Below are 56,692 nucleotides of genomic sequence, written 5' to 3' on the forward strand. Positions count from 1 at the left end.
TTCGGCCGGACGGCCGAACCCGACCGGACGGTCTCTCACCCGCGGGCGGCCGGGGCGAACTCCTCCCGGATCGCGTTCACCAGTCCGGTCACCAGGCGCGCCCGCGGCACCATCGCGTCGACCACGACGTACTCGTGGTCGGCGTGGGCGCCCCCGCCGACCGCGCCCAGGCCGTCCAGCGTCGGTATGCCCAGGGCGGCGGTGAAGTTGCCGTCGCTGCCTCCGCCGACCGCCGTACCCGAGAGGCCCGGAACGAGTCGGCGTGCCAGCCGGAACAGCTGCTCCGACGCCGACTCCGGCATCGGGGGCCGGCCCACCGCGCCCCGGACCACGATCTCGGCCCCGTCCAGGTGCGGGCGCAGGTTCGCGAACGCGGACTCGATCCGCTCCTTCTCCCCGGCCGTCTCGACGCGGACGTCGACGGTCACCGTCGCCTCCGCCGGCACCACGTTGTCGGTGGTCCCTGCCGACGCGATGGTCGGCGTCACCGTCGTCCCGGCCTCCGGTCGGCTCAGCGCCGCCAGGTCCAGGACCTGGTGGGCCGCCTCGACCAGCGCGTTGACTCCGGCGGCGGGCTCCAGCCCGGCGTGCGCCGCCCGGCCCCTGACGGACAGTTCGAACGTGCCGCACCCCTTGCGACCGGTCTTCAGAGCGCCACCTTCGGCCGCCCCCTCGAACACCAGGACCGCCCCGCAGGCGCGGGCCCGCTCCTCGATCAGCGCCCGCGAGGCGCCGGAGCCGACCTCCTCGTCGGCGGTCACCAGGATCTCCACGCCGGTCGGATCGTCCAGCGCCGCCAGCCCGTGGACGGCCTGCACGAGACCGCCGAGCATGTCGAAGACACCGGGTCCGGTCGCGTGGCCGTGTTCCACCCGGAAGGGACGCCGGGCGAGCGTGCCGAGCGGGAACACCGTGTCGTGGTGGCCGAGGACCAGCACCTGCGGATCGCCGCCGCCCGACCAGTGGACGTGCGGACCCGCCACGCTCTCCACCAGGACGGCCCGCCCGCCCAGCCGGCTCTCGATCACCGCCGCGACGGCCTCGGCGGAGACCCGCAGGGCGTCCGGGTCGCGGGACGGGGACTCGACCTCGACGAGCCTCCGCAGGTCCTCGAGCATCGCGTCCACGCGTACGGCGGCACTCCTGTGCATCGTCATCCTTCAACGTCTGTGTGGTTCGGCCCGCCGCACACCCGCACCGGGTTGCCTGCCTGCGCGCCTGCTTATTCGTCCTACTCGCCCTACTCGCCCTACTCCTCTTACTCGTCTTGCTCCTCCACGCGGTGACCGGCCGACCGCAGGGCCGCCAAGGCGTCGGTGAGCCGCTCCGAAGGCACCAGCACCAGGTCCGCGTCGTACGTCGAGGCCACGAACACCGGCACTCCGGCGGCTGCCAGCGGCGCGATGAGCAAGGACAACATGCCCGGCAGGTCGAGCGCGTGGGCACTGTCACCGCTGTACAGCGCCGTCCAGCGCTCGACGGACGCGCCGTCCACCCGCTCGTCCACCTCGCGCACCACGGTCAGCCCCTCGGGGGCCCGAACCAGCGAGATCCAGCGCGACGCCAGGGCCGACGCCTCATCGGCCGGACGGAAATCCTGCGCATCCATGGACCCGCACCCCCGGCCCCGGACAACGCAAAAGCCGCAGGTCATGTGACCTGCGGCTTTCGGTAGGGAGCGGGCGACGAGAATCGAACTCGCGCTCCAAGCTCGGGAATCTTTGGGCTTCCGGGCCCAAAGCGCTCCTGACCTGCAACGATGCCACCGCAATCGGCCCTTCGGACACCGGGCGCAGACCGCTGCTGACCGCCGCTCACCACCCGCTCTGGCACGGATCCGGCACGCACCGGAATCGTCCGGGCGGAAACCTGCTGGCCAATCCGGTCCAGGTCGGCCAGACCGTTGCGACCAGGCCGTAGGGCCGAAACTCCGCGGCGCCGGTCGTCTCCCGCGCGACCGGCGCCGCGGCCGTAGGCTGCTGCGCGCGACGTACGGCATCGAGGTAGCCCGAAATGGCTTCGTGTCTGCGGATCAGGCACTCGATGCGCTCGCCCATCCGCTCCCGCTCCCGCTCCAGGGTCGTGATCGTCTCCGCGGTCGCGCCGGCAACGTGGATCACTCGGGAGCTCAGGCACGGAAGAAGCTGCTTGATGATCCGGGTCGGCAGTCCGGAGTCGAGCAGCCCCCGGATCTGCAGGACGCGGTCGACGCAGCGCTCGTCGTACTCCCGGTAGCCGTTCGCGGAGCGCTCCGGGGCGATCAGCCCCTGCTCCTCGTAGTAGCGCAGTAATCGGCGCGGGGTTCCGGTGCGCTCGGACAGCTCTCCGATCCGCATCTGGCCCACCTCCTGTCTCACCGTCTGCCAGTGCCGCCAGTTCCGCCAGGGTGCATCACTGATACAGCCTCACGCCATAAGATAATTAATAGTTCTCTTTTTTTGAAGCCTGGCTGTGCGGTCGAGGAGGACCACGCGGCGGCGGTCCGCATCCAGGGCTACGCCGAGACCCAGGTCGCGGTGGGGCAGGTGACGTATTGCCGGCAGCCGCCGGGTGCGGTCGGGAAGCGCCGTCCGAACAATGACTCAGGAACCGGCCGCCGCCACCGGGGCGGCATCACGGGCCGGCCTCCCCCGCTCCTCGCCCAGCTCGATCCGCCGGACGGTGCTCGGCACCGCGATCGCCGGCAGCATGCACCGCCAGATCTCCGCCACCCGCTGCGGCAGATCCGCGTGCCCGGCTTCGACGTAGGAGTGCATCTGGGCGCCGGTACAGGCGTTGACCAGCAGTCGGGCGAACGCCTCGATGTCCGTCCCGGTCTTCAACTCCCGCTTGGCCTGGGCCATGCGAAGGTCCTCCAGCACGAGCTTGGCCCACTGCCGGTGGGAGTTCTCCTCCGGAGGGAGGAACCGCTCCTGCTCCCACACCAGCCGGGCGCCGGCCTGCAGAATGGGGTTGTCGAGCAGCTGACAGGCCCAGGTGAGGGTGATGTCCACGGCGCGCTGGAGGCCCTGCGAGAGCTGCGGCGGGACCACCAGGTCCGGCTGACCGGAGACGATGAACCGGGCCAGCTCCTCCTTGTTCCGGAAGTGGAAGTACACGGCGCCGAGCGTGACCCCCGCCCGGTCGGCGATCTTCACCACGCTCGAGCCGGCAAAGCCGAGCTGCCCGAACACCTCCGCCGCCGCCTGCACCACAGCGGCCCGGGTCCGCTCGGCACGCTCCTGCTTCACGACCCGCCCGGTCATGAGATCACCTGCCAATCTTTACGAAAAAAAGTTTTCTTTATCTTATCTGCGGGCCGCCGAGACGAGTTGAGGAGGCGTTCCAGGGCTTCGAACCTCTCGCCGCGGGGTGCTCGTGACCATCACCGGCACCCCGCACGGCTCTGTTCGTCCGCGCTACGCCGACATACGACAAGGCTCCCCGGCCGTCGAGTCGAGATGTCTCAGGTCTCAACTCTTCGGCTGGGGAGCCTTGTTGCAACCGCCCTCCGAGGGGGCGGGGACGGCTCGCCGTCAGGCGGTGTACCCGCCGTCCACGGCGAGACCGGTGCCGGTGATGTAGCGGCCACCGGGGCCCGCCAGGAAGGTCACCGCGGCAGCGATGTCCTCGGCCACGCCGAAGCGCCCCAGGGCGGTGAGGCCGTTCTGGAAGTCGGCGCTCTCGCCCTCGGCCGGGTTCATGTCGGTGTCGATCGGACCCGGGTCCACGGTGGTGACGGTGATCCCGCGCGGCCCCAGCTCCCGGGCAAGTGCCTTGGTCAGACCGATGAGCGCGGTCTTGGCCGTCGCCTGCAGGACGAAGTTCGCACCGGGGACGCGCCCGTTGAAGCACGACCCGACGCTGATGATCCGGCCGCCGTGATCCATGTGCTTGGCGGCGGCCTGGGCGCCCAGGAAGACCGACTTGACGTCCACGGCGAGCACGCGGTCCAGCTCGTCAGCGGTCACCTCGGCCAGCGGGCCGTAGGCGAGGAAGCCGCCGTTGTTCACCAGAATGTCGATACGGCCCAGCTCCCGCACCGTCTGCTCCACGGCGTCCGCCGCAGCGGTCGGCTGGGTCAGATCAGCCTGGATGACCAGGGCCCGGCCGCCGTCCGCCTCAATCTGCTTGGCAACCTCGCGCGCCTTGTCCTCCGCCTGGACGTAGGTCAGCGCCACCGCCGCCCCCGCGTCGGCCAGCCGCTTCGCGATCGCCGCGCCGATCCCCCGGCTGCCGCCGGTCACCAGCGCTACCTTTCCGGTCAGGTCACTCATCGATGATTCCTTCGATAGACGGATCGTTGATTGTCCTGACGGGATCCTCGAACATTCCCACCGATGTGAGGGTCAAGCCCGGAGCCGGCCGCACCGCACAACAAGAAAGCCGCAGGTCAGATGACCTGCGGCTTTCTGTATGGAGCGGGCGACGAGAATCGAACTCGCGCTCTAAGCTTGGGAATCTTTGGGCCTTCGAGCCGAAAAGTGCTCCTGACCTGCACTAATACCGGTGCAACCCAACCCTTCGGACGCCCGGCGCAGACCGCCGCTGTCCGCCGTCCACCACCCGTTCTGGCACGGATCTGGCACGGAGGACAGCTCTCCCACCAACCCCCACTCGCATCGTTCAGATGAGTCCCGAGCGCTGGCCGGCGGCGTCTGGGTGAGGTGTCGCGTAGAGCGCCAAGTGATCACGCACTTCCTGCCGCAGAGGCTCGGGCCCGCTCGGCTGCGCTGGCATTCTGGTCGCCCATTCGACGCCGGTGTGAACCTCGTGCCACTTCGGGCGTAGCTGAGCACCCTCACGGCCAGAACCCTGCGGATTGACACCGAAACCCTCAAGCACCACATTCCAAACCGGCCGGAGATCGCTGATCATCAGACGCTCGGCCATTGGGGTGAACAGATCATCGGCGGGAAGATACCGGGCAAAAAAGTCCTCCACGTTCAGGTCGCTGGTCTGGCCGATCTTCGCCCTGTGTTTGCCGAGTCTGCTCCACAGAGGGGTTCCCTCCCAGGCCTTCCCTACCGTCACACCTTTGCGTCCCCCGCTCGGGTCGGCCTTGCCAACGTAGATGGGCACTTCGAACCGATCAGATGCGATCGGTTCGTAGAGCTCGTGATCGCCCGCGTAGTAGATCGCGTATATCCCGCAGCCGTTAAAACGCGGGACTCGGTCCAGCCGCACAGCCTCTCGGGACGTCAGCGCCCACAACACACTGCGCCCGAGGTTCTCCCTGCGCAACGGGTCATAGATGGAGTCGGGCCCGGAGTGAGGCTCCGCATCTCCAACACCGTCGAGGGCCGGCTGCGTGACCACTGCGGTTCTCTCCGATCTGATCGAGGTCGCTCGTCGTGGCGAGCGCCCGCGCCCCTGGCGCTGGGGGGAAGCGGTGTTGTGTCCAGGCGTTGGGAGTTCGAAAAGGGAGTCCATCTCCACAGCGGCGCTCCGCTTCCGGCAGGTAGTGCTGGCCGGGGCCGGGCATGCGGCGGCACGCCCGGCCAGGTGATCAGCTGTCCTGGTCCGACTGATCGACTTCCACGTCGCCAGCTGGCTCGGCTTCGGGTTCGACGTCGATCGGCTGGCCAGCCCTGTAGTAGCGCCATGCGCTCTTGTAGGTGCTGGGGCCGTCGTCGTACATGATCACGTAACCCATGAGAGCGGCGATCTGCCACTTGTCGGGTATCTCCGCTGAGATCAGCCGGAAGATCTCGGCTGCGGTCGCCGGCCCTTCGGGCACCTGGACGAGCCGACGCTTGAACTCGGCGGATTTCCCGTACCGGAAGTTGTAGGGCAGGCCAGCCTTCACCTTCTCAAGGAGGTCCTGCAGGGTGCCCTCGCCGGACTCCAGGCCCTCGATTGGCCGGTCCAGGTCGATAGGGAACTGCACGTCGAAGTGGTTCTGCTTCAGAATCGTGCTGTCTCGCTGCCGACCAGGATCCTTGTTGCCGAAGCCGTTGTTGTTCCAAGGAATGTTGCCCATCTCCTTGTGGTGGCTGATCAGCAGCTGTTCCGGCGCGAGCGCGGAGAAGTCCTCAGCCACGTACAGGCAGGAGAATGACATCCGCTCCAGTGAGATGTTCCGACGTCCGGAGATCTTCCGGAGGTGGTTCCGAAGCCGGGACGGCAACGACTTGTCGGCCTTACCTACATAGACGAAGTCACCATCCAGGTAGAGCTGGTAGACCCCGGCCTTGTCCTTGAGTCGCCCGATGCTCTCCTCGCTCAGCGGAGCTCTGTCCAGCCCGTCGAGCGCGTCAGCGAGCTGATCACCGAGCGCCTTCGTGATGCTCAGCATGAAGTCCTTGTGGTACTGCGGCCCGTCCTCGGCCCCCACCACCGGCACCATCAGCCCTACCCCCTAGGTCGACGTGATCTAGGAAACCCTATCTGCGGATGCCACACGCGGACGAACCTTCGCGCCAAATCGCTTGAAGATCGCCAACTCCGCGGTATGCTTTTGGCATGGCTGAGCTGCAAGAAGGATCAAAGAGAGATCGCACGGGCGTCGAACTGTTCGCTGGTGCCGGCGGCCTGGCCATGGCCGTCCACCGCGCGGGCTTCCGGCCGCTGCTGTTCAACGAGTTCGCCAAGCGGGCCTGCGAGACCCTGGAGGCCAACGGGGCGAAGCGGCTTCCGGACGGTGAGAAGCCAACGCGAGCTCCGGGAGCCAAGGACAAGGTGCCGCTCGTCGCCGGCGACGTTCAGGACCTAGACATGAACTACCTGAAGGGTCGGGTGGACGTCCTCGCCGGGGGGCCGCCCTGCCAACCGTTCAGCCTCGGCGGTGTCGCCAAGGGCGACGAGGACAAGCGGAACATGTTCCCGCAGATGTTCAAGGCCGTCCGCCAGATCCAGCCGAAGGCCGTGATCTGCGAGAACGTCCGCGGCCTACTCAGGCCGTCCTTCCAGTCCTACTTCCAGTACATCCTGCGCGAACTGGAGCTGCCCTTCGAGGAGCGCGCCCAAGGCACGGACTGGACGCAGCACGACGAGTACCTGCAGGCGCGACTGCGACAGGAGCCTGGCGACCTCACGAAGCGGTATCAGGTGGTCATGACGCCTGTGAACGCGGCCGACTACGGCGTACCTCAGATCCGCAACCGAGTGATCATCGTCGCCTTCCGCCGTGACCTGGACGTCGACATCGAGCTGTTCAAGAAGCTCATCAAGCCGACTCACTCCGAGGCCGCTCTCATTCGATCCATGATGAACGGGGGGAGCTACTGGGAGCGGCACTCGGAGGTTCCCGACCACGTGAAGGAGTGGGTCAAGGCCCGCCTTCCTGAGACCCTGCCGATCGACGACGGGCTGCTGCCTTGGTACACCCTCCGAGACGCGATCGCGGGTATCGGCGACAACAAGCCCTTGCCGGAAGTACCGGATGAGTGGCTCGATCGCACCGAGCACCTCCTCGGCGGATTTACCGACCACGTCGGCTGGCCTGGAGCGCGGATCTACGACGGCCATACGCCCAACGAACTCGACCGGCCGGCGAAGACAGTCAAGGCCGGAGTGCATGGGGTGCCCGGTGGCGAGTCAGTCATGCTGCTCGACGAGTTGGTCGCCGACAAGGCCGCCCAGGGCGGTCGCAGGTACAAGTACCGCTACATGACAGTCCGCGAAACCGCCCGTGTCATGACGTTTCCCGATAATTGGGAACTCAAGGGACCGCGCGGCGAAAAGATGCGTCAGCTCGGCAATGCCGTACCCGTCGCCCTCGGAGAGGTCTTCTCCAAGGCCGTCGCTGCCGTCCTGGACGAGGCAGAGGGCCGTCAAAAGTGATTGCATCAAGCGTCGCGCAGGGCCGCTGGAAACATGACCCGCCACCGGACCGCGCGTGGAAAGGCCGGCCTGGGCGGACGCGGGAGACCCTGGCAGCCGAGCAGGATCGGGCTGCGGGTGGCCGTCATCGGCGCTCTGTCGACCTCGGTGACGGCCGATTCGCCCGTGCCTCAGTGGAGTTGAAGGTACTGCCCGACACGCGGCGTATTCGCGCATACCTACGTTGGTCCGACGCCGGGAAGTCCCCAGCCCGCTACTTGGGAGAAGTCGAGCACGACACCCGCACGGCGAACCTCGCCGAAGGATGGGAGCTGGCCTGGCAGAAGGGCCTACTGACCGAGGAACCCCCGGCAGAGGGATCTTGGGCTTCCTCTGCCGCTGTCCGGTCCTCGATGCAAGGCAACCGGAACAAGGACACCAAGCCCGAGCTCCGGCTGCGCTCGCTGCTGCACAAGCAGGGGCTCCGATATCGCGTTGCAGCCAGGCCACTGCCCGAGCTACGACGCACCGCCGACGTGGTCTTCCCGAAGCCGAAGGTGGCTGTGTTCGTCGACGGCTGTTACTGGCACGGATGCCCTGACCACCTGCGAGCCTCCACAAAGAACGTCGAGTTCTGGCAAACCAAGATCGAAGGCAATCGCGCCCGAGACAGGGAAACCGATCGCCTTCTCCGGGAAGCCGGCTGGAAAGTCGTCCGCATCTGGGAACACGAGGACCCGGTCGAAGCTGCCTCTAGGATTGTGGCCATTGTCAGAGGCTCAGCATCGGTACGGGAGAAGGCGAACCCCTAACTGCTCCGCGTTCTGCGCAGGTAACCATGGCACGGAGCAGCCCCTCGCCAGATGGATGAGAAGGATCGGGCCGTTGGGTTGATCGCCACTGGACACTCCGGTCGTCACAGTGACGCCGGTTCCCCACGGCGGTCATAACGAGACTCACGCCCGATGCCAGCTCAGGGCACATAGGACGCAGCCCTACCCGATCAACGTCTGACGGCTCCTGGAGATACGCCGACGACACGGGGATTCGCCCAGCACGAGGGACAGCAGCGGCCCAACGGTACGGCCAGCCAGGCTACGCAGGAGACTCTTCCCGAGCCACGTGGTGCGGATGAGTAGGATCCGCTCATGGCTTCCAGTCCCGGTGGCTCTGCCACTCCTCCTCCGAACTTCAACCCCTTGGGCCTCGACCTGCTCAGCAGTAATCTGCGCGAAGAACTCGACTGTCGCCCGAGAATTCCCCTTGACGCGGTTGAGAAATTTGCAGGGGCGGGACTATATGCCCTCTACTACAAGGGAAACCTTCCGCTCTACGAGAAGCTCAAGGGCGCGGATGCCCCGATCTACATCGGCAAAGCCGAGGCAGGCAACAGCAGCTACGGAGACCCGCCGAATCAAGCCAATCCGAAGCTTTTCAACCGGATAGCAAAGCATCGCGCCAGCATCAATGAGGCACTAAATCTCGATGCATCCCATTTCGACGTGCGGCATCTGGTCCTAGATGACATTTGGATTGTCTTGGGCGAACGGGCGCTTTTGCGCGCCCACAGCCCCGTACTATGGAACACTCTAATGACCGGGTTCGGCTCGAACGCAGCGGGAGAGGACCGGAAGAACGGTCGCTCGATCTGGGATTCGATCCATCCTGGGCGGGCGCGAGCAAAGAATTCACTCTGCTACCGACGCCGCAGCAGCGCAGAGATGGAGGATCTCATTTCAAAGGGGATCGAAATTTCGCTCATGCCGCCGGGAATTCAGCGAGATACGGCGCTGACAGAACTCAGAAAGCGCCCAATTGAGATCATTTGGTCAGCAGCCAAGGGCAGCGACAAGCGGACTGTGGTCTATCGAGAAGACGTTTTCATCGAAGAGAACAAGCGTTTCGGGGTCGAAGTCGATGCTGGGACATGGCGCCTACCCGACGAATCCGAAGAGGGAAGCCAGTCCCCGATTGAAATGAACGAATTTGACGACTTTGACGAGTCGGCCGATGGTGAGTAATGCGACCCGCACTTAGGCGCAATTCTGCGCCTGTGCTCCAACGGGTACCACACGGTCGCCGCGCCGGCGATGTCGGCCTCGCCAACGAGGGCGGACAGCAGCTGGTGGGTGGCGCGGATGTCGTCGGGTGACAGTGCGGCGGTGATGCCAGAGCCGGGGATGCTCTTTCTCATCTTGGGCAGGCCGCCGAGGCTCGGGATCATCTTGGTGTAGATGCCGGCCAGGCAATCGGCGGGCAGGCCCCAGCGCTCGGCTCCGCGCCGGGCGAGCGCCACGTACTTGTGCTCGTCGACGCCGAGGGAGACCAGGACGTGGCGGTCCTGGGCGAGCAGGTGGACGAAGTCGGCAGCCATCAGGAGGGGGGCCTGCTTCATGCCGTAGGTGAGGTGGTCGAAGACACCGTGGCTGCGGTAGAGCCCGGAGAGGTCCTCCTCGGCCCAGTCGAAGTCGGCGTCGTCCAGGTGGCGGGAGAGTAGGAAGGCCGTGGCCAGGACGTCGGTGCCGCCTTCCTGGCGGCGTAGGACACCACGCTGCTCGTCGAAGCCGAGTCGGCGGACGAACTCCTCGTACCTCGACGAGTGCCCGAGCGATGGGTTCCCTGGTGGCTGTCCCGTCCGGGAACTCAGCCGCGTCGCCGAGCCGCGACGAGAATATGAGTGCCCCCATCGCGGGCACCGAGGCTGGCGCAGGCAGCTGTCTCGTAGGCGAGGAATCGCTCCCAGAGCTGCGGGGATTCCTCGATACCCGCCAAGACGTCCGGGTCTTCGAGGCTCGCCCAGTTGCTCGCCGATCCCGCGAGGATCTCGCCGCCGCATTCGGTGACGAGCGTGGTGAGCTGCTCCCAGGTGAACATGCGGCAGACGTGGACCATGCCGGGTACGTGGCGCAGGTCGCCGGTTCGGATGACGGCGTCCGTGACGTCGGTGCCGTAGCGGATGGCGAGTTGGGTGGCGCCGGGGAAGCGGGCTCGCCAGCTTCCCCACAGGGACATCACCGAGGCGACCACGATGCCGTCGGGCTTCACGACGCGGAGGAGGCCGGCGAGGGCTTGGTGCTCCTGTTCAAAGGCGTACGAGAGCGGGCCTCCGTAGGCGAGGACCATGTCGAACGTGGCCTCAGGGAAGCGGCTCGCGTCGCGGACATCGAGTGTGCGACGCGCTTCGATGGCGTGTTCGAAACCCGCTGCGGCAACGTTGACTTCGTTCAGGCGAAGTTGGACGGGCGAGATATCGGTGACCACTACGCGGGCGCCGTGTTCGGCGAGCACGGTCGTGAAGCGGCCTGGGCCAGCGCCGACCTCCAGCACTCGCTGATTTCTCGTCAGATGCGGAACAAGGAAGCGGCGGTGGATCTCGAAGGAGACTCGGCCGGCGACATCCTTGGTGAGCCGGTCGTGCTCTCCCTCGCCGAGGGTGTCGTAGTAGCGGCGGATGGCTTCGACGGATTGATCGCTGCGAGGCGTCTCATCCGGTGTGTCAGCCATCGGCCTCCGTCCGTGTCATCAGGGATGCCGCTCTGCATGTGGCCTCTGACCTGGGCTTCTCAAAACGGAGCGATTCGGGCAGGGCTCCGCCACTAGAATGCGTTCCCCGTCGTGATGTCGGCGTGAGCGCCGCCGCGACACTCGCAGTTTCACCGAGAGGACGGTCTCCGGTCCTATGCGTTGGTCCCAGCTGTACGTGCCCACTCTCCGGGAGGACCCGGCGGACGCGGATGCGGTGAGTCACCGCCTGCTGGTGAGAGGAGGGTTCGTCCGGCAGCTCATGGCCGGCCACTACTCCCTGCTGCCGCTGGCCGTGCGCGTCCGCGCCAAGATCGTGGACATCATCCGCGAGGAGATGACCGCGATCGGCGCCCAGGAGTTCATCCTGCCCGCCCTCCACCCGGCGGAGATCTGGCAGCGCAGTGGCCGCTGGGAGGTTATGGGCGATGAGATGTTCCGGCTCAAGGACCGCAAGGGTGCGGACCTGGCACTCGGTATGACGCACGAGGAGATCTTCACCGTCCTGTCGCAGGAACTGAAGTCGTACCGGGACCTGCCGCAGATGTGGTATCAGTTCCAGACCAAGTTCCGGGACGAGGCCCGCCCGAAGAGCGGCCTGCTGCGGGTGCGCGAGTTCACGATGAAGGACTCGTACAGCTTCGACGTCGAGGCCGGCGGACTCGACCGCTCCTTCGACCTGCACAAGGCCGCCTACGAGCGGATCTTCGCCCGCCTGGGCCTGCCCGCGATCCCGGTGCAGGCGTCCAGCGGCAGCATGGGCGGCAGCGCGTCGGTGGAGTTCATGAGCCCCTCGAACGCCGGCGAGGACCTGGTGGTCCGCTGCCCTGGCTGCGGCTACGCGGCGAACACCGAGAAGGCGACCTCTGCCCTGCCCGCCGTGGTGGACGGTCCGGGCCTGGACGCGCCGGAGCGGTTCGACACTCCGAACGCGCGCACCATCGAGGAGCTGTCCGTCCAGCACGACGTGCCGGCCGAGCGGCAGGTCAAGACGCTGGTGTACGTCGTCGACGACGAGCTGACCCTGGTCCTGGTCCGCGGTGACCACGCCCTGGTCGAGCAGAAGCTCATCGACACGCTCGCCGCCAAGGCAGTACGACCCGCAACCGCCGAGGAGATCCAGGCGGCGCTCGGCGCCGCGCCCGGCAGCCTGGGCGCGGTCGGCGTCACCGAGCTGCCCGTCCTCGTGGACGAGGCCCTGCGCGGCCGGACCGACATGACCACCGGCGCCAACAGCAACGGCGTCCACCTGCGCGGCGTGTCCGTCGAACGGGACATCGCCGTACAGCGGTGGGCGGACCTGCGCGAGGTGACCGCCGGCGAGCCCTGCCCGCAGTGCGGCACACCGCTGGAGGTCGTGGTCACGATCGAGGTGGGCCACATCTTCAAGCTCGGCCGCAAATACACCGAGACTCTCGGCGTGACCGTCCTCGGGCGGGACGGCGAGCGCGTCGTCCCGATCATGGGCAGCTACGGCATCGGCGTGGAGCGTGCGCTCGCCTCCATCGTGGAGACGCACCACGACGACAAGGGCATCGTCTGGCCCGTCGCAGTCGCCCCGTTCGCGGTGGCCGTCGTCGTCCTCGGCACCAAGGACGAGAAGGTGGTCGAGGCCGCCGAGGGCCTGTACCGACAGCTGCAGGGCGAGCGGGTCGACGTGCTCCTGGACGACCGCGACGAGCGGCCCGGCGTGAAGTTCCGCGACGTCGAGCTGATCGGCATCCCCTACCGGATCACGGTCGGCGCCCGGGGCCTGGCCGACGGCACGGTCGAGGTCACCACCCGGGCCACCGGCGAGACCCAGTCCGTGCCGGTGGCCGAGGCGGTGGAACACGTCCGCAAGCTGCTGACGTCCGCTGCGTAAAGGTCGACTCGTCAGCCGGTTACCCGGTGGAACGCCTCGGTGAGAAGCGTCTCCGGATAGCGGCGAAGAACCTTAGCGCTGCTGCGCGCCTGGGTCTCGTAGTGACCCATGGCGCGCAGCTTTGCTTCCAGGCTGTCGCCCACCTGGGTGCGGAGGGTGGCTGGTAGGCGCATCGCCTCGACCTGCGAGGGGCCCAGGAAGCCTGATCTGGCCGGTTCGGTGTACGGAGTCGTACTGGTCACCAGCAGTACCTCCGGCGTCAGGTCACAGCGGTCGAGCGCGGCGAGAGCGATCCGGTGAGCGGCACGGTGGTCCGGGTGACCGTTCATCCCGTTGGGAGGGAAGGCCACCACCCGGTGCGGTGTCCAGCGCCGGAGCGTGTCCAGCACCAGGCCCGCCGCCTCCGTCTCGTGGTCCACGAGACGGCCGTCGGGCAGGTCGTGAACCTCGGCCTGGGAAACGCCCAGGACCTCGACCGCCCGACGCAGCTCCCGCTCGCGAACGACTGGCAGCTCGGCTTCGGTGCACATGCCGAGGGTTCTGCCGGCGCCGCCACGTGTGAGGGTGACAGTGACCACGGTGCCGCCGTGCCGGGCGGTGCGGTGGATGAGTCCCCCGCAGTGCAGCGTCTCGTCGTCGGGATGCGCGAGGACGACGAGCAGGTCCGCTCTGGTCATCCCCCGACCTCCGTGTCGACGTTATCCAGGGCGGCCAGCCGGTCGAGGATGTCGGCATCGCCGATGTTGCCGATCATGTTCCGCCGGTCGTTGGTGTCCTCGCTCTGCCACGAGGCGGCGGGCGATTGCTCGGGGGTCCATACCAGTCCGGCGGAGTCGATCAGCAGGTATCGGTGCTTGCGGCCGTGTGCCCTCTTGGCCACGACCGTCAGTCCGCTCGGGGCGTTCTCCCTGGCGATCGTGGCGGCCTGCTCGAAGTCGGTGCCGTTGACGAGGTAGCGGTTGCGGTTGTGGTGGCCGAGCGGTCCGATGGGCATGAACTGGAAGAGCTGCCACTCCCGGACGCAGGTATAGCCACGGAGCAGTTCGGCCATGGCCGCGAGGTCGTCGGTGTTGCCGGCGTGAACGACCGTGTTGATACAGGTGGCCGCGCCGATTTCCTCCAACTGCGCGAGGATCGCCAACTGGGAGGAGACGGTGGCGTGTCGGCGGAACTGTTGCTGAATGGCGTCGGTACTGCCGTCGAGGGGGATGCCGATCAGATCGGTCACGGCGGCCACCTCGGCCACTGACACGTGGTCGGCCGTTCCGGTGCCCATGAAGCGGATGCGGGCAGGGCCGAGGAAGTTGGTGCCCACGGTGTCCAGCCGGATGCCGAAGCCCAGGCCGTGCAGGCCCTTGAGCAGGGGAAGGATGTCCGGTCGGGTGAGTGGATCACCACCTCCGACGGTGATCTTCTCGGCGCCGAACCGATCGCGTAGGCCGGCCGCGAAGAGCAGGACGTGGGAGGTGTCGCTGACGGTTCGGCCGAAGTAGTTGTAGCAGCCGGGACAGGCTACGAAGCAGCTCTTGCCCGCGCTGAGGATGACACTGCGCATGGTGCCTCACTGGGTTGGGTGGAGACGGGTGCTGGGCAGTGCGGTGTCTGGTGGATCAGGTGTACAGAGCCGTCCGGTAGGCGGTGTCGTAGCCGTCGGCCATCCTGCGGATCGAGAACTCGGAGGCCACGTGCGCGCGGCAGGCGGCGCGGTCGATCGCTTCGAGGTGGTGGATGGCGTTGGCCAGTTCCTGGGCGGTGTCCGCCAGGTAGCCGGTGATGCCGTGTCGGACGAGTTCGGGGGCTGCCCCTGTGCGCAGGGACACCACGGGCGTCCCGCAGGCCATGGACTCGATGGGGACGAGTCCGAACGGCTCGGGGATGAGCGAGGTCATCAGGGTGGCGGTGGCTCCGGCGAGAAGGGCGGTCTTGGTCGGGAAGTCGAGTTCGCCGAGGAAGAAGACCTGTTCGCCGTCCACGTGCGGTCGTACCTGCTGCTCGAAGTACACCTGGTCGCGGGGCTTGATCCGCCCCGCGATCTTGAGCGGCACTCCCGCGAGCCTCGCTGCCGTGATGGCGAGGTGGACGCCCTTCTCGGGCCTGATCCTCCCCAGGAACACCACGTACGGGCACGGGCTGGCTCCTGCGCCGAAGGGGAACGCCTGTAGCTCGACGCCGTGGTGGACCGTGCCGAGGTAGTTGAGCTCGGGCAGGCGGGAGCGCTGGTCGCGGCTGATCGCCACGTACCGCTCGCCGGCGAACCGGCGGAAGAGCGGGGTGTTGTCGTCGTTGAAGAAGCAGTGCACGGTGTGGATCACCGGCGTCCGTAGGCCGTGGAGCGCAGGGATCGCCAGGCAGCCGGTGTTGGAGTGCACGTGGGAGTTGATGACGTCGAACTCGTCGGCGCGATCGCGGACCTCTGCCAGTTGCAGCATGCGGTAGACCTCCGGCTCGTGGATCCGCGGGTCCGCGAGCAGTGCCGTCATCCCGATGCCGTGGAGGTTGCCGGCCACCTTGGAGTCGCCGGAGGCGAAGACCGTGACTTCGTGCCCGTCGAGGACCTGGGCGGCGGTGAGCTCCGCGACCAGCGTCTCGACGGCTCCATAGCCCTTGGGCGGGACGCTTTCCCACAGCGGCGCCACGTGTGCGATGCGCATGTTCGTCTCCTCGGGAACGAGGTGGTTCGCCGTGTCGGCGGACCACGTCAGGCGGATGTGCCGATCTGCAGTTCGGGAGTCCTGGCGAGGAAGTCGCGCACCTCGTCCGTACACCTGCGGATGGCTGCCTCGTGGGATTCGAGGGCGAAGAGGGTGAGGTACCGGGCGATGTTCGATTCGTAGATCCGCGGGTTGATGCTGTGGGCGGCCATCGTGTCCGGCCACAGGGGCAGCATCCACACGTGGAAGTGCGGGCGGTCGAGCTTCTCCTCCTGGTACATCTGCACCGCGGCCAGGCCCAGTCGCTCCCGCATGGCGCGGCGGACGAAGTGCGTAACGCGGGCGATCCGCTCAACGAGCGCGAGGTCCATCTCGTCGAGTGCGCCGATGTGCGGCCGGAGACCGACGACCATGAACCCCGGCACGGCCCACTCGGCGTCCTGCCGAACGGTGATGGTGCCGTCGTCGTAGACGGGGGCGAGGATGTCCGGCAGGCGGGATTCCGCCTGGTTCATGAAGCAGCCCCGGCAGGTGCTCTCGTCTACGAGGTGGCTGGGGCCGCCGAGGAAGTCCAGGTAGCGGTGGCCGGGAGGCGGTGTCCCGGGCTGGCGGGGTGCGGGGACGGACTTGTGCACGTTCTCTCCAATCGCGGTTGCATCGGTAGAGGTGCTGGGTCGGAAGTGCCGGGACCGGGCCGCCTCCGTTGGGTGAGCGCCCCCGCAGCGATCACGCGATGAACTCGCTAACCGTCGAGGTCACGCGGGCTGCGGGGACGCTCTGAGTGACCGTCGCCGTGGGGGATTCCAGCGCCGGCCACTCGTTCATGGGCCCACCAGGGTGGGCGTGGGCACGCTCTGTGTCAGAGCTCTCGAAGACCGACGAGAGCGCGGGCGATCAGCAATGGCGGGGCCTGCCCGTGGTTCGGGTCGGCCAGTTGGTCGCCCTCGGTCGAGTCGGAAGGCTTCGGGGAACGGTCGGTTCCGAACCGGGGGTCGCGCGCGACCAACGTCAGCTCTGACCAGACGACCTTCCCTGCCGGCTCCGGGAGGTGGTAGTAGCCCCAGCGCTCGCTCAGGGCTTCCACCAGGAAGAGCCCCCGGCTGCCTTCCTCGCCCTCGCCCACCGCCTTGACCACGGGTGGCCGGTGGTCGCTGTCCCGTACCGAGAGCACGAGTCGGCCCCGGTCGACCATCAGTGCCAAGGTGATCGTCTGCACCGGGCAGGTCTCCGAGAACAGCGAGGTGACCGTGCCGCTCTTCGGATGCTGAATGGCGTTGGTGGTGAGTTCGGAGACCAGCAGGCGAGCAGTCTCGATGACGTCGGGCGGGACCTGCCAGCGGCTCAGGATGTCGACCGTGTGGCGGCGGGCCCAGGCGACCGGGTTCGGGCTGTCTGCCAGCTCCAACTGACTGAAGCCGGGGCGTGCTTGTGACACGGAGGGTCCTCCCAGGTCGGGAGCCGGGTAGGGGCTGCAGGCTGCCCGCGATCCGCGCGCTTCCCCGCGGCGACAGTGGGGGAAGCGGACAGTCTTGCCAGGGGCGCCAACTTTGAGTGACCAGATTGACGCTTTAGGTGATCGGCCTGGTATGTCCTGCCTCTGCCCCGGCACCGAACTTCCACTGAACTTCGATCACCACGCTTGAGAGAAGCCAGGTCCGACGGCTCGCCCGGATGCCATGCTGAGCGCATGGCGGAACTGAACGGCACCCCGATCGCCCTGGACTCTCTCCAGGCACTTGCCTTGACCAACTACGGCCACTTCACCTCAATGCGTGTCGAGGACGGTCGCGTTCGCGGCCTCGACCTGCACATGGCCCGACTGGCACGCGACTGCCAGGCCGTGTTCGACACGGAACTCGACCTGGACCGCGTCCGTGAGCTCGCCCGCCGCCTGGCGCCGACCAGCGGTGCCGGCGTCGTACGCGTGACGATCTTCGATCCTGCACTGGATCTCGGGCACGTCGGATCGGACGCTCAGCCCCAGGTCCTCGTGACGACTCGGCCCGCCGGACCGCTCCCCCTTCCCCCCTTGCGAGTTCAGTCCGTCGTCTACACGCGCGACATGCCGTCGGTGAAGAGCGTCGGCCTGTTCGGCTCGCTCCGCCACCGCCGCGCCGCCCAGCGCGCCGGCTTCGACGACGCCCTGTTCGTGGACACCGAGTCGATCATCTCCGAGGGCGGGACCTGGAACGTCGGCTTCGTGAAGGACGGCGAGGTCATCTGGCCCGATGCCGACTGCCTGATCGGCACCACCATGGAGCTCCTGCGCGAAGCCCACCCGTCCACCACGCGGACCGTCCGCCTGCCGGACGTCGCCGGCTTCGACGCCGCGTTCGCCACCAACATCGGCATCGGGGTGCGCGTCATCGGCGCCGTCGACGAGCACACCCTGCCCAGCAGTCACCCGATCATCGAGCAGCTTCGCAAGGAGTACGACGAACTGTCCGGAGATCTGCTGTAGTTGACCCTCCGAACACGAATGCGCGGGGCGCGACGGCGGTGGGGGCGGGAGAACTGCGGTGGCAACCGTAGAGACATGGACCGGTGCCGAGGTCAGGGCGCTACGTCAGGCGAAGCGGATGAGCATCGAATCGTTCGCCGCTCACCTGGGCATCAGCGCCAGGATGGTGTCCAAGTGGGAAGCCCGGGGTGCGGACATCACCCCCCGGCCGGTGAACCAGGCAGCCCTGGACACGTCACTGGCCTCATCGGACACCGAGGTGCACGAGCGCTTCGCCCGACTCACCGCCGGGTCGCCCTCGGTTCTACCCAACCCGGGTGGCGCCGACAGCCTGCCCTTTCCTCGCCAGCACCAGCTCCGGCACCCGGGCGACGGTCGGCGGATGACGTTCGTCGAGGCAGGGGTGTTCCTTGCAGGACCCGACAAGGAACCGGTCTGGCTGCCCGACTATTACATCGACGTGTTCCCGGTGACCAACGGGGACTACTCGCGCTTCGTCGCGGCCACCTCTCACCACCCGCCCCAGCACTGGACTGGAGGGAGCTGCCCGGACGAGCTGCTCGACCACCCGGTGGTCTTCGTCACCTGGAACGACGCGGCAGCGTACGCTCAGTGGGCCGGCAAGACCCTTCCCACGAGCCACCAGTGGGAGAAGGCCGCCCGCGGGCCGCGGGGCCACATCTACCCGTGGGGCGACCAGTCGACGCCGGCGAAGTGCAACAGCCGCGAGAGCAGCCTCGCCTCAACCACTCCCGTCAGCTGCTACCACAGCGGTGTCAGCCCGTACGGGGTCTACGACCTGTGCGGGAACACCTGGGAGTGGTGCCAGGACCAGCCCTCCCCGGGACGCCACGAGCTCAAGGCCGGCGCCTTCACGAGCCCTTTCGCCAGAACCCTACCGTCCGCCTTCAACGACGCGGCCTCGACCATGCTGGACGACGACACCGGCTTCCGTTGCTGCGCGGTGGATCTTCCCGGCCCGCCCGACATGTCGTAGCACCCCGCAGGTACAGCGGGTACCCGAAGGCACCTATCCTGCGGTAGCCAGGCCCCCCAAGCCCAAGCCGACAGCCTTTGCCGAGCGCAGGGCCGCCCTGGCTCGGGCCGCACCGGTGCGGGCGGAAGCCTCGCCGCCGCCGACCCCGACCGTTCGGGGTGCCAGGCCCGCGCAAGGGCCGCAGATGCCCGACTGGGGCACAGGATCGTGGCACTTGGCGCACTCGGTGTACCGGGCTGCTACGGGCCGTACGACGGGCTGGACGGGCGGCTGCTTGTGCTCCAGGCGGTACCGGAGCACCGCCACCGCTGAGTGCATCGGGGCGGGCAGGCCCGGCAGCAGGGCCTGCGCGAGGTCGGTCTGGGTCGCGCCTCGCTCCAGCCACCGGGCGACGAGGGGCGCGAGTTCCTCGGCTTCGGCCTGGCCGAGCCGCAGGCGCGGCTCGGGGCGGATCACCCGGAACAGCGTGGCGACCGCCTCTCGGACCCTCGGAGTCTTCCTCCCGCCCTCCCGCCCTCGCCTGCGGCTCGGCGGGGAGGGAGGGTTCTTTCACCAGCTCCTTTACAAGGGCGTCAGGACCGCCGGTGGTCGCTTCACCGGAGACCAGACGGGTGACACCCGGCAGCACCGTGAGCTGCGAGGTGTCGTAGACGTGGGTCTCGGTGATGATCGTGCCGTCCGGCATGCGGATCTTCTCGACCCGGTAGAAGCCAGCCTCAGCCAGCTCCTTCAGGGCCTTGCGGATCGCGCCCCGGCCCTGCGGACTGGTGTCGGCCATGTGCCGACCATCCTCGCGCCAACCATCGGGGCGGGAGAGGAGATCCGCGAGCAGGCCGCGGGCGGTGTAGGAGAGCCGTCGGTACTGCAGGACGGCGTTGGGCAGCACGGTGAAGTTGCGCACGTGGGCGCTACGATGGACGCGCATCGGGAGTTACAGCTCCTGGTGCCAGGCCCCGGAGCGTTGGCGCGCTGCCGGGGTCGCCTGTTTTCGGTTGGATCACGGAACGTAGCACACAGGCCGTTCGAAGATCGACGTGTTCGGCAAACGATCACCATCACACTCGATCCGGCCTCTCCTGATCTCTAAGCGACAGGATTGGAAGTCCAGTTGGTGTCCTCACTGCCCGCCGTCGCGCGATTCGGCCGCGAGGAAGCCGGAGCGTTCACTCAGTGAACAAGGCGCCCGTTCACCGAGCGAACGGCACCCCTGTCCACTCGGTGAACAACGGCGTCGGGCAAGCGGTCGTGCCCTTGGTGTCGGCTTCGAGGGCGATCAACCAGTCGGCGAGGGCGCGTGCTTCGGATCCGAGGCAGCTGAGGGAGGCGGGTGCGGGAGGGGCTCCCGCACCCGCCGTCACTGGGCGGTTTACCGCTTAGGGCGGACCTGTGCAGCGCCGTGTGCTGCGGCGCCCGGTACGACCGCTCCTGGCACCGCAGCACACTCATCCGCGTTCCCGGTACCGACCCATCCGGTGGAACTGGCCGACGAGTGCCCGCGGCAGAGAGACATAGCCGAGGGCGCTCCCGCGACCAGTCCGGTCCCGTTCAGCGCGGCATCGACCTCGCGTGCTCCTGGCGCAACTGGGCCCAGGCCGCGACCTGGTCCGGCTCACCGGACGGAAGCTGCCCGCCAGCCCGCTCGACCAGAACCGACGCCGTAGCGATGAACCCCACCGTGAGCGATCGGAGGATTGGGTGGGTCGCCTCGTGGTACCGCCGCACGAGTTCGGCGATAAAGGCCTCCAGGACCGGGATATCGAGTTCGCACTCGTCCACGATGATCTCGCCGATTCCCGAATGCAGCCCGAAAGCAGATGCCACCGCCGCCGCCTCTCCGGTGAACAACCTGGCCACCGTGTTCGACGGATCCCACACGATCTCGTCCCCCACCTGGAAAGTACAACTCACTGCGCCCACCTAACTGACACATCTACGCCCGGATTGGCGGCTTTCCAATCCTCAACAGCTTGTTCAACCGCAGCCCTGAACTGGGGTGTTGCTCCCGGCTCCGTGAAGTCCATACCAAGTGGGGCATTCTCGTAACCCTCAAGATAGGGACGAGCGCGGATATAGGAGTCGAGCTTCTTGACAACATTCTTCTGCACCCACTTCTGGGGGTCCATCCGCGGGTCCTGGCCAGTGGCCGTCTTCTCCTCCCAGGGGGTCCCGTTCTCCACCCGATCGATATCGGTGATCGTATCCGAAAGATCAGAGGGATTGTCGACAACGTAGTTAGTGTCACCCTCCCGAGGGGGCCGGACGCGATTCGAGACAGGCTCGCCGCCGGTCTCTCCCCCACCACCGCCACCGCCTCCGTCGGAGTTCATGTTGACCCGATCTGGACCAGCCGCGTCATGCATGATCGTGTTCAGACCAATGCCGGCCATCCCGAGACCGCCGGTGATGGCCACGGCTGAGATGACGTTGACCGGCACACCCAGCACCGCCCCGATACCAGTGACGTCGAGAGCGAAGCCGCCGATCTCGCCGCCCGCGCCGAGCACCGCCAGGCCGAGCCCACCTGCCAGCTGGAGCACAGCACCCGGGTCATGCACCATGGCGTTGCCCACCGACGCGAGGTCGCCAAGAACCACCTCTCCGGCCTTCTCGACGAAATGCCCGGCATCGGAGAAGAACCCACCGATGTCGTCGCCCAGGCGGGACCAGAAACCCGGCTTCGGCGCCAGGTCACGGGCCTTCCCAACTTTGGAAGCTGCACTGTCACCAGCAGATGACAGCTGTTCTCTGGCACCGCGCAGCGTTTCACCCGCGGCTGCCTTGTCGCCGGAGTTCCACTGGCTGACCGCTGTAGCTGCCTGGGCCTGTGCCCACACCAGAGTCGAGACATAGCTCTTGAGTGCGTCTGCGGCATCGTGAAATGCGTCGCCAGCTTGGAGCCACTTTCCCGGCTGCCCATGGAATGCGTGGCGGAAGGCGTCTCCGGCGTCTCCACGCCAGCCGTCAACCGTGTCGATCCGCTGGAGTCCGGCTCCTGCCTGATGCAGGTGGTCTCCATAGGAACGCAGTTCGGCCTCCATCGCGTAGATCGCCGCCGGACTTCCGGGGACCAACGACTTCGGATCGCTCGTGGTCCCGAGTTCGGCCGCCATCAGCGCACTCCGGGATCGGCCCCGGGAGCGGTCACCATGTTGCCGCTCTGCACGACATGCTGGTGTGCGTCCTGCTCAGCCTTGGTGTACGCATTCACACTGAGCGTCAGCCGACTTCTGATCTCCTTGCCATCCTTGGCAAGGTTGTCCACACCACGATTCCATCGACTCAGGAAATCGGACAGCGTGCTCGCCAGGTGGCCATGACCGATCGCCGACGAGTCATGGGGTATGTCGGCGACCTTCCGCTGGCTCACCTGCCCGAGAGTGCCATTCACGCCTGCGGCCGCGTCCCTTAACGCACCCAGATCTACCGAGTAACCGTCTTGCACCACATCCCCCTTGCACCCTGCCGGCATCACATCCCGCCCCGGCTGCCGTGGAACCCACTGCGGCGACCTATCCCATCCTGCGATGGGACGATCAAATCTTCTATCGATCAACTATCAAATAGAGGTCAAGAGTTGTGAATCAGCACACCGATCAGGACAGCAGCGGTCGGCGGCAAGCCGCGCCCCCGCCTTCCACGGGGCACACAGGCCAGACGACTCGGCTCGCCACGGTGACAGTCGCTTCTCCCCGAGCAGAGGATCGCCGCCAGCCCGGCTCACTGCCGTTAGCGCCTCCATCGCCCCGAGAGCCGCCCTGCGGCTCGGCCTTCCAGGCGCGCAGCGATCGGAAGAGGCGTGACTTCAAAGATCACCCAGCCGCGTTCTGGCAGGGATCTGGCACGGCGGGGTCGGATTGGTCTAGACAATGCGTAAAGGCCCAGGTCGTTGACCTGGGCCTTTACTGCTGGAGCGGGCGACGAGAATCGAACTCGCGCTCTAAGCTTGGGAAGCTCATGTTCTACCATTAAACTACGCCCGCCTGATGAGCCGTCAGAGACCGCTCGATCCAGTGTCACTGTACCCCATTCGCGACTGCCGTTGCACGGGGGCTCCGGGGGTGCGGCGGAGCCGGGTGGGGGCAGGGGTGGAGGCGTACTGTGTGGGCCGCGCACGAGTGCTCCGGCGGGTGGGGTCGGGGCGGCGAGCCACGGTGAGGAATGTCCGGAACATCCCCTAATGTGACGCTGTCCCGGGGCTCGGCCGCCGGGGCGTGTGAGTACGGGTGAGTACTGGGTTAGGGATGGGAAGGGGATCGATGGAGCAGCGCGCCGTCGTTCGTTGTGCCGAGGGGCACCTGTTCAGCACCACCACGTTCCCGATGCAGAACCTCGGTCCCGGCCGGATCGGGCCCGGGCGGTTGATCCGCTGTCCGCAGTGCGGACGGCTGCGGAGTTCGGTGCTGGCCGACGTGCGGGAGCTGTCGGAGCCGCAACTGGCGCAGGCGATGCGGCTGGAGGCCGCGGAGTTCCTGGCCTGACGGCAGGCGGACGGGCAGGTGGGCCCCGGGCGGATTCGTCCGGGGCCCTTTCTTGCACGTAACCTCGAAGCGTGCTGCTCTCTGACAAGGACATCCGGACCGAAATCGACCTGGGCCGGGTCTCGATCGACCCGTTCGACCCGGCGATGATCCAGCCGTCGAGTATCGACGTGCGCCTCGACCGCTTCTTCCGCGTGTTCGAGAACCACAAGTACCCGCACATCGACCCCTCCGAGGAGCAGCCGGACCTGACCCGGCTGGTCGAGCCGGACGGGGACGAGGCGTTCATCCTGCACCCGGGCGAGTTCGTGCTGGCCTCGACGTACGAGGTCATCTCGCTGCCCGACGACGTGGCCTCCCGGCTGGAGGGCAAGTCGAGCCTGGGTCGGCTGGGCCTGCTCACCCACTCCACGGCCGGCTTCATCGACCCCGGCTTCAGCGGCCACGTGACGCTGGAGCTGTCGAACGTCGCGACGCTGCCGATCAAGCTGTACCCGGGCATGAAGATCGGGCAGCTCTGCCTGTTCCGTCTCTCCTCGCCGTCGGAGCACCCGTACGGCTCGGCGCGCTACGGCTCGCGCTACCAGGGCCAGCGCGGCCCGACGCCGTCCCGCTCGTACCTGAACTTCCACCGCAGCAAGGTCTGAGCGCACAGCGACGACCCAGCAGCGAGGACCCAGCGGAGCCGCACGCAACCGGGCGGCCACCCCTCAGCGAGGGGTGGCCGCCCGCGGCGTTTCTCAGGCCCGCTTGGGGCTGGTGACGGCGATCAGCTCGGTGCCGTCCTCGGACAGCCGCAGCTCGGTGCGCAGCTCGGCCAGCTCGCCGAGGTGGTGCAGGTGGGTGCCGCCGCAGAAGATCTGCGCGCCGCCCTCGGGCAGTTCGCAGTGCCACTGGCGGCGTGCGGTGAGCTCGGGGCCGGGCACCTCGATGCGGACCGGGGCGTCGGCGGCGACCCACGCGGCGAGCCGGGCGTTGACGGCCTCGGTGAGGGCGGGCAGGGCGTCGGCGAGGGCGGGGAACTCCTCGGTGGCGTCCGCCGTGAAGCCCTTCTTCTTGAGCGACTTGCCGAGCCGGTAGGTGTCGGTGCTGGCCTGGGTGTCCATCACCGAGCTCGCCATGGCGAGGCTGTCGAAGTCCGGGTTGCCGAAGGCGTCCGAGCGGCCCGGGTCCTTGCGCCAGCGCGGGGCGAGCGCGGCATTGAGGGCGAGCGCGAGCAGGTGGCAGCCGCTGTGCGAGGCGCTGAGAGCGCCCCGGCGCTCGGCGTCGACGGCGAGCGCGGCGGTGCGGCCGACGATGTCGCCGGGGTCGGTGGCGAGGACGTGCAGGACCAGCCAGGACCACTCCTCGTCGCCGCGCCGGACCGGGATGTCGGCGCCGACCAGCAGCGCGTCGTCGGCCGGGCCGACGGCGCCGGTCAGGCAGTCGACCACGGCCAGCTCGGTGCCGTCCACGGTGAGGGTGCCGAGGTCGGCCGGCTGGTCGGGCCAGGTGTGGTCGAGCGGGTGGAACGGGGTCGCCCCGGTCACGACAGCGTACCGGCCGTCGGCCAGCGGGTGCACCGCGAGCACCGGGGACTCGCCGGTCACCGCCCCGGCCGGGAAGCTGACGTGGGTGGTGGGGAGGGTCATGCCTGGCTCCGGTGGACGTGGGACGACGAGGGTGGACGGGCCCCGGCGCTCGACCGCGGCCCGTCCACCATTCTGCCCTTCGCCCGTCAGCCCAGCGTCGGCAGCTTGATCAGCACCAGCAGGGCGAGCAGTTGCAGCGCCGACGCGGCGGCGGCCTTGCCCCAGGGCAGGTCATGCAGCCGTCGGACCATGCCGGCCAGCAGGAACGCGCAGAGCGCCCAGGTCGCCCAGCCGACGACCTGGACGACGGCGCTGCCGGAGGGCAGGACCAGGTCGAGGAGCAGCCGGGGCGCGTCGGTCAGCCAGCCGATCAGCGCGGCCAGGCCGACGGTCGACTTCCACGGGCCGTCGCCGCCCAGCTGCCGGGCCAGCGCGTACGTGACCGTGCCGAAGACCGCGCCGGCCACGGTGAAGCCGAGGGCGGCGGCGACGATGCCGGTCAGCGCCACGGTGAAGGTGGAGTTGACGATGTCGTCGTGGGTCAGCCCGATGCCGAGCACCGCGAGCGAGCCGTACAGCAGCGAGACGGTGAGGGCGGGCAGCCAGACCTGGTGGTCGCGGGTGCGGTCGAACATCGCGGTCGGGCTGCGGAAGAGGCCGATGAACAGCTCGCGCCAGTGCGGCCGGGGGCCGGCGACGTGCGGGGCGGACTGGCCGCCGGCCCGGTAGACGGCGACGTTGTCCTGGCCGTAGGGGTCCTGGCCGTCCTGGTCCTGGCCGTAGGGGCCGTGGCCGTACGGCGCCTCCTGCTGGTACGGCGGCTGCCCGTACGGCGGCTGCTGTCCCTGGTCCGGGTACTGCCCCTGGTCGTAGTAGCCCTGGTGCGGCGGCTCCTGCCCGTACGGGCCGCCGCCCGGGTACGGGTCGCCCGTCGGGAAGGCGCGGGTGTTCCCCGGCCGGTCGGCCGCGTACGGGTCGTACCCGTCGCCTGCCGTCCCCCCGGGTCCGCCCGCGGCTCCCGGGTGCGGGGCCGTGAAGTACTCCGGCCCGTCCGTCTGCCCGTGCCCCCCGGACGCCCCTGCCGGCGGCGGCGGAGGTGCCGACCACCCGCCGTGCGGACGGTCGGCACCCTGACCGCTGTCGTATCGATTACCAGCCACGCTCTGAAGGTACCCGTCCGGCCCAACGCGCGTCGGCCCCGAACGAAGCCGGGGCCGGTTTGCAGCGAGGCTGAGACGAACGGGGCCGAAAGCCGCCCCGGCGCTCCGGAAAACCGGAGCGCGGGGCTGCCGGGAAACCGGAGCCACCGGGAAACGGGGCTGCCGGGAAACAGGGCTACCGGGAACCCGGAGCTACCGCTGCGCGGTGACCGACGGCCCGTGCACCGCCGCCGCGGCGGCGGTGCCGGCCGGGCAGCCGCCCGGGCCGGCCGTGGTGCGGACGGCGCCGACCGGCAGCAGGGTGCCGCAGGCGATCCGGATGCCGTTCGGCAGCTCGTTGTCCGACTCCACGATGGCGCCGTCGCCGATCACCGCGCCGTCGAGTGCCGAGCGGTCGCCGACGGTCGCGTAGGCGCCCACGATCGAGTCCTTGACCAGGGTGTCCGGGCCGATCACCGCGCCGGGCAGGATCACGCTGCCCTCGACGATCGCGCCGGCCTCGACCACCGCGTCCGCGGAGACCACGGTGCCGCCGCTGAGCACCGCGCCGGGGTGGACGGTGGCGCCGGGCAGCAGCAGGGCGTCGCCGGTCGGGCCGGGGACGGCCGGGGAGTCGACCTTGCCGAGCACCAGGTCGGCCGAGCCGCGGACGAAGGCGGCCGGGGTGCCGAGGTCCAGCCAGTACGAGGTGTCGACCACGCCGCGCAGCAGGGCGCCGGTGGCCAGCAGCTCCGGGAAGGTCTCGCGCTCGACGGACACCTCGCGGCCGGCCGGGATGCGGTCGATCACGGAGCGGGTGAAGACGTAGCAGCCGGCGTTGATCTGGTCGGTGACGATCTGCTCCGGGGTCTCCGGCTTCTCCAGGAACTCCAGCACCCGCCCGGTCTCGTCGGTCGGGACGAGGCCGAAGGCGCGCGGGTCCTCGACCCGGGTCAGGTGCAGGGTGACGTCGGCCCCGGCGGCGACGTGGCCGTCACGCAGGGCGGCGATGTCGACGCCGGAGAGGATGTCGCCGTTGAAGACCAGGACCGGCTCGTCGGGGCCGCAGGTCAGGCCGGAGGCGGCGTTGCGGATGGCCCCGCCGGTGCCCAGTGGCTCGCGCTCGGTCAGGTAGACCAGCTCGATGCCGTACGGGGTGCCGTCCTGGAAGTGGTCCTCGAACACCTCGGCCAGGTACGAGGTGGCCAGCACGACGCGGGTGACGCCGGCGGCGGCCGCACGGGCCAGCTGGTGCGCGATGAACGGGACGCCTGCCACCGGCAGCATGGGCTTGGGGGTGTGGGTGGTCAGCGGACGCAGTCGCGTGCCCTTACCACCGACCAGCATGATCGCCTCGGTCATGGTCTGCGCTGTTCCCCTTGTGTCTCTGCGGCCCGGCCCGGCGGGCCGATGCCTCCGTCGGTGTTCTCGACCCGGGCGGCCGGCTCGGGTCGGCACCCGTGCGGCCTTGTGTCCGGAACGGGTCGACCGGCACGAAGCCGGTCCGGCGCCTACTGTATTTCCTTCCAACCGAATGCCCGTCCGGCGCCTGTGCGACGGACATCACTCCCCGCCCGCCCGGGCTGTCGCCGGGAGCCGTCGTGTCGGCCCAAAAGACCGGCCCGGTGGGCGCGTTGGCGGCGTCCACCGGGCCGGGCAGTTGTAGCAGAACTGTCGAACAGCGGGGCTGTCGGTCAGCGGACGGCTACGCGTCCACCGTCGCGGCCTGCTCCTCGGCCTCGGCCGGCGGGGTGGCCTTCACCGAGTCGAGCAGCAGCTGGGCCACGTCGACCACCTTCAGGTGCTCCTTGGCCGCGCCCTCGTTCTTCTTGCCGTTGACCGAGTCGGAGAGCATCACCAGGCAGAACGGGCAGGCGGTGGAGACGATGTCCGGGTTGAGCGACAGCGCCTCGTCCACGCGCTCGGTGTTGATCCGCTTGCCGATGCGCTCCTCCATCCACATCCGGGCGCCGCCGGCGCCGCAGCAGAAGCCCCGCTCCTTGTGGCGGTGCATCTCCTGCTGGCGCAGACCGGGGACCTTGTCCATGATCTCGCGCGGCGGGCTGTAGACCTTGTTGTGGCGGCCCAGGTAGCAGGGGTCGTGGTAGGTGATCAGGCCCTCGACCGGGTTGACCGGGACGAGCTTGCCCTCGTCGATCAGGTGCTGCAGCAGCTGGGTGTGGTGGATCACCTCGAAGTGCCCGCCGAGCTGCGGGTACTCGTTGGCGATGGTGTTGAAGCAGTGCGGGCAGGTGGCCACGATCCGCTTGGTCGGGGCGTCCTCCAGCGCGGCGTTCAGCGTCTCGACGTTCTGCGCGCCGAGCATCTGGAACAGGAACTCGTTGCCCAGGCGGCGCGGGGAGTCACCGCTGCAGGTCTCCTCCTTGCCGAGGATGGCGAACTTCACGCCCGCCGTGTGCAGCAGTTCGGCGAAGGCCTTGGTGGTCTTCTTGGCGCGGTCCTCCAGGGCACCGGCGCAGCCGACCCAGTAGAGGTACTCGACCTCGGCGGGGTCGATGTCCTCGCCGATCACCGGCACCTCGATGCCGGTCTCCTTCTTGAGCTCCTTGACCCAGTCCAGGCGCGCCTTGGTGGCCATGCCCCACGGGTTGCCCTTGTTCTCCAGGTTCTTGAGCATCGTCCCGGCCTCGGTCGGGAAGTTGCTCTCGATCATCACCTGGTAGCGGCGCATGTCGACGATGTGGTCGATGTGCTCGATGTCCACCGGGCACTGCTCGACGCAGGCGCCGCAGGTGGTGCAGGACCACAGCACGTCCGGGTCGATGACGCCGTTCTCCTCGGCGGTGCCGATCAGCGGGCGCTCGGCCTCGGCCAGCGCGGCCGCCGGGACGTCCTTGAGCTGCTCGGAGGTGGCCTGCTCGTTGCCCTCCATGTCCTTGCCGCCGCCGGCCAGCAGGTACGGCGCCTTGCCGTAGGCGTGCTCGCGCAGGCTCATGATCAGCAGCTTGGGGGAGAGCGGCTTGCCGGTGTTCCAGGCCGGGCACTGCGACTGGCAGCGGCCGCACTCGGTGCAGGTGGAGAAGTCGAGGATGCCCTTCCAGGAGAAGTGCTCGACCTGGGAGACGCCGAAGACGGCGTCCTCGGCCGGGTCCTCGAAGTCGATCGGCTGACCCTTGCTGGTCATCGGACGGAGCTCGCCGAGCGCGGTGCCGCCGTCCTCCGCGCGCTTGAAGTAGATGTTGAAGAAGCCCAGGAACCGGTGCCAGGCCACGCCCATCGAGGGGTTGATGCCGATGGTGATGGCCCACGCGAACGAGATGCAGATCTTCAGCATCGCGAACAGCCAGACCAGGTTCTCCAGCGTGCCGTGCGAGAGCCCGCTGAGCGCGGAGACGATCGGGTACGAGACCAGGTGCGCCGGGCCGTACGAGTCGACGCCCTGGAGGGCGCCCTCCAGGGCGCGCAGCATCAGGATGCAGAGGCCGATGCCGAGGATCGTGTACTCGACGTAGAAGGCCTGCCAGGCGATCGAGCCGGCGAACCGGGACTTGCGGCCCGACCTGGACGGCAGGCTCATCAGCCGGATCACGATCAGGGTCGCGATGCCCAGCGTGGTCAGGGTGCCGACGAGTTCGACGAACAGCTGCCAGATCATCCAGTGACCGATGATCGGCAGCTCGAACTCGGCGTCGAAGAGCTGGCCCATGGCGTTGACAATGGTCAGCACCAGGCTGAAGAAGCCGACGGCGACGAACCAGTGGGCGATGCCCACGATCCCCCAGCGGTTCATCCTGGTGTGGCCGATGAACTCGACCGCGACGGTCTTCACGCGCTGGGCGGGCTTCCCGAAGCGGGTGGTGTCCGGCGCGCCGGTCAGCACCACCTTGAAGATGTGCCACGCCGCACGAAGGGCGAGCGCGGTGCCGATCACGAATGTGACCAGCGAGATGACGATCGCTGCTAGCTGCATCGGCTCTCCGTCTCCTGCGGCTTTGCGGTTGAGCAGGCTCTGCGGTTCTGCGGACTTCGACTGAGTGTACTGGTCGGTAACTTGCCGGGCCGACGGCCCGGACAATACCGGTCGCCAACAGTTCTCCAGAAGGTTCCCAAGCTATGGCGGCAGTCACGTGACCGCACCGGCACCGCGCCGAACCCGCACCGCACCGGCCCCGCTCCATGATCCCGCTCAGCAAAGTTGAGCGACTTCCACTCATGGCTGTTGACGCTGCCCGTCGAGTCATGCATCCTTGAGCCCGTAAAGCTCAACTCTTCCGTGGAGGTATTTACGATGGCACGCGCGGTCGGCATCGACCTCGGCACGACGAACTCGGTCGTCAGCGTTCTCGAAGGTGGCGAGCCCACCGTCATCACGAACGCCGAGGGCGCCCGGACCACGCCGTCCGTCGTCGCCTTCGCCAAGAACGGCGAGGTCCTGGTCGGCGAGGTGGCGAAGCGGCAGGCGGTCACCAACGTCGACCGCACCATCCGCTCGGTCAAGCGCCACATGGGCACCGGGTGGAAGATCAACCTGGACGGCAAGGACTTCAACCCCCAGCAGATCAGCGCCTTCATCCTGCAGAAGCTGAAGCGCGACGCCGAGGCGTACCTGGGCGAGACCGTCACCGACGCCGTCATCACCGTCCCGGCGTACTTCTCGGACTCCGAGCGCCAGGCCACCAAGGAGGCCGGTGAGATCGCGGGCCTCAACGTCCTGCGCATCGTCAACGAGCCGACCGCGGCCGCCCTGGCGTACGGCCTCGACAAGGACGACCAGACCATCCTGGTCTTCGACCTCGGCGGCGGCACCTTCGACGTCTCCCTGCTGGAGATCGGCGACGGGGTCGTCGAGGTGAAGGCCACCAACGGTGACAACCACCTCGGCGGCGACGACTGGGACCAGAAGGTCGTCGACCACCTGGTCAAGGTGTTCCAGAGCGGCCACGGCGTCGACCTGTCCAAGGACAAGATGGCCCTGCAGCGTCTGCGCGAGGCCGCCGAGAAGGCCAAGATCGAGCTGTCCTCGTCCTCCGAGACCTCGATCAACCTGCCGTACATCACGGCCTCCGCCGAGGGCCCGCTGCACCTGGACGAGAAGCTCACCCGCGCCCAGTTCCAGCAGCTGACCGCCGACCTGCTCGAGCGCTGCAAGATCCCGTTCCACAACGTGATCAAGGACGCCGGCATCTCGCTCTCCGAGATCGACCACGTCGTCCTGGTCGGCGGCTCGACCCGCATGCCGGCCGTCGCCGAGCTCGTCAAGGAGCTGACCGGCGGCAAGGACGCCAACAAGGGCGTCAACCCGGACGAGGTCGTCGCCATCGGCGCCTCGCTCCAGGCCGGTGTCCTCAAGGGCGAGGTCAAGGACGTCCTGCTGCTCGACGTCACCCCGCTGTCCCTCGGCATCGAGACCAAGGGCGGCATCATGACCAAGCTGATCGAGCGCAACACCACGATCCCGACCAAGCGCTCCGAAATCTTCACCACGGCCGAGGACAACCAGCCGTCCGTGCAGATCCAGGTCTACCAGGGCGAGCGCGAGATCGCGGCGTACAACAAGAAGCTCGGCATGTTCGAGCTGACCGGCCTGCCGCCGGCGCCGCGCGGCCTGCCCCAGATCGAGGTCACCTTCGACATCGACGCCAACGGCATCATGCACGTGGCCGCGAAGGACCTCGGCACCGGCAAGGAGCAGAAGATGACCGTCACCGGCGGCTCCTCGCTGCCGAAGGACGAGGTCGACCGCATGCGCCGCGAGGCCGAGCAGTACGCCGAGGACGACCACAAGCGCCGCGAGGCCGTCGAGACCCGCAACTCCGCCGAGCAGCTCGTCTACTCGACCGAGAAGTTCATCGCCGACAACACCGACAAGCTCCCCGCCGACGTCAAGACCGAGGTCGAGACCGCCATCGGCGAGCTCAAGGAGGCCCTGAAGGGCGAGGACATCGCGACGATCCGCGAGGCCTCGGAGAAGGTCTCCACCACCGCGCAGAAGCTCGGCCAGGCGCTCTACGCCAACGCCGACGCCCCCGCCGGTGCCGCCGCGGCCGACGACTCCGCCCAGGCCAAGGCCGACGACGACGTCGTCGACGCCGAGATCGTCGACGACGAGAAGCCCAAGGGTGGTGCGTCGGCATGACGGACAAGCCGCAGGGCGGAAAGCCCGGCGACGACTCCGCCGCCGAAGAGGCCGTGATCAAGGCCGCCGAGGAAGCCGCGGCGGCCGGTGCCGCCGAGGGCTCCCCGGAGGAGCTCGCCACCGTCAAGCGCGAGCTGACCGAGCGCACCGCCGACCTGCAGCGCCTGCAGGCCGAGTACCAGAACTACCGCAAGCGGGTCGAGCGCGACCGGCTGACCGTCCGCGAGATCGCGGTCTCCAACATCCTGGAGTCCCTGATCCCGGTCCTGGACGACATCGGCCGCGCCCGCGAGCACGGCGAGGTCACGGGCGGCTTCAAGTCCGTCGCCGAGTCCCTGGAGACGGTCGTCGCCAAGCTGGGCCTGCAGCAGTTCGGCAAGGAGGGCGAGCCCTTCGACCCGACCATGCACGAGGCGCTGATGCACAGCTACTCCTCGGACGTCACCGAGGACACCTGCGTGCAGATCCTCCAGCCCGGCTACCGCATCGGTGAGCGGATCATCCGCCCGGCGATGGTCGCCGTCGCGGAGCCCCAGCCGGGCACCCAGACCGTCGGCGACGCCGACGCGAAGTCCGGCGACGCGGACGAGTCCGACGGTGGCTCGGACAGCTGACAACCTGTGACAGCTGACAACCAGTGCGCTGCGGAGTCGTACGCCGGCCAGAACGGCGGCCGGCTCCGCAGCGCGCTGTCAACGGCGTTGCGTTCCCTTGCTGTTGACAGCACAGTGACGATGGACATCGGGAGGTGACGGGAGCCGTGAGCGAGCGCAGCGAGCGAACCGTTAAGGGGCGCGTGTACCGCTCAGCGGCTGCCGAGCGAAGCGAGGTGGACGCATGAGTGGCAAGGACTATGTCGAGAAGGACTACTACAAGGTCCTCGGCGTGCCCAAGGACGCCACCGCCACCGAGATCAAGAAGACCTACCGCAAACTCGCGCGCGAGTTCCACCCCGACGCCAACACGGGTGACGCCAAGGCCGAGGAGCGGTTCAAGGACATCTCCGAGGCGTACGACGTCCTCTCCGACGAGAAGCGCCGCAAGGAGTACGACGAGGCCCGCAGCCTCTTCGCCAACGGCGGCTTCCGGTCCGGCGGCGGACCCGGCGGTGCCGGCAGCTACAGCTTCGACTTCGGCGACCTCTTCAGCGGCAACCAGAACGCCGGCGGCAGCGGCGGGCTCGGCGACGTCTTCGGCGGCCTCTTCAACCGCGGCGGCACCCGGCAGGCCCAGCCCCGGCGCGGCGCCGACGTCGAGACCGAGGTGACGCTCTCCTTCGAGGAAGCGGTCGACGGCGCGACCGTCCCGCTGCGGATGACCAGCCAGGCCCCCTGTCGCACCTGCAACGGCACCGGCGCCAAGTCCGGCACCACCCCGCGGGTCTGCCCCACCTGCGTCGGCGCGGGCACCGTCAGCCGCGGCCAGGGCGCCTTCGCGCTCTCCGAGCCGTGCAAGGACTGCCGCGGTCGGGGCATGATCGTCGACGACCCGTGCACCGACTGCCACGGCAGCGGCCGGGCCACCTCCGCCCGCACCATGCAGGTGCGCATCCCGGCCGGCGTCCAGGCCGACCAGCGCATCCGGCTCAAGGGCAAGGGCGCCCAGGGCGAACGCGGCGGCCAGCCCGGCGACCTCTACGTCACCGTGCACGTCGACCCGCACCCGGTCTTCGGCCGCAAGGGCGACAACCTCACCGTCACCGTCCCGGTCACCTTCCCCGAGGCGGCCCTCGGCGCCACCATCGAGGTACCCACCCTCGGCGGCCCCGCCGTGAAGCTCAAGCTGCCCCCGGGCAGCGCCAACGGCCTCACCATGCGTGCCCGCGGCAAGGGCGCCACCCGCAAGGACGGCACCCGCGGCGACCTCCTCGTCACCGTCGAGGTCGTGGTGCCGCAGCACGTCACCGGCGACGCGCTGAACGCCCTGGAGCAGTACCGCGAGGCCACCGCCTCCGACGATCCGCGAGCAGCCCTCTTCCGGGCGGCGAAGGGAGCGTGACGACCAGATGTCCCCGATGAATCCGATCAACCCCGACACCCCGATCGGCCCCGGCATCGGCGAAGGCCTGCCCGGCAACGGCAACCGCCGCCCCCGCCGGGCCCCCTCGGCCCCTCCGCCGTACGTCCTCACCGAGGACACTCCGGTGTACGTCATCTCCGTGGCCGCCGAACTGTCCGGCCTGCACCCGCAGACCCTGCGCCAGTACGACCGTCTCGGCCTGGTCTGCCCCGACCGCACCGCGGGCCGCGGCCGCCGCTACTCCTCCCGCGACATCCAGCAACTGCGCGAGGTCCAGCGGCTCTCCCAGGACGAGGGCATCAACCTGGCGGGCATCAAGCGGATCATCGAGCTGGAGAACCAGGTCACCGCCCTCCGGTCCCGCGTCGCGGAACTCGCCGACTCCCTGGAAGGCGCCGCCGCCGCCCTCCAGCAACGCGAGGCCGCCGTCCACGCCTCCTACCGCCGCGACCTCGTCCCGTACCAGCCCCCCACGCCGCAGTCCAGCGCCCTCGTCGTCTGGCGCCCCAAGCGCTGACCACGGCCGCACAGACACCGCCGCCGGCCCCCTCCTGTTCGGGGGGTGCCGGCGGCACTTTTGCAGTGAGAGAGTTCTGTTCTAGGCAGAAGTCGTCGATCTACCTGTGGCAAGGCGTCTCGTCAGTCGACTCATCACCGCCACCTAAGATCCTTGCCACAGCAGACGACAATCGCGTTGACTACGTGACGGTCAGCACTAGGAGCCGAAGATGAGTGGGCAAGAGCACGCAGGGACGGGACCTGCCGCATCACGGATCCTGTCCGAGGACGCCCGGAAGCTCTACCTGCAGGCCGTGAATGAAAACGGTCGTATCACTCCGGACGCCGGCCCGGCTGCCGGAAGCCCCGCTCTCGAAGAGCTGCTTGATCTCGGGCTACTCATACCCGACAGCGAAGAACCCGGAGCACTGCTGGCTGCCGATCCGGCACAACTCGCGAGCAGCCTGAGTTCGGCATGGCAACGACAAGCACTCGATTTGCTGTCAAAAGCAGTTTCCCTGCCGGCCGATCTCAGCGACCTCTCCGAGGCATTCCACGCCCCGGACACCACCGGCGGCTCCGTCGAATATGTCCACGGAAAGGCTCTGATTAATCAGAGGCTCCAACAGTCGGCAGCCCCGGGGGTCCTGGAAGGACTTTCCATGCAGCCCGGTGGACCAAGGCCCGCCGAAATGCTCACCTCGTTTCTGGAACGAGACCTGGAAATCCTCCGCCACGGCGCCTCGATGCGGACGATTTACCACGCGAGCACCCGCTACCACCAGCCAACACGTGACTACGTGGCGCAATTGACGGCAGAAGGGTGGCAGTTCCGGACGCTGGACGAACCGTACGCCCGGCTGATCATCGTGGATCGCCGCGTGGCCGTCATCCCGGTCGCCGCCGACTACAGCGCGGCCGCCTTCGTCCACGATCCGGCCGTCATCAGCTTCCTGATCGAGGAGGTCTTCGAACGGAGCTGGGGCAGAGCCCTGGAATTCGACGGCAATCGGGCCGTCCCGCACCAGGTGGTGTCCAGGCTCCGGCAGACCATCATCGACCTCATGCTGGCCGGCACCAACCACCGGGCCATCGCACGGAGGCTCGGCATCAGCGAGCGCACGCTCGCGCGGCACATCGCGGAGATGAGAGAGGAGCACAACGTCGACTCACTCTTCCAGCTCGGATATGTGCTCGGCCGGTCACCGCGAGCAGAAACCGACTGAAAGCCGGAAGACGGAGGCGCCCCGTCCGCGGCACCGGATCCGGCCGTTCCGCGCGCCGCCTCGATCAGGAGTCGCTGTCAGGTTCAGTTCCAGTGCAGGTCGTCGGCAACGGCAACGATTGCGGTGTCGGCAGTGGCCGCCTGCCCGCCGCCGGAGGAGAGAAGACCAGTGGTGAGCACCGCTACTCCGATGAGGATCGGAAGCGCGGCCTTACGGACGAGTCGACGTACGGACACGGACCCACCCTCCTTCTCTCGAACTCTGTGAACCGGACCAATAGAACTAGCATCCACATGATGCCGTACGTTCCGCAAGGGTGTCATCTCCCGGCCGCTCCGTCGAGCGTCATCTCTCTGCCAGGCATCGAGATGACAGGGCGGATCGCTGGACGGAACCGCGACCACTGATAGACGATCAGTTCGCCACCGACGGTCCCACGGAGATAGCGAACTTGCCGCTGTACCGTCAAATATCCGCCCAAATCTCCACCGGGTCTCCGACGCGAAAACCACTGTCCTCAGCGCCCGCCGGCACCACGTTTCTCACCCGGTCGGCCTTTCCCCGGAGTCGACATGACCGAGCCCTACCTGCGTCACCACGACAGCCAGGCCCCCGAGGGTCGGCGTGCGCGTGTGTTCCTGGCCGCGCCGCTGATGCGGCTGACCGGACCGGCCGACAGTGTGGTGACGCTCGCCAGCCGGACGCGGCTGACGACGCTTCGCACCACCCTGCTCCGCAGCGGTGCCGCCGTGTACAGCGCGCACCACAGTGACGCCTGGACCATCTCCGGCCGCGCACCGGAGCCCCGCGTTCCGTCCGACTTCCGCGCCCTGCAGTCCGCGGACCTCGTGTTCGCCTACGTGGGAGCGCCGCTCTCGGCCGGCGTGAGCCTGGAGCTGGGGTGGGCGTCGGCGCTGCGGAAGCCGATCGTCCTCCTCGTCGACGAGGCCATCACCCACAACCCGCTGATCGCCACGATCGAGCAGGTCGCCCCCGTCCTGCCGCTGGTGTTCGACGACACCTGGTCGCAGGAGGCCCTCAACCACACGGTGGAGACCGCCCTCGACTGGGCCGGCATGGCGCTCTCCCTCCGGGAGGGCTTCTGGACCGCCCCCGGCGAGCAGTTCAACGTCCCCCGGCAGCAGCCCCCGGTCCCCGGCTACTGGCCGACCGGCGCCGCCACCGGCTGAGCAGCGCTCACCCACCGGACTCCCCGTCCGGGCTCCCCGCATCTGCCAGCCCAGTCGGAACAGTGTCTCCGCGTCGTACAGCTCACGCAGCCGGGCGATGTGACCGGCCACCGTCCGCTCGCTCAGCCCCATCCGGCTGGCGATCGCCCGCTGCGTGAGCCCGCGGGCAAGCAGCCGGCCCACCTGCTCGAACGCCGTGGGCCCGGCGGATCCGTCCGCGAGCGTCTGCCGGTCCACCACCTGGGCCTGTTCCCACTGCCGCTCGAAGACGTCGACCAGGTAGGCGACCATCGCGGGATCCTCCACCACAGCGGCCACCGTGTGATCGGCGGTGGCCGGGATCAGCGCGACGGCCCGATCGAAGACGAGCGTCTTGGTGAAGGGGCCCTCCAGCAGCCGGATCGGGGCACCGACCCGCGTCGACCGCATCGCGTATTCGACGGTTCGCGGGTCGGGATTCACCGCGCTGTAGGCGCTGTCGGCGATCCGAAGGACCAGGAGGCCGAGGTCGACAAGCTGCTTGACCACCGGTTCGTCCTCCGGCCGGATGTCGCTGACGCGGATCCGCCCACCTTCCCTGAGGATCTCCTGGTAGAGCTCACGGGCGGCGGCGTCGGGCGGATCGGGCTCAGGCATCACGGGCTCCCCTCATCTGCCAGCCCAGCTGGAACAGCGTCTCCGTGTCGTACGACTCCCGTAGGCGCGCGATGTGACCGGCCACCGTCCGCTCGCTCAGCCCCATCCGGCTGGCGATCGCCCGCTGCGTGAGCCCGCGGGCGAGGAGGCGGCCGATGCGGACGGTGGTGGGGTGCGGGGGTTCGAGGTGGCGGTCGGCGGGGGTGGCACGGGCCCAGTCGCGTTCGAAATGGGCGACCAGGTGGGCCACGACGGCGGGGTCGGTGAGGAAGGTGGCGCGGCTGCGGTCCTCGGCGGCGCGGATGACGGCTGCTTTGCGGTCGAAGACGAGCAGCCGTTCGTACGGTTCGGCGAGCAGCCGGACCCGGGCGCCCTGGCGGGTGCGGAGGGCGATCTGGCGTTGGACGGTGTGGTCGGTGAGGGTGGCCGGCTGGTAGATGGTGCGCAGTGAGCAGCCGCGGCGGAGCAGGGAGAGGTCCTGGGCGAGGGCCGTTCGGAGGCCCTCGACGGGGCGGGGGCCGGGTTGGGCGGCGAGGACTTCTTCCTGGCATTCCGAGATGAGTTCGGAGATGCGCTGGCGGATGTCGGCGTTGCCGTCGACGTGGACGGGGTCGCCGCCGGGTCCGTCCGGGCGGCGGACGGCGTCGTAGGCGAGGGTGAGCGGGGCGAGGGCGTCCGGGAGCCGTTCGGCGTGCTGGAGCAGGCGGGTGGCGCGGGTGCGCAGTTCGGCGCCGAGGCGGTCGCCGAGGGCGCGCGGGTTGGCGGCGGTCCAGCCGGTGGCGGTGGTGGTGAGGAGGCCGCGGGCGACGAGGGCGGCGAAGGCGGGGCGGTCGGCGGGGGCGAGGCGTTCGGGGCGCAGTCGGCCGCCGCAGCGGACGGCGTTGAGGTAGAGGGCCTGCTCGGCCGGGCCGGGTTCATCGGTCATCGCGGGCGCCTCTCATCAGCCAGCCGAGCTGGAAGAGGGTTTGGGCGCCGTGGCGGTCGCGGAGGCGGGAGATGTGGCCGGCGACGGTGCGTTCGCTGAGGCCGAGGCGGGTGGCGACGGCGCGCTGGGTGAGGCCGCGGGCCAGGAGGCGGCCGACCCGGTCGGGGATGGTGCGGGCGGGTCCTTGGCCGAGGGCGGCGGTGGCTTCGGCGCTGTCGGCGCGGGCCCAGTCGCGTTCGAAGGTGCCGACGAGGAAGGTGATGGTGGCGGGGTCGCTGATGAAGGCGGCGGTGCTGTTGTCGTCGCTGGCGGAGATCACGGCGACGGTCCGGTCGAAGACGATGAGCCGCTGGAAGGGTTCGTCGAGGACGCGGATGAGGGAGCCGTGCCGGGTGACTTCCTCGGCGTAGGCGAGGGCGGGCGGTTCGGCGAGGGCGATCGGCTGGTAGATGGTGCGCAGTGAGCAGCCGCGTTGGAGGAGCTGGACGTCCTGGCGGAGGGCGACCTGCAGGGTGTCGGCGGGCCGGTGGCCGGGCTGGGCGGTGAGGACTTCGGAGCGGCAGTCGGAGACCAGTTGGGAGATCCGCTGGCGGATGTGGACGTGCCCTTCGACGTGGACGGCTCCGCCGGCCCGGCCGGAGGGGCGGGGCATCGCGTCGTAGGCGCGGGTGAGGCCGTCCAGGGCGCCCGGGAGGTTTTCGGCGCGGACCAGCAACCGGGTGGCCTCGCTGCGGAGTTCGGAGCCGAGGCGGTCGCTGACCGAGCGGGGGCTGACGGCGGTGTAGCAGCGGTCCATCGGGTTGACCATCAGCAGGCCGATGTCGATGAGCTGTTGGAGGGCGCCCCGGTCGGCGTCCGCGACCGCTCCGCAGGGGATGCGGCCGCCCTCGGCGATGATCGCCAGGTACAGCTGTCGGGCGGCCTCGTCGGGTTCCTCGCCCACGGGTCCTGCCTGGTGCGGCGCGACCGCCGGTTCCGCCGTCACGTCGCACTCTCCCTGCCGGACGTGTCTCCCCTGGTGCTGCCCGCGCTCCACCGCCGCGCGAACCGCGGGTACCGGGTGCCGGGCGGGCTCACGGTACCGGGTGCCGGTCCGGCGTGATCACGCGGTCCGACGCGATCATGCGGTCCGGCGGTCCGCGCTCGGGCGGTCGCGGTACCGCGGTCGGAACGGCGGGCACCCGGGCCCGGGTGCCGTCGCACACCGGGACATCGGGGCCCGCCGTCTGCACGCCAATGCCACGGCGATTCCGTCGAGGCGGAGCAGCAACGCCTCGACGGCTCCGGGTCCGGGGGCCATCACCACACATGGTCCCCGGCCGGCGCTCTTCCCCCCCGTTCCACCGGCGCGGGAATGGTGCGCCTGCGGTCAGTTCCGAAGAGCAAGTCGCCACCGTCGGGCTGCGGTTGCCCGGGCGACTTGGCGTGTCTCCACCCTCACAGTGTGACGGCCGGTGAACAAGTGCCGCCCGAGTGCATGTTCGCGCAATTGCAGTTACCTGCACTGCGGGGCGGGCGCGAGGAGGGAGGCGGCGGGGCGGATTCCGGTAAAGGCCGAGGCCAGCAGGGGGCGCGGGCGGCGCCCGGCGGTACCGCCGGTTGGCTGTCTCCGGTCAGGCTGCGGGTGCGCGTTCCTGCAACGGCGGCATGGTCCTGAGCTGCGTGTCTACGCGCGGTGACAGCGGGACGGCGTCGGCCGCCCCGCTGTCACCGGCGAGATCCCCGGCGCGGTCCGCCCGTACACCTCGGCGCACCCACGGTCCGCCCGCCCGCCTCAGCGCGCCAGCAGCCGCCCGCGCGCGAGCCCGGCCGCCGTGCCACCCGCCGCGAGCACCCAGGCGACCGCCAGCAGCAGGTACAGCCCGGCGGCCAGCGCGGTGAAGCCCCCGAAGCCGGTGTGCCGGGCGAGCGCGGAGGCGCCGGTGACGCAGGTGCCGATCGGGAAGGTGTACGCCCACCAGGTCATCGCGAAGGGCATCCCGGCCCGGCGGGCACGCAGGTTGGCGGCGAGCGCGACGGCCAGCCAGAGCATGGCGACCCCGATCACCGCGACGCCGTACAGCTCGGCGAGGTCGAGCATGGCGGGCGCCAGGGCGGGCAGCACCGGGCGGGCGGCGTCGGAGAGCTGGTGGACGGCGGTGACGGACTGGCCGAGCGGGCCGAGCACCAGGAACAGCGAGGGGGTGAGCGCCAGGGTGGGCAGCTTGCTGTGGAGCAGCCCGGCGAACACCACCGGCAGCAGCACGAGGGTGGCCAGCAGCCCGACCCCGAACAGTCCGCAGCAGGCGTACAGCATGGCCTGCTGCGGCGTCCCGGCCGGCAGGTGCGGGATCAGCACCGGGCCGCAGGCGGAGGCGACGAGCGGCGCGACCACCGGCAGCAGCCAGGTGGGGTTGGACTCCAGCACGGAGACCGGGTGCCGGGTGATCATCAGGTACGGGATGCCGCCGGCGACGGCCAGCGCGTACAGGGTGCCGACGCCCCACAGCACGGCGTCCACGGCGACGGCCGGGCCGGTGCCGATGACCCGCGAGCCGACCGTCATCGTCCCGAGGCCGACCGAGAGCAGGGCCATCGGCGGGCAGCCGTAGAAGACGGCGACGGCCGGTTGCTCCAGCAGGTGGGCGCGGGCGGCCTCGCGGTGCCGGGTGAGGTGGACCAGCCGGGCCGAGCCCAGCACCAGCAGGGCGGCCAGGCCGAGCGCCCACATCACCTCGCCGAAGCCGACCAGCCCGGGCAGTCGTACGGGCAGGGCGGCGGCGCCGTTGCCGAGGATCGCGGTGCCCATCACGGCGGCGTACCAGTTGGGGCCGAGCTCGGAGAGGTCGTACCGGGAGCGGCGGACGGCGGGGCGGGTGAGGGGGCGGAGCTCGGCCAAGGTGGACATGCTCCCCACCATCGGTCCGAAGGCGGGCCACCGGTAGCGCCGAGGATCCTATGGGGGCATAGCCTGGATCTATGGCCCTCTCCCCGCACGTCCCCGAACTCGGCGCCCTGGAACTGCTGCTCGCGGTCGCCCGGCTGGGCAGCGTCGGACGGGCGGCGGCCGAGCTGGGTGTCAGCCAGCCGACCGCCAGCGCCCGGATCAAGGGCATGGAGCGGCAGATCGGCGTTCCGCTGCTGGACCGCTCGCCCCGGGGCAGCAAGCCGACCGAGGCGGGCCGGCTGGTGGTCGAGTGGGCCCGGCAGGTGGTGGAGGCGGCGCAGGCGCTGGACGCCGGGATCGACGCGCTGCGCGAGCGCCGGGACGCCAAGCTGCGGGTGGTGGCCAGTCTGACCGTCGCCGAGTACCTGATGCCGGGCTGGCTGCTGGGGCTCTACGAGACCAGTCCCGGCACCGCGGTGACGCTGCGGACGGCGAACTCGGCGGAGGTCGCCGGGCACGTCCTGGCCGGGCACGCCGACCTGGGTTTCGTCGAGGGCCCGGCCACCCCGCCCGGGCTGGCCGGCGCGGTGGTGGCGGCGGACCGGCTGGTGGTCGTGGTGGCGCCCGGCCACCCGTGGGCGCGCCGCCGCGCCCCGCTGACCGGGCCCGAGCTGGCGGCCACCCCGCTGGTGCTGCGCGAGCCCGGCTCGGGCACCCGGGAGGTGCTGGAGATGGCGCTGCGGCCGTTCGGGGGCGCCGCGCAGCCCCGCCTCGAACTGGCCTCGTCCACCGCGCTGAAGGCGGCGGCGATGACCGGGGCGGGGCCGGTCTGCCTGAGCGAGCTGGCGGTGGTGGAGGAGTTGGCGACCCGGCGGCTGGTCGAGGTGCCGCTGGCGGAGGGCCTGGACCTGCGGCGGCCGCTGCGCGCGGTGTGGCCGGCCGGTCAGCGGCCCAGCGGCCCGGCCCGGGAGCTGCTGGTGCTGACCCGGAGGAACGCCCCCAAGCGTTCAGCCAGAGGTTGAGCGCGAGGGGATTGAACCAAAGGTTGAGCGGAATAGACTCAACTTAGTGCATGCTGTAGCCAGCAGTAGTGAACCGACGACGAGGGAGGACCCCCCAGCAGTGGACGCCAGCAAGTTCACCACCAAGACGCAGGACGCCCTGTCCGCCGCGATCCGGCAGGCGGGCGCGGCCGGCAACCCGGACGTCAAGCCGGTGCACATCCTGATCGCCCTGCTGGAGCAGCCCGAGGGCATCGCCCGGCCCCTGCTGGAAGCGGTCGGGGCCGACGTCGCCCGGGTCGGCGCCGAGGCGCGCCGCCAGTCGGCCGCGCTGCCCAGCGCGATGGGCTCGACGGTCGCCGCGCCGCAGCTCGCCCGGGACACCCTGGCGGTGCTCACCGAGGCCGGCAAGCGCGCGGACGACCTGGACGACCAGTACGTCTCCACCGAGCACCTGATGGTCGGCCTGGCCGCCGAGGGCGGGCCGGTCGCCGAGCTGCTGGCGCACCAGGGCGCGACGCCGAAGGCCCTGCTCGCCGCCTTCAAGGACGTCCGCGGCAGCAGCCGGGTCACCTCACCGGACCCGGAGGGCACCTACAAGGCCCTGGAGAAGTACGGCACCGACCTCACCCAGGCCGCCCGGGACGGCAAGCTCGACCCGGTGATCGGCCGCGACCACGAGATCCGCCGGGTCGTCCAGGTGCTCTCCCGCCGGACCAAGAACAACCCGGTGCTGATCGGCGAGCCGGGCGTCGGCAAGACCGCCGTGGTCGAGGGCCTGGCCCAGCGCATCGTGGCCGGCGACGTGCCGGAGTCGCTGCGCGGCAAGCGGCTGGTCGCGCTGGACCTCAGCGCGATGGTCGCGGGCGCCAAGTACCGCGGTGAGTTCGAGGAGCGGCTGAAGGCCGTCCTGAACGACATCAAGGCCTCCGACGGCCGGGTCGTCACCTTCATCGACGAGTTGCACACCATGGTCGGCGCGGGCGCCGGCGGCGACTCCGCGATGGACGCGGGCAACATGCTCAAGCCGATGCTGGCCCGCGGCGAGCTGCGGATGGTCGGCGCCACCACGCTGGACGAGTACCGCGAGCGGATCGAGAAGGACCCGGCCCTGGAGCGCCGATTCCAGCAGGTGCTGGTCGGCGAGCCCAGCGTCGAGGACTCGATCGCCATCCTGCGCGGCCTCAAGGGCCGGTACGAGGCGCACCACAAGGTGCAGATCTCGGACGCCGCCCTGGTCGCCGCGGCCACCCTGTCCAACCGCTACATCACCTCCCGCTTCCTGCCCGACAAGGCGATCGACCTGGTCGACGAGGCGGCCTCCCGGCTGCGGATGGAGATCGACTCCTCCCCGGTCGAGATCGACGAACTCCAGCGCTCCGTCGACCGGTTGCGCATGGAGGAGCTGGCCCTGGAGAAGGAGTCGGACCCGGCCTCGGTCGACCGACTGGCCCGGCTGCGGCGCGATCTCGCCGACAAGAACGAGCAGTTGAGCGTGCTCACGGCACGCTGGGAGCAGGAGAAGAAGAGCCTCAACCGGGTCGGCGAGCTCAAGGAGCGGCTGGACGACCTGCACGGCGCGCTCGAACGCGCCCAGCGCGACGGGGACTTCGAGCGGGCGTCCAAGCTGATGTACGCCGAGATCCCGGCCGCCGAGAAGGAGCTCACCGACGCCCAGGAGCGCGCGGCGACGGCGGACCACGAGCCCGGGGCGGCCTCCGCCCCGATGGTCAAGGAGGAGGTCGGCCCGGACGACGTGGCCGATGTGGTCGCCTCCTGGACGGGCATCCCGGCCGGCCGCCTGCTGGAGGGAGAGAGCGCCAAACTCCTGCGCATGGAGGAGGAGTTGGGCAGGCGCCTGATCGGCCAGGCGGAGGCCGTGCAGGCCGTCTCGGACGCGGTGCGCCGCACCCGGTCCGGCATCGCCGACCCGGACCGCCCGACCGGATCCTTCCTCTTCCTCGGCCCGACCGGGGTCGGCAAGACCGAACTCGCCAAGGCCCTGGCCGACTTCCTGTTCGACGACGAGCGGGCGATGGTCCGGATCGACATGAGCGAGTACGGCGAGAAGCACTCGGTCTCCCGCCTGGTCGGCGCCCCGCCCGGGTACGTCGGCTACGAGGAGGGCGGCCAGCTCACCGAGGCGGTCCGCCGCCGCCCGTACAGCGTCGTCCTGCTGGACGAGGTCGAGAAGGCGCACCCGGAGGTCTTCGACGTCCTGCTCCAGGTGCTCGACGACGGGCGGCTCACCGACGGCCAGGGCCGCACGGTGGACTTCCGCAACGCCATCCTGATCCTCACCTCCAACCTGGGGTCCCAGTTCCTGGTCGACCCGACCACCCCGGACACGGAGAAGCGGGAGCTGGTGCTGGGCGCCGTCCGGGCCGCGTTCAAGCCGGAGTTCCTCAACCGGCTGGACGACATCGTGGTCTTCGAGCCGCTGGGCACCGGCGAGCTGAGCCGGATCGTCGACCTGCAGCTGGCCCGCCTCGGCGAGCGGCTGAACGAGCGGCGGCTCACCCTGGAGGTCTCCGAGGCCGCCCGCGACTGGCTGGCGCTCACCGGCTACGACCCGGCGTACGGCGCCCGCCCGCTGCGCCGGCTGGTGCAGTCCGCGATCGGCGACCAGCTGGCCCGGGCGATCCTGTCCGGCGCGGTGCACGACGGGGACACCGTCCTGGTCGAACGGGACGAGGAGGGCGACCGCCTCACCGTCCGCGGCCGGGGGCCGCTGGAGAAGTAGTGAAGCAGTGCCGTGCGCGGGCCGCTTTTCCTTCCGTGTGGAAGGAGGGCGGCCCGCGCCGCTGCGTTCGGTCGACCGCGCCCGTACGGTCAGCGGGCCCCGTAGAGCCCCGTAGGGCCCCCGTAGGGCCCCCGTAGGGTCAGTCGGCCGCGCCCCGGCGCTGCCGCCGCCTCGACCGGTCCCGCCAGCTGCGCGCCAGCCGGTGCAGCTCGGCCACCTGGGCCTCCGGCAGGTCCCAGGTCTGGGTCAGCAGCCGTAACGTCGAGACGCGCGGGCAGGAGACGCCCCGCTCCAGGTCGCGGATCGACCGCACGCTCAACCCCGTCGCGTCACCCAGTTGCTCCTGCGTCATCCCCCGGTCCAGCCGGATGGTCCGCAGCAGCGCACCGAGCGATGCGCCCTCCCCCGTCACCGTTCCGTCCATGTTTGTTCCCCCCTCAACTCAGAACAGCTCAACTTGCCCGTGCGGGACGGGCTTTGCGTGAAGTGAGTTCCGTCGCACGCTAACCGCATCCGGCCCGCACGGCAGGCGAACCCGTGCGCCGGGCGCGTGACGTGGCTCACTCAAGACCCCGTCACGCGGCCCCCTCCCACCCCCGGACACCCTCCGTGACCGACACCCGTCGCGAGCCCCGTGCGAGCCCCGTGCGAGCCCCGTCGAGCACCCCCGAACAGCGCCGGAACGAAGATCGACGCGCCTCCGGGTGCCCCTGTGAGCGAGGCCCCGAATGAGGCAGGATGGGAGGTGGAAAGGGCGGCCTCTCATTGCCGGCCACCACGTGCACTGAGGAAGAGGACCCCCATGAGCATCGACCCGTCGTCCATCCCGTCGTTCGGCGCGCCCCAGGGCGGCCAGCCCGGCGGCCAGGGCGGCGGCCCGGCCGGTCCGCCGCCGATCATCGTCCCGGACCAGAGCCTGGTCGCCCAGCTGCTCGACCAGATGCAGCTCAAGCACGTCGTGGACGAGGAGGGCGACCTCACCGCCCCCTGGGAGGGCTTCCGCGTCTACTACATGTTCCGCGGCGAGCAGAAGGAGCTCTTCGCGGTGCGCGCGTTCTACGACCGTGCGTACCCGCTGGAGAAGAAGGGCGAGATCCTCGACCTGATCGACGAGTGGAACCGCGAGACCCTCTGGCCCAAGGTGTACACCCACACCCACGAGGACGGCGTGGTCCGCCTGATCGGCGAGGCCCAGATGATCGTCGGCACCGGCGTCAACCTGGACTACTTCGTGAGCACCACCGCCAACTGGACCCAGGCCGCGGTCGGCTTCGAGCAGTGGATCGTCGAGCGCCTGGGCCTGCAGAACGAGATCGAGGGCGAGGACGGCGAGGCCCCCGAGGGCACCGACGAGGCCTGATCCCGCCCCGGCACCCCGCCCGGCACCGCCGGGCACACCCCGGCACCGTCCGGTACGGTCCGCCACCACGCTCGCGTCGGTGGCGGGCCGTACCTGTCCCCGGCCCCCGGCTGTCCCAGGACGGCCGCCTCTCCTCGGGCCGGGCGGGCTCGGCGGGTGCGCGTGCTTTCCATTGCTCGCCGGCCGTCAGAGGATGGCCGTCACTACGAGCCGTGAGGAGCCGCTGATGGGTACGAGGCCGCTGTTGAACCGCCGACTGGCCGGGATGGGCACGACGATCTTCGCCGAGATGTCGGCCCTGGCCACGGCAACCGGCTCGATCAACCTCGGGCAGGGATTCCCGGACACCGACGGGCCCGAGGAGGTCCGCGAAGCGGCCGTGCGGGCGCTGCGCGAGGGCCGGGGCAACCAGTACCCGCCCGGGCCCGGCGTCCCCGAGCTGCGCACCGCCATCGCCGAGCACCAGCAGCGCTTCCACGGCCTGTCGTACGACCCGGACACCGAGGTGCTGGTCACCGCCGGTGCCACCGAGGCCATCGCCGCCGCCCTGCTGGCCCTGCTGGAGCCGGGCGACGAGGTGATCGCCCTCGAGCCCTTCTACGACTCCTACGCCGCCTGCATCGCGATGGCCGGCGCCGTCCGCATCCCGCTCACCCTCCGGGCCCCGGACTTCCGCCCGGACCTGGACGAGCTGCGCGCCCTGATCACCCCGCGCACCCGGCTGCTGCTGATCAACACCCCGCACAACCCCACCGGCACCGTCCTCACCGCCGACGAGCTGCGCGGCATCGCCGAACTCGCCGTCGAGCACGACCTGCTGGTGGTCACGGACGAGGTGTACGAGCACCTGGTCTTCGGCGCCACCCACCACCCGATCGCCGCCCTCCCCGGCATGCGCGAACGCACCGTCACCATCTCGTCCGCCGGCAAGACCTTCTCCTTCACCGGCTGGAAGGTCGGCTGGGTCACCGCGAGCCCGGCCCTGGTCGCGGCCGTGCGCACCGCCAAGCAGTACCTCACCTACGTGAGCGCCGGACCCTTCCAGTACGCCGTCGCCGAGGCGCTGCGGCTGCCCGACAGCTACTTCGACAGCCTCCGCGCCGACCTGCGGCGCAAGCGGGACCTGCTGATCGACGGCCTGGCGGCGGCCGGCTTCCGGGCCTTCACCCCCGAGGGCACGTACTTCGTCACCACCGACATCACCCCACTCGGAGAGAAGGACGGCGTCGAGTTCTGCCGCGCCCTGCCCGAGCGCTGCGGGGTCGTCGCCATCCCGAACGCCGTGTTCTACGACAACGTCGACGCCGGCCGTAGCCTGGTCCGCTTCACTTTCTGCAAAAAGGACGATGTCCTCCAGGAGGCCGTGACCCGTCTGCAGCGCCTCTGAGGGCCCGCGCGCCCCCTTTCGCGCCCTTCGAACAGGAGCGGTCCCGCCCCGACAACAGTTCTGAGGCACCATCAACTTGCTTGGTCGGCTTGCCCGTTTACTGCCAGCGAGGCACATCCGACGGCCTTTCCGGCACACCTCCGCCGCCCTCTCCGCCCCGTGCAGGGAGGGCGGCGGCGCGTGATGCGCGCGGGCGGCGCACACCCGGCGCGCACGGCGCACGACCCGGCGGTAGGGGCGCGCGCTGTGCAAACTCGCACACCGGGTCGATCAGAGCCGGGAAGCAGGTGTGCTCGAAACGGTGAATGCTTGACAAAGTTGGGTAAATCACCGGCGGACCCGGCGTATTCGTGCTTCTCTGCTGCTGAATCTCCAGCCGGAATCCTTCCTTCCACGGTCGGCCGCGCCCAGGGCCGCACAGCCACGAACAGCCTCGCGATCGCCTAGGCCTACTCGCTGCTGCTCGGCGGGCGCGCACGGAGCTGAAACGCGGAGCCGAGCATGCTCACCACACTGCAGACCTCCTACACGGACACCCGCGCCGGTGACCTCGCCTGGTGCCTCGGCGGCGACCCGCTGCCCGCTCTCGCGGTCCGCGACCTGAGACTCTCCGGAGGCGGCCGTCCGGGCACGACCGGCACCCTCCAGCTGCGGCTGCTGGGCGCCTCGCACCAAGTGGTGATCGACGCCGGTCCCGGCCGGTGCCTGGAGACCGTCGCCTGCCTGCCCGGCCGCCGCACCCCACTGCCGGCCCGGGTGGCCAAACAGGTCGGCGGCTGGGAGTACGAGTTCGCCGCCCGGATCGAGGCGCTGCCGCCGCACGACTTCGCCGCCCGCGCCCAGGAACTGCTCACCCTCGTCGAAGGCCACCCGCGGGGCCTCGCCGGGGTCTTCCCGGGCGACCCCAGCGCCTTCACCGCACTGGTCACCCAGGGCGGCACGGACCGCCTGCTCTGGCGGACCTGGCACGCCTACCCGCAGGAGGGGCAGCTGGTGTGCACCCGCTCCTCGCTCGTGGTGTCGGGGCCATGACCACCGAAGGCCAGGACGGAAGCACCGATCCGGACATACGCCGCAAAACGAAGGCCTCCGAATCGTACGCAGGAACGATTCGTCAATCCGACGTCGCTCACTGTCCGTCGGATGGGCGCAGCTATCCGTCCCGCACGTCCCCTAGCGTTTGTTCGTGATCAACCATCCGGCCGGTCCGCCCGCACGCCCGCGAGTGGACCTCGACGACGGCACCCCACCCCGCCCCGGGCACGGCCTCGCCCCACTGCCCGCCCGCCGTCGGTCCCGGCTGCGCTGCCGCCCCCGGCTCGCCCGCCTGACCGTCCTGATGGCCGCGTTCGTCTGCGCGGCCTGCGGACTGGTCTACGAGCTCGAACTCGTCGCGCTCGGCGACTACCTGCTCGGGGACACCGTCACCCAGACCTCCGTCGTGCTCTCCGTCATGGTGTTCGCGATGGGCCTCGGCTCCCTGCTCGCCAAACGGCTCACCCGCCGACCCGCCACCGCCTTCGCCCTCGTCGAGTGCGCGCTCGCCCTCACCGGCGGACTCTCCGTCCTCACCCTCTACTCCTGCTGGGCCTGGCTCGGCCGCTACCAAGCCGCGATGGTCGGCCTCACCTGCCTCATCGGCACCCTGATCGGCGCCGAGATCCCCCTGTTGATGACCCTCATCCAACGGATCCGGCGCGAGGACGCGGGCCGCGCCGCAGCCGACCTGTTCGCCGCCGACTACGTGGGCGCGCTGATCGGCGGACTCGCCTTCCCGTTCCTGATCCTGCCCGCGCTCGGCCCCGGCGACGGCGCACTTGTCACCGGCGCCGTCAACGCCGTCGCCGGCGCCGCCGTCGTGCTCTGGCTCTTCCGGGAAGAACCGGCCCCGCCGATACGACGGCTCCTCTGGGGCGGCTGCCTGCTCGTCCTCGCCGTGCTCGCCGCGGCCGCCGCCGGCTCCGAGAGCATCGAACGCGCCGCCCGGCACGCCCTCTACGGCGACCAGGTCCGCTACGCCACCCGCAGCCGGCACCAGGAAATCGTGCTCACCGGCCCCGCCGAGGGCCCCCTCCGGCTCTACCTCGACGGACGACTCGCGGTCTGCGGCCCCGACGAGTACCGGGCCGGCGAGGGCCTGGTCCACCCCGCCATGGCCGCCGGCCCCGACACCCGCGTCCTGCTGCTCGGCGGCGGCGACGGGCTCGCCCTCCGGGAGGTCCTGCGACACCGGGGCGTCCGCTCCGTCCGGCTGGTCGACGCCGACCCAGCCCTCCCCCGGCTCGCCCGCACCGACCCCGCCCTCGCCGCCCTCGGCGGCCACTCCCTGGACGACCCCCGGGTCCGCACCACCGCCGCCGACCCGATGGCCTGGCTGCGCGGAGCGGGCACGGACGCGGACGCGGACGCGGACGCCTCCGGCGGCGACGGACCGTACGACGTGGTGCTCGCCGACCTGCCCGCACCGGCCGACGGCGGGCCGGTCAAGTTCCACTCCCAGGAGTTCTACGGCCTCGCCGCCCGGCTGCTCTCCCCCGGCGGCCGGATCGCCGTCCGGGCCGGAAGCGACCTGGACGGCCTCTGGCAGATCGACTCCGGTCTGCGCACGGCCGGGCTGCAGACCACCCCGTACGCCGTCCCCGGCAGCCCCACCGCCACCTGCCGCCCCGGCCCACCGGACACCACCCAGAACTACCTCCTCGCCGCCGCCACCCGCCCCCCGCTCACCCTCGCCCCCGACGCCCCGCCGCCCCTCGCCCTCACCCCCGACACCCTCCACGCCTCCACCACCCGCCTCACCACCCTCCGCCCCGCCCACCCTCTGGCCGCCCTCACCCTCCTCAGCCCCCGCTGACCGGCGGTCACAGGCACCCTCAGGAGCAGTCGGGCCTCCGGGGGAGCACGAGCGATCGGAACGACGGTGGGCCGGGCGGGTCGCGAGGCGCCGGGCGGGGGTGTGAGGGGTCGGTCGGGGTGGGGCGGGTGAGGTGGGGAAAGTCGGGTGGTGGTGGGTAGGGACCGGGCGGGTTCGGGTCGGTAGGCTCCGTGGCATGGAGCATGAGGTTGTCGTCCCGATGCCCGCCGAGCTGGTGCGGCAGGCCTTGCAGGATCCGGCACTGCTGGCGCGGAGTGTGCCGGGGCTGAGCACCGAGCCGGCTGCGGTCGGGGGCGGGCCGGCCGAGGAGATCAGCGGGCGGCTGAAGCTGCGGATCGGCAGCTCCACGATCACGTACAAGGGTGTGCTGTCGCTGATCGGGGGCCGGGAGGGCGTGCTGACCGTGCTCGCCGAGGGCCAGGAGGCCCGGGGCAGTGGTGAGGCGACGGCCACCGTGCGGGTCAGCGTCGCGGACGGCGCCGAGGACGGCACCGCCGTGATCCGCTTCACCGGCGATCTGAGCGCCACCGGTCGGCTGACCGAGTTCGACGGGGAGTCCCTCGACGCCACCGGCCGCCGACTGCTGGACAGGTTCGCCGCCGCCCTGGTGGCCCCGGAGGGCGACCAGGAGGGCGACCAGGAGCAGGACCAGGACCAGGAGGACGCCGAGGCCGGGACCGCCGGAGTGGTCTTCATCGAGGACCGCCTGGACCAGCCCGGTGACGACCTCGACGACGACCTCTCCGATCTGATCGCCTTCTCCGACGCCGACGCCGAGCGCTTCGGTCTCCCCACCGGCTCCGCCGACGACGAGGACGAGGACGAGGACGAGGACGCCCAGGACGGGCAGAACGAGGACGGGGACGACAGCGGCGCCGAGGTGGCGGACGACGTCGAGGAGGGCTCCGCCGAGCAGGACGCCGTCGCCGAGGAGATCCCCGTCGAGCCGCTCTTCGCGTACGAGGAGGAGCCGGTGCTCACCGGCCCGGTGCGCCGCAGCATCGTCGGCCGGTCCGCCGAGGAGGTGGATCACGCCCCGCCGCGCGGTCCGTACGCCCCGGCGCTGCCGTCCCGCAGCGCGCGGGCCCGGGCGGCGTCCCGCTGGGGCGGCGAGGCGGGCGGGATCGTGGTGCCGGGTGCCGGCGGCCGTAGTGCGGTGCCGTGGGTGATCGGCGGTTCGGTGGCGCTGCTGGGTGGTGCCGTGGTGCTGGTGAGGGCGCTGCGCCGCCGCTAGTCGGCCGGAGCGCCGCGGGGATCGCCAGGCCCTAGACTGAACGCTCATGAGCAACGACCGCGACGCCCTGCTGGCACAGATCAAGGACAAGGCCGTCGTGCACGGCAAGGTCACCCTTTCCTCCGGCAAGGAGGCCGACTACTACGTCGACCTGCGCCGGATCACGCTGGACGGCGAGGCCGCCCCGCTGGTCGGCCGGGTGATGCTGGATGCGACCTCGCACCTGGAGTACGACGCCGTCGGCGGTCTGACCCTGGGCGCCGACCCGGTGGCCGCCTCGATGCTGCACGCCGCCGCCGCGCGCGGGCAGAAGCTGGACGCCTTCGTGGTCCGCAAGGCGGGCAAGGCGCACGGCCTGCAGCGCCGGATCGAGGGCCCCGAGGTGAAGGGCCGCCGGGTGCTGGCGGTCGAGGACACCTCCACCACGGGCGGCTCGGTGCTGACCGCGGTCGAGGCGCTGCGCGAGGCGGGCGCCGAGGTGGTCGGCGTCGCGGTGATCGTGGAGCGCGGCGGCGCGGGTGCCATCGCGGAGCAGGGCCTGGAGTACGTGACCGCGTACACCCTGGACGACCTGGGTCTCTGACGTCCGAGCCGCAGCACGGAACCGCCTGACGGGACCGCCTTGCCGGGAGCCTGACGGGACCGCCTGACGAACGACAGAGGGCCGGGTCTGTTTCACGTGAAACAGACCCGGCCCTCTGGTGCGTCTGCGGTCAGCCCCGCCGGTGCCGGCCGCCGCCGGCCTGGGCCGAGGTGTCGTCGGTGTGGTCGGCGCCGCCCGCCTTCTTCTTCTTCCGCTCGCGCATGACCTCGATCAGGATCGGCGAGATCGACAGCAGCACGATCAGCAGCACCGCCGGGATCAGGTACTTGTCGATGACCGGGGCGAGCGCGTCGCCGAAGAAGTAGCCGATCAGCAGCATGGACTCGGTCCAGAGCACACCGCCGATGACGTTCCACAGGAAGAACGTCTTGGCGGGCATCTCCAGGGTGCCGGCGACCGGGTTCAGGAAGGTGCGGACGATCGGCATGAAGCGGGCCAGCAGCACGGCCTTGCCGGAGCCGAACTTGTTGAAGTACTCCTCCGCCTTCACCACGTACTCGCGGCGGAAGATCTTCGAGTCGGGCTTGTCGAACATCTTCGGCCCGACCTTGGCGCCGATCAGGTGCCCCAGCTGGGCGCCGGCGATCGCCGCGATCGGGCAGCCGACGAGCAGGACCCCGATCGGCAGCCTGGCGCCTTCACCGAGCACCGACGAGGCGGCGCTCGAGGAAGCGACGCCCGCGATGATCAGCAGCGAGTCGCCCGGGAAGAAGAAGCCCACGAGCAGGCCGGTCTCCGCGAAGATGATCGCGATCAGCCCGATGGCGCCGAGGGACGAGATCAGGGATTTGGCGTCGAGCAGATTGACGGCCAACTGGTTGTAGTCCACGGGCGCAGGATAGCGGGCGGACCTTGCGGGCGAGCGGGCGTACCGTGCCCGGGACCCCTGTTCCGACAGGCGGGCTCCTGCTGACCTGTGGGCACGAGTCTGGGAAGATGGCCCAGGCGTCCGGTCCGCGGCGGCCCACCACCCTCATGGCCGTACGCGGAGGTCGCCTCGAAGCTTGGTGCCGGAGAGCCACACCGCAACGCCGCGCGTCGGCGGGCCGGCACGGAGTCGTCACGAAGGCGTACACAGCGTCGGACAGCACCGTCCGTACGCCGCAACCCGACAGGAGCGGATCGCATGCCCATCGCAACTCCCGAGGTCTACACCGAGATGCTGGACCGGGCCAAGGCGGGCAAGTTCGCCTACCCGGCCATCAACGTCACGTCGTCGCAGACCCTGCACGCCGCGCTGCGTGGTTTCGCCGAGGCCGAGAGCGACGGCATCATCCAGATCTCGACCGGTGGCGCGGAGTTCCTGGGCGGCCAGCACAACAAGGACATGGTGACCGGCGCGGTCGCGCTCGCCGAGTTCGCCCACATCGTCGCCGCCAAGTACGACATCACCGTCGCGCTGCACACCGACCACTGCCCGAAGGACAAGCTGGACGGCTACGTCCGCCCGCTGCTGGCGGTCTCCGCCGAGCGCGTGGCCAAGGGCGAGAACCCGCTGTTCCAGTCGCACATGTGGGACGGCTCCGCCGAGACCCTGGCCGACAACCTGGCCATCGCCCAGGAGCTGCTGGCCCAGGCCGCCGCCGCCAAGATCATCCTCGAGGTCGAGATCACCCCGACCGGTGGCGAGGAGGACGGCGTCACGCACGAGATCAACGACGAGCTGTACACCACCGTCAACGACGCCGTGCGCACCGCCGAGGCCCTGGGCCTGGGCGAGAAGGGCCGCTACCTGCTGGCCGCCTCGTTCGGCAACGTGCACGGCGTGTACAAGCCGGGCAACGTCGTGCTGAAGCCGGAGCTGCTGCGCGAGCTGCAGGACGCGATCGGCAAGCAGTACAACAAGACCGACCCGTTCGACTTCGTCTTCCACGGCGGCTCGGGCTCCACCGCCGAGGAGATCGCCACCGCGCTGGAGAACGGCGTCGTGAAGATGAACCTGGACACCGACACCCAGTACGCCTTCACCCGCCCGGTCGCCGGCCACATGTTCGCCAACTACGACGGCGTGCTGAAGGTCGACGGCGAGGTCGGCAAGAAGAACACCTACGACCCCCGCACCTGGGGCAAGCTCGCCGAGGCCGGCATGGCCGCCCGCGTGCTCGAGGCCGCCCAGCAGCTGCGTTCGGCCGGCAAGCGCCTGAAGTGAGCACGGCAGCCGCGTGAAGTGAGCACGGCAGCCGCGTGAAGTGAGCGCGATAGCCGCGTGAACCAGGCGCGATAGCCGCGTGAGACACGGGTGCCCCCGGCGGAGGACCGCCGGGGGCACCCGCACGTCGGGTTCCTACTGCTTGAGCTCCGCGTACGCCTCCGCGCTGCTGTCCTTCAGGAACTGCCAGCAGCGGGTCTCCTCCTCGGTCTCCTTGATCGCGCCGGCCGCCCGCGCGAGCGCCGCCAGGCAGCGCAGGAAGCCGCGGTTGCCGCGGTGCTCCCACGGCACCGGGCCGTGGCCCTTCCAGCCGCTGCGCCGCAGCGCGTCCAGGCCACGGTGGTAGCCGGTGCGGGCGTAGGCGTACGACTCGACGTACCGGCCGGCCGCGTAGGCGTCGTCGGCGAGCATGGCCCAGGCCAGGCAGAAGGTCGGGAACTCGGCCGCCACCTGGGTCGGTGAGGCCGACTCCTCCGCGAGCATCCGGTAGGGCCGCTCCTCCTCGGGCAGGTGGGTCGGTTCGGGGCCGTCGAGAAGATTCCTGTGAATCGCCATGAGCTGAAGTCTGCCACCCGAGACGCAGGGGTCAACCGCCGCACCGCGGTCGGCGTGCCCATGCCGCCGTGCGCTCGGTGCGCAAGCTGCTGGACCCGGTCCGTTCGCTGGGCCTGCCGGTCGCCCGGGTCCACGGGAGCCGGGCGGAGATCCGGCCCGAGATGTGCATACCGGGTACATGGACATTCACCCGTTCGCCATGCCAAGGTGACGATCATGCCCGCAGTCCGACCCGCCAGCAGGCGCGCCGCCCCGTCCCGAAACGGCGGCCGCAGACGCCGCCGGCCGCGCCGGAGAGTAAGGCCTGGCATGCTCACGGCACTGGTGCTGACCGCCCTGGTGCTGGGCGCCACCGCGGTCATGCTGCACCGGCCCTCCGGCACGCCGACCGCCACTGCGACCACCCAGGCGAGGGCCGTCCCGCCGGGCGAGGTGACCACCACGGCGTCACCGCCCCCGGCCCCGGTCACCGCCCCGCCGCCCACCCCGACGCCCCCGCCGCCGGCCCCGCCCACCCCCGCCGAACCGGACCCCGGCCCCACCGCGGGCGCGGGCACCTTCACCATCGCCCCCGCCACCGCCAAGGCGGTCGGGCGCGGCACCGTGCGCCGCTACCGGGTCGAGGTCGAGGACGGCATCGGGATCGACGCCGCGGCCTCCGCCGCCCAGATCCACGGCATCCTCGGCGACCCGCGCGGCTGGACCAACGACCACAAGAACGGCTTCCAGCTGGTCGCGAACGGCTCGTACGACTTCACCGTGAAGATCGCCTCGCCCGCCACCGTGGACAAGATCTGCGGCGCCTCCGGCCTGGACACCCACGGCGAGGTCAACTGCAACGTCGGCAACCAGGTGCTCGTCAACTCCAAGCGCTGGAACATCGGATCACCGCAGTTCAGCG

The 56,692-nt window shown here is 69.9% G+C and carries 50 protein-coding genes, 1 tRNA gene and 2 pseudogenes (1 of these 53 only partly in view); 24 read left to right on the plus strand and 29 right to left on the minus strand.

Features of this window, described 5'->3' with window-relative positions:
• Window positions 1–35 precede the first annotated feature (35 nt).
• The 7 genes and pseudogenes from ACZ51D_RS07390 to ACZ51D_RS07420 all read right to left on the minus strand — a co-directional run bounded on the left by ACZ51D_RS07390 (window position 36) and on the right by ACZ51D_RS07420 (window position 6,328).
• A complete protein-coding gene (locus tag ACZ51D_RS07390; protein WP_465615306.1) occupies window positions 36–1,157 on the minus strand; it encodes a M20 family metallopeptidase in 1,122 nt (373 codons plus the stop codon).
• Window positions 1,158–1,258: 101 nt separating this feature from the next.
• Window positions 1,259–1,609 carry an ACT domain-containing protein gene (locus tag ACZ51D_RS07395; RefSeq protein ID WP_465661512.1) on the minus strand — a complete coding sequence of 117 codons (351 nt, stop codon included), beginning with the start codon at window positions 1,607–1,609 and terminating at the stop codon, window positions 1,259–1,261.
• A gap of 349 nt (window positions 1,610–1,958) precedes the next feature.
• Window positions 1,959–2,336: pseudogene (locus ACZ51D_RS07400) on the minus strand (MerR family transcriptional regulator); the annotation flags it as partial.
• A gap of 246 nt (window positions 2,337–2,582) precedes the next feature.
• A complete protein-coding gene (locus ACZ51D_RS07405; RefSeq protein ID WP_465661514.1) occupies window positions 2,583–3,245 on the minus strand; it encodes a ScbR family autoregulator-binding transcription factor in 663 nt (220 codons plus the stop codon).
• A gap of 270 nt (window positions 3,246–3,515) precedes the next feature.
• Window positions 3,516–4,256 (minus strand): SDR family NAD(P)-dependent oxidoreductase, encoded by a 741-nt coding sequence (locus ACZ51D_RS07410; RefSeq protein WP_465615312.1) that lies wholly within the window; start codon window positions 4,254–4,256, stop codon window positions 3,516–3,518.
• A gap of 349 nt (window positions 4,257–4,605) precedes the next feature.
• On the minus strand, window positions 4,606–5,298 hold the full coding sequence (locus tag ACZ51D_RS07415) for an Eco29kI family restriction endonuclease (RefSeq protein WP_465661516.1): 693 nt from the start codon (window positions 5,296–5,298) through the stop codon (window positions 4,606–4,608).
• Window positions 5,299–5,488: 190 nt separating this feature from the next.
• On the minus strand, window positions 5,489–6,328 hold the full coding sequence (locus ACZ51D_RS07420; RefSeq protein ID WP_465661518.1) for a GIY-YIG nuclease family protein: 840 nt from the start codon (window positions 6,326–6,328) through the stop codon (window positions 5,489–5,491).
• A gap of 116 nt (window positions 6,329–6,444) precedes the next feature.
• Here ACZ51D_RS07420 and ACZ51D_RS07425 point away from each other — a divergent pair, with 116 nt between their 5' ends.
• From ACZ51D_RS07425 to ACZ51D_RS07435, 3 genes are all read left to right on the plus strand, one after another.
• Entirely contained in the window at window positions 6,445–7,764 is a 1,320-nt protein-coding gene (locus ACZ51D_RS07425) for a DNA cytosine methyltransferase (RefSeq protein ID WP_465661520.1), read from the plus strand.
• A 173-nt stretch (window positions 7,765–7,937) separates the two neighbouring features.
• The gene (locus ACZ51D_RS07430; protein WP_465661521.1) at window positions 7,938–8,555 is read left to right on the plus strand and encodes a very short patch repair endonuclease; all 618 of its coding nucleotides are present in this window, start codon (window positions 7,938–7,940) and stop codon (window positions 8,553–8,555) included.
• 336 nt (window positions 8,556–8,891) lie between these two features.
• A complete protein-coding gene (locus tag ACZ51D_RS07435) occupies window positions 8,892–9,764 on the plus strand; it encodes an Eco29kI family restriction endonuclease (protein WP_465661522.1) in 873 nt (290 codons plus the stop codon).
• Between the two features lie 622 nt (window positions 9,765–10,386).
• Here the strand turns inward: ACZ51D_RS07435 and ACZ51D_RS07440 are convergent.
• Window positions 10,387–11,247 (minus strand): class I SAM-dependent methyltransferase, encoded by an 861-nt coding sequence (locus tag ACZ51D_RS07440; RefSeq protein WP_465661524.1) that lies wholly within the window; start codon window positions 11,245–11,247, stop codon window positions 10,387–10,389.
• A gap of 175 nt (window positions 11,248–11,422) precedes the next feature.
• On the opposite strand from ACZ51D_RS07440, the gene ACZ51D_RS07445 reads away from it, so the two are divergent.
• Window positions 11,423–13,129 (plus strand): proline--tRNA ligase, encoded by a 1,707-nt coding sequence (locus tag ACZ51D_RS07445; protein ID WP_465661525.1) that lies wholly within the window; start codon window positions 11,423–11,425, stop codon window positions 13,127–13,129.
• Between the two features lie 11 nt (window positions 13,130–13,140).
• On the opposite strand, the gene ACZ51D_RS07450 is transcribed toward ACZ51D_RS07445, so the two are convergent.
• The 5 genes from ACZ51D_RS07450 to ACZ51D_RS07470 all read right to left on the minus strand — a co-directional run bounded on the left by ACZ51D_RS07450 (window position 13,141) and on the right by ACZ51D_RS07470 (window position 17,215).
• Window positions 13,141–13,806: a PIG-L deacetylase family protein gene (locus tag ACZ51D_RS07450; protein ID WP_465661527.1), complete on the minus strand. Its 666-nt coding sequence runs from the start codon at window positions 13,804–13,806 to the stop codon at window positions 13,141–13,143.
• Window positions 13,803–14,684, minus strand: a complete 882-nt coding sequence (locus tag ACZ51D_RS07455; RefSeq protein ID WP_465661529.1) for a radical SAM protein — start codon at window positions 14,682–14,684, stop codon at window positions 13,803–13,805. The genes ACZ51D_RS07450 and ACZ51D_RS07455 overlap by 4 nt, the downstream gene beginning before the upstream one ends.
• A gap of 55 nt (window positions 14,685–14,739) precedes the next feature.
• Window positions 14,740–15,780, minus strand: coding sequence for a glycosyltransferase family 4 protein (locus ACZ51D_RS07460; protein WP_465661531.1), 1,041 nt, complete (start codon window positions 15,778–15,780; stop codon window positions 14,740–14,742).
• 47 nt (window positions 15,781–15,827) lie between these two features.
• Entirely contained in the window at window positions 15,828–16,415 is a 588-nt protein-coding gene (locus tag ACZ51D_RS07465; protein ID WP_465661533.1) for a hypothetical protein, read from the minus strand.
• 224 nt (window positions 16,416–16,639) lie between these two features.
• Complete coding sequence (locus tag ACZ51D_RS07470) at window positions 16,640–17,215, minus strand: ATP-binding protein (protein WP_465661535.1); 576 nt, start codon at window positions 17,213–17,215, stop codon at window positions 16,640–16,642.
• A gap of 252 nt (window positions 17,216–17,467) precedes the next feature.
• Between ACZ51D_RS07470 and ACZ51D_RS07475 the strand changes: the two genes are divergently transcribed.
• A complete protein-coding gene (locus ACZ51D_RS07475; protein WP_465661536.1) occupies window positions 17,468–18,241 on the plus strand; it encodes an aminotransferase class IV family protein in 774 nt (257 codons plus the stop codon).
• A 58-nt stretch (window positions 18,242–18,299) separates the two neighbouring features.
• Window positions 18,300–19,238 carry an SUMF1/EgtB/PvdO family nonheme iron enzyme gene (locus ACZ51D_RS07480; RefSeq protein WP_465661538.1) on the plus strand — a complete coding sequence of 313 codons (939 nt, stop codon included), beginning with the start codon at window positions 18,300–18,302 and terminating at the stop codon, window positions 19,236–19,238.
• 33 nt (window positions 19,239–19,271) lie between these two features.
• Here the strand turns inward: ACZ51D_RS07480 and ACZ51D_RS07485 are convergent, their stop codons facing one another.
• From ACZ51D_RS07485 to ACZ51D_RS07505, 5 genes are all read right to left on the minus strand, one after another.
• Entirely contained in the window at window positions 19,272–19,694 is a 423-nt protein-coding gene (locus ACZ51D_RS07485) for a hypothetical protein (protein ID WP_465661539.1), read from the minus strand.
• A 1,089-nt stretch (window positions 19,695–20,783) separates the two neighbouring features.
• The gene (locus ACZ51D_RS07490; protein WP_465661541.1) at window positions 20,784–21,128 is read right to left on the minus strand and encodes a DUF6086 family protein; all 345 of its coding nucleotides are present in this window, start codon (window positions 21,126–21,128) and stop codon (window positions 20,784–20,786) included.
• Between the two features lie 14 nt (window positions 21,129–21,142).
• Window positions 21,143–22,348, minus strand: a complete 1,206-nt coding sequence (locus ACZ51D_RS07495) for a WXG100 family type VII secretion target (RefSeq protein WP_465661543.1) — start codon at window positions 22,346–22,348, stop codon at window positions 21,143–21,145.
• On the minus strand, window positions 22,348–22,605 hold the full coding sequence (locus ACZ51D_RS07500) for a hypothetical protein (protein WP_465661545.1): 258 nt from the start codon (window positions 22,603–22,605) through the stop codon (window positions 22,348–22,350). Before ACZ51D_RS07500 ends, ACZ51D_RS07495 begins: the two co-directional genes overlap by 1 nt.
• Before the next feature lie 539 nt (window positions 22,606–23,144).
• Window positions 23,145–23,218: transfer RNA gene (locus tag ACZ51D_RS07505), tRNA-Gly, on the minus strand.
• A 276-nt stretch (window positions 23,219–23,494) separates the two neighbouring features.
• On the opposite strand from ACZ51D_RS07505, the gene ACZ51D_RS07510 reads away from it, so the two are divergent.
• Both ACZ51D_RS07510 and dcd read left to right on the plus strand, forming a co-directional pair.
• Complete coding sequence (locus tag ACZ51D_RS07510) at window positions 23,495–23,716, plus strand: hypothetical protein (protein ID WP_465615321.1); 222 nt, start codon at window positions 23,495–23,497, stop codon at window positions 23,714–23,716.
• Between the two features lie 71 nt (window positions 23,717–23,787).
• Window positions 23,788–24,363: a dCTP deaminase gene (dcd, locus tag ACZ51D_RS07515; RefSeq protein ID WP_360496619.1), complete on the plus strand. Its 576-nt coding sequence runs from the start codon at window positions 23,788–23,790 to the stop codon at window positions 24,361–24,363.
• A gap of 93 nt (window positions 24,364–24,456) precedes the next feature.
• Here the strand turns inward: dcd and ACZ51D_RS07520 are convergent, their stop codons facing one another.
• The 4 genes and pseudogenes from ACZ51D_RS07520 to ACZ51D_RS07535 form a co-directional block, all read right to left on the minus strand.
• Window positions 24,457–25,347, minus strand: a complete 891-nt coding sequence (locus ACZ51D_RS07520; protein WP_465615323.1) for an alanyl-tRNA editing protein — start codon at window positions 25,345–25,347, stop codon at window positions 24,457–24,459.
• Window positions 25,348–25,433: 86 nt separating this feature from the next.
• The gene (locus ACZ51D_RS07525) at window positions 25,434–26,447 is read right to left on the minus strand and encodes a Yip1 family protein (RefSeq protein WP_465615325.1); all 1,014 of its coding nucleotides are present in this window, start codon (window positions 26,445–26,447) and stop codon (window positions 25,434–25,436) included.
• 276 nt (window positions 26,448–26,723) lie between these two features.
• Window positions 26,724–27,788, minus strand: a pseudogene (manB, locus tag ACZ51D_RS07530) (mannose-1-phosphate guanylyltransferase); the annotation flags it as partial.
• A 343-nt stretch (window positions 27,789–28,131) separates the two neighbouring features.
• Window positions 28,132–30,357 carry a (Fe-S)-binding protein gene (locus tag ACZ51D_RS07535; protein ID WP_465661546.1) on the minus strand — a complete coding sequence of 742 codons (2,226 nt, stop codon included), beginning with the start codon at window positions 30,355–30,357 and terminating at the stop codon, window positions 28,132–28,134.
• A 318-nt stretch (window positions 30,358–30,675) separates the two neighbouring features.
• Here ACZ51D_RS07535 and dnaK point away from each other — a divergent pair, with 318 nt between their 5' ends.
• From dnaK to ACZ51D_RS07560, 5 genes are all read left to right on the plus strand, one after another.
• Window positions 30,676–32,523 carry a molecular chaperone DnaK gene (dnaK, locus tag ACZ51D_RS07540; protein WP_360496631.1) on the plus strand — a complete coding sequence of 616 codons (1,848 nt, stop codon included), beginning with the start codon at window positions 30,676–30,678 and terminating at the stop codon, window positions 32,521–32,523.
• Complete coding sequence (gene grpE / locus ACZ51D_RS07545; RefSeq protein WP_360496634.1) at window positions 32,520–33,137, plus strand: nucleotide exchange factor GrpE; 618 nt, start codon at window positions 32,520–32,522, stop codon at window positions 33,135–33,137. Before dnaK ends, grpE begins: the two co-directional genes overlap by 4 nt.
• 223 nt (window positions 33,138–33,360) lie before the next feature.
• Window positions 33,361–34,521: a molecular chaperone DnaJ gene (dnaJ, locus tag ACZ51D_RS07550; RefSeq protein ID WP_360496637.1), complete on the plus strand. Its 1,161-nt coding sequence runs from the start codon at window positions 33,361–33,363 to the stop codon at window positions 34,519–34,521.
• Window positions 34,522–34,528: 7 nt separating this feature from the next.
• On the plus strand, window positions 34,529–35,059 hold the full coding sequence (locus ACZ51D_RS07555; protein WP_360496640.1) for a heat shock protein transcriptional repressor HspR: 531 nt from the start codon (window positions 34,529–34,531) through the stop codon (window positions 35,057–35,059).
• 211 nt (window positions 35,060–35,270) lie between these two features.
• Window positions 35,271–36,266 (plus strand): helix-turn-helix domain-containing protein, encoded by a 996-nt coding sequence (locus ACZ51D_RS07560; RefSeq protein WP_360496643.1) that lies wholly within the window; start codon window positions 35,271–35,273, stop codon window positions 36,264–36,266.
• A gap of 83 nt (window positions 36,267–36,349) precedes the next feature.
• Here the strand turns inward: ACZ51D_RS07560 and ACZ51D_RS07565 are convergent, their stop codons facing one another.
• The gene (locus ACZ51D_RS07565) at window positions 36,350–36,502 is read right to left on the minus strand and encodes a hypothetical protein (RefSeq protein WP_360496646.1); all 153 of its coding nucleotides are present in this window, start codon (window positions 36,500–36,502) and stop codon (window positions 36,350–36,352) included.
• A gap of 336 nt (window positions 36,503–36,838) precedes the next feature.
• Between ACZ51D_RS07565 and ACZ51D_RS07570 the strand changes: the two genes are divergently transcribed.
• Window positions 36,839–37,456, plus strand: a complete 618-nt coding sequence (locus ACZ51D_RS07570; RefSeq protein WP_051709310.1) for a TIR domain-containing protein — start codon at window positions 36,839–36,841, stop codon at window positions 37,454–37,456.
• A 628-nt stretch (window positions 37,457–38,084) separates the two neighbouring features.
• Here ACZ51D_RS07570 and ACZ51D_RS07575 read toward each other — a convergent pair.
• From ACZ51D_RS07575 to ACZ51D_RS07585, 3 genes are all read right to left on the minus strand, one after another.
• A complete protein-coding gene (locus ACZ51D_RS07575; RefSeq protein WP_465615329.1) occupies window positions 38,085–39,017 on the minus strand; it encodes a LuxR C-terminal-related transcriptional regulator in 933 nt (310 codons plus the stop codon).
• A complete protein-coding gene (locus tag ACZ51D_RS07580) occupies window positions 39,007–40,002 on the minus strand; it encodes a LuxR C-terminal-related transcriptional regulator (RefSeq protein WP_465615331.1) in 996 nt (331 codons plus the stop codon). Before ACZ51D_RS07580 ends, ACZ51D_RS07575 begins: the two co-directional genes overlap by 11 nt.
• Window positions 40,003–40,791: 789 nt before the next feature.
• Window positions 40,792–41,904: a TDT family transporter gene (locus ACZ51D_RS07585; RefSeq protein ID WP_465661548.1), complete on the minus strand. Its 1,113-nt coding sequence runs from the start codon at window positions 41,902–41,904 to the stop codon at window positions 40,792–40,794.
• A 71-nt stretch (window positions 41,905–41,975) separates the two neighbouring features.
• Here ACZ51D_RS07585 and ACZ51D_RS07590 point away from each other — a divergent pair, with 71 nt between their 5' ends.
• Both ACZ51D_RS07590 and clpB read left to right on the plus strand, forming a co-directional pair.
• Window positions 41,976–42,905, plus strand: a complete 930-nt coding sequence (locus ACZ51D_RS07590; RefSeq protein WP_465661550.1) for a LysR family transcriptional regulator — start codon at window positions 41,976–41,978, stop codon at window positions 42,903–42,905.
• 100 nt (window positions 42,906–43,005) lie between these two features.
• Window positions 43,006–45,627 (plus strand): ATP-dependent chaperone ClpB, encoded by a 2,622-nt coding sequence (gene clpB / locus ACZ51D_RS07595; protein WP_360496660.1) that lies wholly within the window; start codon window positions 43,006–43,008, stop codon window positions 45,625–45,627.
• A 139-nt stretch (window positions 45,628–45,766) separates the two neighbouring features.
• Here the strand turns inward: clpB and ACZ51D_RS07600 are convergent, their stop codons facing one another.
• Window positions 45,767–46,051, minus strand: a complete 285-nt coding sequence (locus ACZ51D_RS07600; RefSeq protein ID WP_360496663.1) for a helix-turn-helix domain-containing protein — start codon at window positions 46,049–46,051, stop codon at window positions 45,767–45,769.
• Between the two features lie 378 nt (window positions 46,052–46,429).
• On the opposite strand from ACZ51D_RS07600, the gene ACZ51D_RS07605 reads away from it, so the two are divergent.
• The 6 genes from ACZ51D_RS07605 to pyrE all read left to right on the plus strand — a co-directional run bounded on the left by ACZ51D_RS07605 (window position 46,430) and on the right by pyrE (window position 53,066).
• Window positions 46,430–46,987, plus strand: a complete 558-nt coding sequence (locus ACZ51D_RS07605; protein ID WP_465661552.1) for a type III secretion system chaperone family protein — start codon at window positions 46,430–46,432, stop codon at window positions 46,985–46,987.
• A 226-nt stretch (window positions 46,988–47,213) separates the two neighbouring features.
• Window positions 47,214–48,374 (plus strand): pyridoxal phosphate-dependent aminotransferase, encoded by a 1,161-nt coding sequence (locus tag ACZ51D_RS07610; protein WP_465661554.1) that lies wholly within the window; start codon window positions 47,214–47,216, stop codon window positions 48,372–48,374.
• Between the two features lie 501 nt (window positions 48,375–48,875).
• Window positions 48,876–49,406, plus strand: a complete 531-nt coding sequence (locus ACZ51D_RS07615) for a DUF2617 family protein (RefSeq protein ID WP_465615341.1) — start codon at window positions 48,876–48,878, stop codon at window positions 49,404–49,406.
• Window positions 49,407–49,713: 307 nt separating this feature from the next.
• Complete coding sequence (locus tag ACZ51D_RS07620; protein WP_465661757.1) at window positions 49,714–51,228, plus strand: polyamine aminopropyltransferase; 1,515 nt, start codon at window positions 49,714–49,716, stop codon at window positions 51,226–51,228.
• Window positions 51,229–51,424: 196 nt separating this feature from the next.
• Complete coding sequence (locus ACZ51D_RS07625) at window positions 51,425–52,483, plus strand: SRPBCC family protein (protein WP_465615343.1); 1,059 nt, start codon at window positions 51,425–51,427, stop codon at window positions 52,481–52,483.
• Between the two features lie 46 nt (window positions 52,484–52,529).
• Window positions 52,530–53,066, plus strand: coding sequence for an orotate phosphoribosyltransferase (gene pyrE, locus ACZ51D_RS07630; RefSeq protein ID WP_360502354.1), 537 nt, complete (start codon window positions 52,530–52,532; stop codon window positions 53,064–53,066).
• Between the two features lie 130 nt (window positions 53,067–53,196).
• Here the strand turns inward: pyrE and ACZ51D_RS07635 are convergent, their stop codons facing one another.
• Window positions 53,197–53,916: a DedA family protein gene (locus ACZ51D_RS07635; protein WP_360502357.1), complete on the minus strand. Its 720-nt coding sequence runs from the start codon at window positions 53,914–53,916 to the stop codon at window positions 53,197–53,199.
• A 297-nt stretch (window positions 53,917–54,213) separates the two neighbouring features.
• Here ACZ51D_RS07635 and fbaA point away from each other — a divergent pair, with 297 nt between their 5' ends.
• On the plus strand, window positions 54,214–55,236 hold the full coding sequence (fbaA, locus tag ACZ51D_RS07640; RefSeq protein WP_465661556.1) for a class II fructose-bisphosphate aldolase: 1,023 nt from the start codon (window positions 54,214–54,216) through the stop codon (window positions 55,234–55,236).
• Window positions 55,237–55,371: 135 nt separating this feature from the next.
• On the opposite strand, the gene ACZ51D_RS07645 is transcribed toward fbaA, so the two are convergent.
• Window positions 55,372–55,791: a DUF3151 domain-containing protein gene (locus ACZ51D_RS07645; protein ID WP_360502362.1), complete on the minus strand. Its 420-nt coding sequence runs from the start codon at window positions 55,789–55,791 to the stop codon at window positions 55,372–55,374.
• Window positions 55,792–56,100: 309 nt separating this feature from the next.
• On the opposite strand from ACZ51D_RS07645, the gene ACZ51D_RS07650 reads away from it, so the two are divergent.
• A protein-coding gene (locus tag ACZ51D_RS07650; protein WP_465661557.1) for a DUF3152 domain-containing protein crosses the window boundary here: on the plus strand, window positions 56,101–56,692 show its 5' portion. The gene runs 200 nt beyond the window's last position; only the first 592 of its 792 coding nucleotides appear in the window; it begins with the start codon at window positions 56,101–56,103; its stop codon lies off the right edge, out of view.

The organism is Kitasatospora sp. NPDC033851, assembly GCF_055576085.1.

Excerpts from the sequence above, each read along its gene's own strand:
- ACZ51D_RS07390 (WP_465615306.1), bottom strand. The coding sequence starts at position 1,157 with ATGACGATGCACAGGAGTGCCGCCGTACGCGTGGACGCGATGCTCGAG.
- ACZ51D_RS07395 (WP_465661512.1), bottom strand. The coding sequence starts at position 1,609 with ATGGATGCGCAGGATTTCCGTCCGGCCGATGAGGCGTCGGCCCTGGCG.
- ACZ51D_RS07405 (WP_465661514.1), bottom strand. The coding sequence starts at position 3,245 with ATGACCGGGCGGGTCGTGAAGCAGGAGCGTGCCGAGCGGACCCGGGCC.
- ACZ51D_RS07410 (WP_465615312.1), bottom strand. The coding sequence starts at position 4,256 with ATGAGTGACCTGACCGGAAAGGTAGCGCTGGTGACCGGCGGCAGCCGG.
- ACZ51D_RS07420 (WP_465661518.1), bottom strand. The coding sequence starts at position 6,328 with ATGGTGCCGGTGGTGGGGGCCGAGGACGGGCCGCAGTACCACAAGGAC.
- ACZ51D_RS07425 (WP_465661520.1), top strand. The coding sequence starts at position 6,445 with ATGGCTGAGCTGCAAGAAGGATCAAAGAGAGATCGCACGGGCGTCGAA.
- ACZ51D_RS07435 (WP_465661522.1), top strand. The coding sequence starts at position 8,892 with ATGGCTTCCAGTCCCGGTGGCTCTGCCACTCCTCCTCCGAACTTCAAC.
- ACZ51D_RS07440 (WP_465661524.1), bottom strand. The coding sequence starts at position 11,247 with ATGGCTGACACACCGGATGAGACGCCTCGCAGCGATCAATCCGTCGAA.
- ACZ51D_RS07445 (WP_465661525.1), top strand. The coding sequence starts at position 11,423 with ATGCGTTGGTCCCAGCTGTACGTGCCCACTCTCCGGGAGGACCCGGCG.
- ACZ51D_RS07450 (WP_465661527.1), bottom strand. The coding sequence starts at position 13,806 with ATGACCAGAGCGGACCTGCTCGTCGTCCTCGCGCATCCCGACGACGAG.
- ACZ51D_RS07455 (WP_465661529.1), bottom strand. The coding sequence starts at position 14,684 with ATGCGCAGTGTCATCCTCAGCGCGGGCAAGAGCTGCTTCGTAGCCTGT.
- ACZ51D_RS07460 (WP_465661531.1), bottom strand. The coding sequence starts at position 15,780 with ATGCGCATCGCACACGTGGCGCCGCTGTGGGAAAGCGTCCCGCCCAAG.
- ACZ51D_RS07475 (WP_465661536.1), top strand. The coding sequence starts at position 17,468 with ATGGCGGAACTGAACGGCACCCCGATCGCCCTGGACTCTCTCCAGGCA.
- ACZ51D_RS07495 (WP_465661543.1), bottom strand. The coding sequence starts at position 22,348 with ATGGCGGCCGAACTCGGGACCACGAGCGATCCGAAGTCGTTGGTCCCC.
- ACZ51D_RS07510 (WP_465615321.1), top strand. The coding sequence starts at position 23,495 with ATGGAGCAGCGCGCCGTCGTTCGTTGTGCCGAGGGGCACCTGTTCAGC.
- ACZ51D_RS07520 (WP_465615323.1), bottom strand. The coding sequence starts at position 25,347 with ATGACCCTCCCCACCACCCACGTCAGCTTCCCGGCCGGGGCGGTGACC.
- ACZ51D_RS07535 (WP_465661546.1), bottom strand. The coding sequence starts at position 30,357 with ATGCAGCTAGCAGCGATCGTCATCTCGCTGGTCACATTCGTGATCGGC.
- dnaK (WP_360496631.1), top strand. The coding sequence starts at position 30,676 with ATGGCACGCGCGGTCGGCATCGACCTCGGCACGACGAACTCGGTCGTC.
- grpE (WP_360496634.1), top strand. The coding sequence starts at position 32,520 with ATGACGGACAAGCCGCAGGGCGGAAAGCCCGGCGACGACTCCGCCGCC.
- dnaJ (WP_360496637.1), top strand. The coding sequence starts at position 33,361 with ATGAGTGGCAAGGACTATGTCGAGAAGGACTACTACAAGGTCCTCGGC.
- ACZ51D_RS07555 (WP_360496640.1), top strand. The coding sequence starts at position 34,529 with ATGTCCCCGATGAATCCGATCAACCCCGACACCCCGATCGGCCCCGGC.
- ACZ51D_RS07560 (WP_360496643.1), top strand. The coding sequence starts at position 35,271 with ATGAGTGGGCAAGAGCACGCAGGGACGGGACCTGCCGCATCACGGATC.
- ACZ51D_RS07570 (WP_051709310.1), top strand. The coding sequence starts at position 36,839 with ATGACCGAGCCCTACCTGCGTCACCACGACAGCCAGGCCCCCGAGGGT.
- ACZ51D_RS07575 (WP_465615329.1), bottom strand. The coding sequence starts at position 39,017 with ATGACCGATGAACCCGGCCCGGCCGAGCAGGCCCTCTACCTCAACGCC.
- ACZ51D_RS07585 (WP_465661548.1), bottom strand. The coding sequence starts at position 41,904 with ATGTCCACCTTGGCCGAGCTCCGCCCCCTCACCCGCCCCGCCGTCCGC.
- ACZ51D_RS07590 (WP_465661550.1), top strand. The coding sequence starts at position 41,976 with ATGGCCCTCTCCCCGCACGTCCCCGAACTCGGCGCCCTGGAACTGCTG.
- ACZ51D_RS07600 (WP_360496663.1), bottom strand. The coding sequence starts at position 46,051 with ATGGACGGAACGGTGACGGGGGAGGGCGCATCGCTCGGTGCGCTGCTG.
- ACZ51D_RS07605 (WP_465661552.1), top strand. The coding sequence starts at position 46,430 with ATGAGCATCGACCCGTCGTCCATCCCGTCGTTCGGCGCGCCCCAGGGC.
- ACZ51D_RS07610 (WP_465661554.1), top strand. The coding sequence starts at position 47,214 with ATGGGTACGAGGCCGCTGTTGAACCGCCGACTGGCCGGGATGGGCACG.
- ACZ51D_RS07615 (WP_465615341.1), top strand. The coding sequence starts at position 48,876 with ATGCTCACCACACTGCAGACCTCCTACACGGACACCCGCGCCGGTGAC.
- ACZ51D_RS07620 (WP_465661757.1), top strand. The coding sequence starts at position 49,714 with ATGGCCGCGTTCGTCTGCGCGGCCTGCGGACTGGTCTACGAGCTCGAA.
- ACZ51D_RS07625 (WP_465615343.1), top strand. The coding sequence starts at position 51,425 with ATGGAGCATGAGGTTGTCGTCCCGATGCCCGCCGAGCTGGTGCGGCAG.
- pyrE (WP_360502354.1), top strand. The coding sequence starts at position 52,530 with ATGAGCAACGACCGCGACGCCCTGCTGGCACAGATCAAGGACAAGGCC.
- fbaA (WP_465661556.1), top strand. The coding sequence starts at position 54,214 with ATGCCCATCGCAACTCCCGAGGTCTACACCGAGATGCTGGACCGGGCC.
- ACZ51D_RS07645 (WP_360502362.1), bottom strand. The coding sequence starts at position 55,791 with ATGGCGATTCACAGGAATCTTCTCGACGGCCCCGAACCGACCCACCTG.